This window comes from Rathayibacter sp. CAU 1779, from assembly GCF_054551755.1.
Window position 1 is genome coordinate 1,512,993 of the sequence record NZ_JBTOLK010000001.1, and the last position, 54,934, is coordinate 1,567,926.

Consider the following 54,934-nt stretch of genomic DNA (forward strand, 5'->3'; position numbering starts at 1 on the left):
GCCAACGTCCTGCTCGTGGCCCACGTGGTGACGGACTTCACCGACAGCCTCGATCCGATCAAGCTGTACGAATACCTAGCGGTGGGACGGCCGATCGTGAGCACACCGGTTGCGGGATTCCGTGACCTCGCCGGCGTCACCGTCGCGTCTGCGGATGTCTTTCCCGAGACGGTCGCCCACGATCTGGTCGAGTGGCGTCAATCGGGAGATCACGTCGTCGTACCCGACTGGGGTGACCGGGTCGCAGCCTTCTCGGATGTCGTCGCGTCCGTCGCACGGGAACGCGTGTCGCCGGTGGTGGGCGCATGAGCGGCGTGATCGTGCACGAATGGCTCGAGTCGGTCGGTGGCGGTGAGCGTGTCGCCGACGCATTGGCGAGCGAGTTCCCCGACGCTCCCATCGTGTGTCCCTGGGATGACGTCGTCGGTCGGTACGGGCCGGGACGGGTAACGCAGAGCTGGCTGGCTGGTACGCCCCTGCGCAGGCACAAGGCTGCAGCGATGCCGCTCCTGATTCCGTGGTGGCGGTCGCTGCCCGCGTTCGATGCCGATTGGATGCTCGTCGCGACCCACCTCTTCGCACACCACGCGAAGCTCCGCGGTGCAGCTCGAGATGTGCCGAAGTACGTCTACACGTACAGCCCAGGCCGATCAATCTGGCAACCGGACATCGACGAGCGCGGGCAAGGCTTGATGGCAAGAACCGTCGCTGGTCCGCTCCGCGTTCTCGATCGGAAACGAGCGGCCGAGCCGGTGAAGGTCGCCGCAGTCAGTCACTTCATCGCCGAGCGGATCGAACGGTGCTGGGATCGCGAAAGCGCCGTGATCAACCCGCCCGTCGACGTCGCCGCGTTCCCCGGCAGCGACGATGAGCTCACTGACGAGGAACTGCGCCAAGTCGAGTCGCTGCCGAAGGGATTTGTGTTCGGTGCATCGCGATTCGTTCCATACAAGCGCGTCGACGTGGCGATTACCGCCGGGGCAGCGGCGGACCTGCCGGTCGTGATCGCCGGGGACGGACCAGAGCGCGCACGTCTGTCCGCTCTGGCGAACGAGCACCCGGGACGCGTCACCTTCTTGCACAAACCGTCGGATGCCGTGATGCGGGCCCTCTATCGGCGAGCGTCTGTGTACGTCTTCGCCGCCGTCGAAGACTTCGGCATCATGCCTGTCGAGGCGATGGCCGCCGGGACCCCGGTCGTCGGAAATGCTGTTGGCGGTGCATCCGAGACCGTGGTCGACGGGGAGACCGGTGCGTTGTTCCGGTCCACCGATGCCGAGGAGCTGCGGCGTGCAGTCGAACTCGCCCTGACGATGGATCCGGCAGCGTGCCGCGCGCGCGCCGCTCAGTTCGACGGCACGCGGTTTGGTGAAAGGATCAGAGACTGGATGACGACGTAAGGCGCCGCGCCATCCGGTCGATGTCCCTGGTCAGCTCTCCTACCAGGGCGCGCCACGCCTCGGGCGGCTCGTCCACCGGATCCGCGATGTCATCGTCCGCGCTCGCGCCGATCATCTCCGAACGGTGGCGGTCGGCACCCACCAAGTCGATCCACTCCCCGAGAAGAACGTGTCTGCTGGGACGGTGATCGTCCAGCCAGCGCACGAACTGGCGGAGGGTGAACACGCGCGGCCACAGTTCGGCGTCGGCGGCGACGAGTTCGCGAACGTGCTCTCTGGTCATCGTGATGATCACGTCCCATCCGCGGAGGCCGCGCACGTCAGCACGCTTACTGACGTGCGACGCGAGGTCGAAGCCCCACTCACGCGCCACCTGGACACCGGCGGGCGGCATCGGCCGGCCACCCTCGATGAGACCGGCCGAATCGAAGACGAACGGCAGGCCTGCGAACCGCCGCCAGGCCACCGCCTCCGCCATCACCGAACGGCATTGATTCGCGGTGCAGATGAACAGGACGCCCGTCGCCCTCTTCGCACCATTGCCGTCGACCTCGTGGGTGTACGGCTTGCCCTGCACGATCAGACCTTCTCGTCCTCTGCTGAATCGGACAAGGGGACGGTCTTGGCCGGACGAGCGGACATCTCGCGCCCCTGACCATCGTCGCGAGTGCTCCGTGCATCGTCGGACGGCGTCGTTCCGGGTTCGCGCGACGCATGATCGTCGAAGCCGTTCGCGTCGGAATCCGCCGCAGGGCGGGCGTCTTCGCGACGTCTGAGCTGCGCCGAACGACGGCGTGCGGACGAGTTGGTCCCGTAGTACGCCGAATACGACTTCGGAATGCGTCGTCGCGATCGGTTCGCAACGACGCCGAGAACGGTGATCCCGTTTCCAGCCAGGGCGTGCACGGTCTCGACGAGGCGCTTGCGTCTTGTGCGGCGGATGGATGCCACGAGCACCGCTCCGTCGGTGTGCGCTGCGAGGAGGCTGGCATCGACGAGGGCGAACGATGGGGGTGAGTCGATCACGACGATGTCGCACAGCTGCCGTAGCGACGCGATGATGTCGCCGAGCGCCTGCACTGCCAGCAAGTCAGCCGGATCCCATGGCTCGGATCCGGCCGGCAGCACGCTGAGCCCCCGGAACTTGGTCGGACGCAGGCTTCGAGCGATCGCATCAGTCGTGGGAGACGAACCCTGCGTGGCGGCCGACTGCAACAGTTCAGTGAGTCCGGGGCCTGTCGCCACGTCTCCGAAGTAGAGGTCGAGACTCGGTTTGCGAAGGTCGCCTCCGACGAGCACCACTTGCTTGCCGGTGCGGGACCAGGCCAGGGCGAGATTCGAGGAGATGAATGTCTTGCCATCGCCGGGCTCGACACTCGTGAACACGATGACGTTGTTTCCGGGCGGCAGGAGCACCTGGAGGGTGGTGCGGAGTGCACGCAGCCCTTCGTTGAGCGCCGTGCGCTTGCGGCCGGCCGCCGGAAGCCAATCGCCCTTCCGCTGCATCCGGCGGTCCAGGCTGAGCTCACCGAGCGGGGGTACGTCGATGAGGTCCTCCAGCTCCTCCTCGCCCCGCAGTCGATCGTCGAACGCGTCCCAGATGAGGGCGATGCCGATGCCCGCAACGAGACCAGCGGCTAGCGCGGTCCCGAACGCCACAAGCGGGCTCGTTCCCTTGAACTGACCGGCCGATGCAGCACTGGTGACGGTCAGAGGCGGTGCAGCGTTGTTGATCTTGTCCAGGGTGTTGTTCGCGCTCGACAGCGAGTCGATCGCGTTGCTGAGGTTGGCCTGCGCGATCGAATTGCCTGGGCTGGCGTTCACCTGCGTCTGATAGAGCTCGGCGGCCGTGGTCCACTTGGCAACCTGTGCCTCTGCCGCGGTCTTGGCCTTGGCTGTCTGCTCCTGGAGGTAGGAGTTGTATGCGGTGGCGACAGCGGCTGAGTGCTTCCGCGCTTCCTCTGACGTGCTGCCGTTCGCCGTGATGGTGACAGTCTTCGCCTGGCCGAGGTTCGAGCCCTGGTTGAGCGTGTATCCAACGGCCCAGGACTCCGCGGATCCAGCAGGCTCACCGGCGGCCTTGGCCGCAGCGTCGAGCACCTCGGGAGATGTGATGCTCTCCGGGTCGAAGTCGACCGTCGCCGTACCGATCTGTCCACTTGCGGACGCGCTGGCGGCAAGGGAGCTCATGCGCACCGTGATCGACGAGGTGTAGATCGGTGTCTGGCGCGCGAGGAACACCGCCGCCACCGCGACAGCGAGAACGATCACCGTGATGATCAGAATCCGCCGTTGCCAGATGGCGCTCAGAGCTTGACGAAATGTCACTTTTGTCTCCCGCTGGCGTTCCGACCGTTCAATAGGATACCGGGCGCTCAGGTGCGGCCCTGCAAAGGGCAAGGACGTCCTGTGCGCGCGAGGCTGGTGGGCGATGGTCCCGCGTGTCCTCAAAGCGCTAACAGACCGGTGCCTCAACGAACCGACCGCTGCCGTGGCGGTCGCAAGGTCGATTGCGGCGTCGAGTATCCATGCCTCGTTCTTCAACGGTCGTGCAGACGACGGTGACGCTCTCAATCCTGATACGCACGGGTCGGGCTGCTGCTTCGGATGCCGCCACGACCGCGACACGCCCGAGTTGCAACTACCCCCGAAATCTGGCAAACTTCTGGGGTTCAACATTTCGGTGCTGCGCGCCTTGCGCGCGGTTCACCGGATCACTGCCAGGTAGTGCATAGCCGCTTCGAGTGGACAGATCCGAAGGCTCGGATCGTGTCGGTGGAGTTCAGGCTAGGCCGCGGGCAGAAGGACACAGCTTAATCGACACCCGAAGCCCATGGTCTATCCATGTGCCCGCGACGGCGACACGCCCGAGCGCGGGGGTCGGTGAGGGGCGACGGAAGTCGGCGCGAGCCGCGCATGCCAGTCGCCTTTGACAGAAGAACAGCGGTGCGGCACCACGCCGGCGCCCGAAGAGCGTTGACACGCGACGCGTCCAATGCGGCTCTGACTGCCGTACGACGCCTGAACAGTAGAGAGAGAGTCAGATATGGCGGGACAGAAGATCCGCATCCGGCTTAAGTCGTATGACCACGAGGTCATCGACACCTCGGCGCGCAAGATCGTCGACACGGTGACCCGTGCCGGCGCTCAGGTCGTCGGGCCGGTGCCGCTCCCCACCGAGAAGAACGTGGTGTGCGTCATCCGTTCGCCCCACAAATACAAGGACAGCCGCGAGCACTTCGAGATGCGCACGCACAAGCGGCTGATCGACATCATCGACCCGACGCCGAAGGCCGTCGACTCGCTCATGCGTCTCGACCTGCCGGCCGATGTCAACATCGAGATCAAGCTGTAGGGGTCGAACGATGTCCAATACTGAGACCAGGACCGTCAAGGGTCTGCTCGGCAAGAAGCTCGGCATGACCCAGGTGTGGGACGAGAACAACAAGCTCATCCCCGTGACCGTTGTCGAGATCACCCCGAACGTGGTCACCCAGGTGCGCACTCCCGAGGTCGACGGCTACAACGCCGTGCAGATCGCCACGGGTGCCATCGACCCGCGCAAGGTGAACAAGCCGGCGAGCGGCCACTTCGAGAAGGCCGGCGTCACGCCGCGTCGTCACCTCACCGAGATCCGCACCGCGGACGCCGGCTCGTACGAGGCCGGCCAGGAGCTCACCGTCGAGGCCACGTTCGAGGCCGGCCAGAAGGTCGACGTCGTCGGAACCTCGAAGGGTAAGGGCACCGCCGGTGTCATGAAGCGCCACAACTTCAAGGGCGTCTCCGCTTCGCACGGTTCGCACCGCAACCACCGCAAGCCCGGTTCGATCGGCGCGTCTTCGACGCCCAGCCGTGTCTTCAAGGGCATGCGCATGGCCGGTCGCATGGGCGCAGAGCGCGTCACCGTGCTGAACCTCACGGTGCACTCCGTTGACGCCGCCAAGGGCCTGCTGCTCGTCAAGGGCGCGGTTCCCGGCGCACGCGGTCGCATCGTCTTCGTCCGCAACGCAGTGAAGGGAGCGTAGTCACATGGCTACCTCGATCGACGTTTTCGACGCAGCCGGCAAGAAGTCCGGTTCCGTCGAGCTGCCCGCGGAGATCTTCGACGTTCAGGTGAACGTCCCGCTGATCCACCAGGTCGTCGTGGCGCAGCTCGCCGCCGCGCGCCAGGGCACGCACAAGACCAAGAACCGCGGTGAGGTCTCCGGCGCCGGCCGCAAGCCGTTCAAGCAGAAGGGCACCGGTCGCGCCCGCCAGGGTTCCATCCGCGCCCCGCAGATGACCGGTGGTGGCATCGTCCACGGTCCGACCCCGCGCAGCTACGCCCAGCGCACCCCCAAGAAGATGATCGCCGCCGCACTGCTCGGTTCGCTCAGCGACCGCGCCCGTGGTGAGCGCATCCACGTGGTGGAGTCCCTCATCGCCGGCGACGCGCCGTCGACGAAGGATGCCGTCGCGCTGCTGAGCTCCGTCGCCACCTCGAAGCACGTGCTGGTCGTCACCGATCGCGCAGACGAGAACGGCCTCAAGAGCGTCCGCAACCTGCCGACGGTGCACACGCTGTCCTATGACCAGCTCAACGCCTACGACGTGCTCGTCTCCGACGACATCGTCTTCACCAAGGCTGCTTTCGACTCCTTCGTCGCAAGCAAGACGAAGAAGGAAGAGGTGAACGCGTAATGGCCACGAACAAGGACCCGCGCGACATCATCATCGCTCCGGTCGTGTCCGAGAAGAGCTACTCGCTCATCGACGAGGGCAAGTACACCTTCCTCGTCGACCCCCGCTCGAACAAGACGGAGATCAAGCTCGCGATCGAGAAGATCTTCAAGGTCGAGGTCGCATCCGTCAACACTCTGAACCGTCAGGGCAAGACGCGCCGCACCAAGTTCGGCACCGGCAAGCGCAAGGACACCAAGCGCGCCATCGTCACCCTCAAGTCCGGTTCCATCGACATCTTCACGGCTGTCGGCTAAGGAGCAAGGGAACAACTATGGCTATTCGCAAGTACAAGCCGACGACCCCCGGTCGCCGTGGCTCCTCCGTGGCCGACTTCGCCGAGATCACCCGATCGACGCCGGAGAAGTCGCTGCTCAAGCCGCTGTCGAAGACCGGTGGGCGCAACAACCAGGGCCGTATCACGACCCGTCACATCGGTGGTGGCCACAAGCGCCAGTACCGCGTCATCGACTTCCGTCGCAATGACAAGGACGGTGTCAACGCCAAGGTCGCGCACATCGAGTACGACCCGAACCGCACGGCGCGCATCGCGCTGCTGCACTTCGTGGACGGCACCAAGCGCTACATCATCGCTCCCGACAAGCTCAAGCAGGGCGACATCGTGGAGTCGGGTCCGAACGCTGACATCAAGCCGGGCAACAACCTGCCGCTGCGCAACATCCCGACCGGTACCGTGGTCCACGCGATCGAGCTGAAGCCGGGCGGGGGCGCGAAGATCGCGCGCTCGGCTGGCGCATCCGTTCGTCTCGTCGCCAAGGACGGCCCTTACGCCCAGCTGCGTATGCCCTCCGGCGAGATCCGCAACGTCGACATCCGCTGCCGCGCAACGGTCGGCGAGGTCGGCAATGCCGAGCAGTCCAACATCAACTGGGGCAAGGCGGGCCGCATGCGGTGGAAGGGCGTTCGCCCGACCGTCCGTGGTGTCGCGATGAACCCGATCGACCACCCGCACGGTGGTGGTGAGGGCAAGACCTCCGGTGGTCGCCACCCGGTCAGCCCGTGGGGCCAGAAGGAAGGCCGCACGCGTCACCCGAACAAGGAAAGCGACAAGCTGATCGTCCGCCGCCGCAACGCTGGCAAGAAGCGCAAGTAGGAGTTAGTAGAAGATGCCTCGCAGTCTCAAGAAGGGCCCCTTCGTCGACGAGCACCTGCTTACCAAGGTGGTTCGCGCGAACGAGTCCGGCAGCAAGAACGTCATCAAGACGTGGTCGCGTCGCTCGATGATCGTGCCGGCAATGCTCGGTCACACGATCGCCGTGCACGACGGTCGCAAGCACATCCCGGTCTTCGTCACTGAGACGATGGTCGGCCACAAGCTCGGGGAGTTCGCCCCGACCCGCACCTTCCGGGGACACGTGAAGGACGACAAGAAGGGTCGTCGCCGCTGACGCGGTGACATGAGGAGGAGAAAGAAATGGTGGAGTCGATCGCCCGAGTGCGACACATCCGCGTTACGCCTCAGAAGGCTCGCCGCGTCGTCAACCTGATCCGCGGCAAGCAGGCGCAGGAGGCCCTGGCCATCCTGAAGTTCGCACCTCAGGGCGCGAGCGAGCCGGTCTACAAGCTCGTGGCATCCGCTATTGCGAATGCCCGGGTGAAGGCCGACGCCTCGAACCAGTACCTGGACGAGCGGGACCTCTACGTGAGCCGCGCCTTCGTCGACGAGGGCACGACGCTGAAGCGTTTCCAGCCCCGCGCACAGGGTCGCGCGTTCCGCATCAACAAGCGCACCAGCCACATCACCGTTGTGCTGGCCACACCTGACGAGGGGACGAAGTAATGGGTCAGAAGGTCAACCCGTACGGCTTCCGTCTGGGCATCACGACGGACCACGTGTCGCGTTGGTTCTCGGACTCGACGAAGCCCGGTCAGCGTTACGCCGACTACATCGCCGAGGACGTCAAGATCCGTCGCCTGCTGCAGACGCAGCTGGACCGTGCCGGCGTCTCGCGCATCGAGATCGAGCGCACCCGTGACCGCGTGCGTGTGGACATCCACACCGCCCGCCCGGGTATCGTCATCGGTCGCCGTGGGGCAGAGGCCGAGCGCATCCGCGCCGACCTCGAGAAGCTCACCGGCAAGCAGATCCAGCTGAACATCCTCGAGGTGAAGAACCCCGAGGCGGATGCTCAGCTCGTCGCCCAGGGCATCGCCGAGCAGCTGAGCGCTCGCGTGGCGTTCCGTCGCGCGATGCGCAAGGGTCTGCAGGGCGCCCAGCGCGCCGGCGCCAAGGGTGTCCGGATCCAGGTCTCCGGCCGTCTCGGCGGTGCCGAGATGAGCCGGTCGGAGTTCTACCGCGAGGGTCGTGTGCCGCTGCACACGCTGCGCGCGAACATCGACTACGGCTTCTACGAGGCCAAGACCACCTTCGGCCGCATCGGTGTGAAGGTCTGGATCTACAAGGGCGACATCACCAACAAGGAACTCGCTCGCGAGCAGGCCGCCGCCAAGTCGGGCCGCTCGGACCGCAGCGACCGTCCGCGCCGTGCGCCTCGCGCTCAGGCCGAGGCCCCCGCGGCAGAAGGAGCCAGTGCATAACCATGTTGATTCCCCGCAGAGTCAAGCACCGCAAGCAGCACCATCCCGGCCGTAGCGGCCAGGCGACCGGTGGCACGAAGGTCAGCTTCGGCGAGTTCGGCATCCAGGCCCTGACCCCCGCTTACGTGACGAACCGTCAGATCGAGTCCGCTCGTATCGCCATGACGCGTCACATCAAGCGTGGCGGCAAGGTGTGGATCAACATCTACCCCGACCGTCCGCTCACGAAGAAGCCGGCCGAAACCCGCATGGGTTCCGGTAAGGGTTCGCCCGAGTGGTGGGTCGCCAATGTCAAGCCGGGCCGTGTGCTCTTCGAGGTCGCCGGCGTCGACGAGACGCTGGCCCGCGAGGCACTCACCCGTGCCATCCACAAGCTGCCCCTCAAGGCACGCATCATCAAGCGCGAGGAGGGCGACGCGTAATGGCGATCGGATCCAAGGAGCTCGCTCCCGCTGAGCTCGACACCTTCGACGACGAGAAGCTCGTCGATGAACTGAAGAAGGCCAAGGAAGAGCTGTTCAACCTGCGCTTCCAGTCGGCAACCGGCCAGCTCGAGAGCCACGGCCGTCTGCGCGCCGTCAAGCGCGACATCGCCCGCATCTACACGGTGATCCGCGAGCGCGAGCTCGGCATCCGTGCGACGCCGGCCCCGGTCGAGGCTCCCGCCAAGGCCGCGAAGAAGACCAGCAAGAAGGCCGAGGCCGCCGAGGCCGAGACCGAGACGAAGGAGGAGGCGGAGTAATGGCTGCCACCAAGGCACAGGCTGAGACCGCCGCTCCGGCCGGTCACGAGCACGCCGCGCACGACGTCAAGGACGTCAACGCCCGCGGATACCGCAAGACTCGCCGCGGCTACGTCGTCAGCGACAAGATGGACAAGACCATCGTCGTCGAGGTCGAGGACCGCGTGAAGCACCCGCTGTACGGCAAGGTCATCCGCCGCACCACCAAGGTGAAGGTGCACGACGAGGCCAACACCGCAGGCATCGGCGACCTCGTGATCATCAGCGAGACCCGCCCGTACAGCGCCACGAAGCGCTGGCGCCTGGTCGAGATCCTCGAGAAGGCCAAGTAAGCCGCCGGCTTGCTTGTGACAAGGAGTTAGAGAAGTGATTCAGCAGGAATCCCGACTCAAGGTGGCCGACAACACCGGCGCCAAGGAGTTGCTCACGATCCGCGTTCTCGGTGGTTCGAAGCGCAAGTACGCCGGTCTCGGCGACACCATCGTGGCGACCGTCAAGGACGCCATCCCCGGTGGAAACGTGAAGAAGGGCGATGTCGTCAAGGCGGTCATCGTCCGCACCGTGAAGGAGACGCGCCGTGCAGACGGCTCGTACATCAAGTTCGACGAGAACGCCGCGGTGATCTTGAAGAACGACGGCGACCCGCGCGGAACGCGCATCTTCGGGCCCGTCGGTCGCGAGCTGCGCGACAAGAAGTTCATGAAGATCATCTCGCTGGCGCCGGAGGTGATCTAGTCCATGGCGAACATCAAGAAGGGCGACCTGGTCCAGGTCATCTCGGGGGCAACCCAGGCCCGCGGCGGAGACCGCGGCAAGCAGGGTCGCGTCATCGAGGTGCTGGTCGAGACGAACCGAGTCGTCGTCGAGGGCGTGAACTACGTCACGAAGCACGTGAAGGTCGGCCAGACCCAGCGCGGTTCCAAGACCGGTGGTCTTGAGACGCACGAGGCGCCGATCCACGTGTCCAACGTGGCGCTGGTGGACCCGGAGACCAAGAAGCCGACCCGCGTGGGTTTCCGCGAGGAGAAGGTGACGAAGGACGGCGTGACCAAGACCGTGCGCGTCCGTTACGCCAAGAAGTCAGGTAAGGACCTGTAATGACCGACACCGCAACTGCTGCGCCGGCTGGCAAGATCCAGCCGCGCCTCAAGCAGAAGTACAAGAACGAGATCGCTGCGGCGCTGAAGGAGCAGTTCGGCTACTCCAACGTGCACCAGGTTCCCGGCCTCGTGAAGGTCGTCGTGAACACCGGTGTCGGTGACGCCGCTCGCGACGGCAAGATCATCGACGGTGCGATCGCCGATCTCACCAAGATCACGGGTCAGAAGCCGCAGGTCACCAAGGCTCGCAAGTCCATCGCACAGTTCAAGCTGCGCGAGGGTCAGCCGATCGGTGCCCACGTCACGCTCCGCGGCGACCGCGCCTGGGAGTTCCTGGACCGCCTGCTGTCGCTCGCGCTGCCGCGCATCCGCGACTTCCGCGGCCTCTCGGACCGCCAGTTCGACGGTCACGGCAACTACACGTTCGGCGTGCAGGAGCAGTCCATCTTCCACGAGATCGACCAGGACAAGATCGACCGTGTCCGCGGTTTCGACATCACAGTCGTCACCACCGCGGAGACGGATGACGAGGGTCGTGCGCTGCTCAAGGCGCTCGGCTTCCCGTTCAAGTCGAACGACTGAGTGAAGACGGCCGGGCGGATTCCGGTCCGCCCGGCCACCCACTGACGGCCGTCCGGTCGCCAGACCATCGATGGTCGCCGCTCTTGTAAAGGTCGGCGAAACCAGGTGAACGAAGGAAACAACCCATGACCATGACAGATCCGGTCGCAGACATGCTGACCAGACTGCGCAATGCGAACTCGGCATACCACGACACCGTGTCGATGCCGAACTCGAAGCTGAAGGCGAACATCGCCGAAATCCTCAAGAACGAGGGATACATCTCGGGCTGGAAGGTCAGCGACGCACGGGTCGGTCAGACCCTGACGCTGGACCTCAAGTTCGGCCCGAACCGCGAGCGTTCCATCGCGGGCATCAAGCGCGTCTCCAAGCCGGGACTGCGCGTCTACGCGAAGTCCACCGAGCTGCCTCGCGTGCTCGGCGGCCTCGGCGTCGCCATCCTGTCCACCTCCTCCGGTCTCCTCACGGACCGCGAGGCCGAGAAGAAGGGCGTCGGCGGGGAAGTCCTCGCCTACGTGTGGTAGCAAGATGTCCCGAATCGGAAGACTCCCCATCGACATTCCTGCCGGCGTCGACGTCAAGGTCGACGGCCAGGCAGTGACCGTCAAGGGCCCGAAGGGCGAGCTGTCGCTCACCGTGGCCCAGCCCATCCAGGTCAAGCTGGAAGAGGGCCAGGTGCTGGTCACCCGTCCGGACGACGAGCGCACCTCGCGTTCGCTGCACGGCCTGACCCGCACGCTGATCAACAACCAGATCATCGGCGTCACCCAGGGCTACTCCAAGGGCCTCGAGATCGTCGGTACGGGTTACCGTGTCGCGCAGAAGGGCTCGTCCATCGAGTTCGCGCTCGGTTTCTCGCACCCGGTGACGGTCGAGCCGCCCGCGGGCATCACGCTCACGGTCGAGGGCAACAACAAGGTCACGGTCGCAGGCATCGACAAGCAAGCCGTCGGCGAGACCGCTGCGAACATCCGCAAGATCAAGAAGCCGGAACCGTACAAGGGCAAGGGCATCCGCTACGCAGGCGAGGTCGTCCGTCGCAAGGCCGGAAAGGCTGGTAAGTAAGCATGAGCGTCAAGAGCAAGTCAGCGGCACGCGACCGCCGACACGCACGCCTTCGCAAGAAGGTCGTCGGCACGGCTGCGCGTCCGCGTCTGGTCGTGACCCGCTCCGCGCGTCACGTCTTCGTCCAGGTCGTCGACGACGCCCAGGGCCACACGCTGGCCTCGGCGTCGACTCTCGAAGCAGACCTGCGCGCGTTCGACGGTGACAAGACCGCCAAGGCCCGCAAGGTCGGCGAGCTGGTCGCAGAGCGCGCCAAGCAGGCAGGCATCGACGAGGTCGTGTTCGACCGCGGCGGCAACAAGTACGCAGGTCGGGTCGCGGCTATCGCCGAGGGAGCCCGGGAAGGTGGGCTGAACCTGTGAGCGACAACGAGAACAAGAAGGAGCAGGACGTGGCCGCCGAGCAGACGACTGCTGAGAAGCCCGTGGAGACCGCGGCCGGCACCGACACCACGAGCCGCGACGCCCGTGACGGTCGCGATGGCCGCCGTGGCGGTCGTGACCGCAATCAGGGCCGTGACCGTGGTGGCCGCGACGCCGACAAGAGCCAGTTCCTCGAGCGCGTCGTGACCATCAACCGCGTCTCGAAGGTGGTCAAGGGCGGTCGTCGCTTCAGCTTCACCGCGCTGGTCGTGGTGGGCGACGGCAACGGCCTGGTGGGTGTCGGATACGGCAAGGCCCGCGAGGTCCCGCTGGCGATCTCGAAGGGTGTCGAAGAGGCGAAGAAGAACTTCTTCCGCGTGCCTCGCGTCGGCAGCACGATCCCGCACCCGGTGCAGGGCGAGGCCGCTGCCGGTGTCGTGCTCCTGCGTCCGGCCGGTGCCGGTACCGGTGTCATCGCCGGTGGCCCGGTGCGTGCCGTGCTGGAGTGCGCAGGCATCCACGACGTGCTGAGCAAGTCGCTCGGTTCGTCGAACACCATCAACATCGTGCACGCGACCGTCGAGGCGCTGAAGCAGCTCGAGGAGCCTCGTGCCGTGGCAGCCCGCCGTGGTCTCGACTTCGACGAGGTCGCACCCGCTCGCCTGGTGCGCGCGGAGGCACAGGCGGCAGAGGCCGCCAGGACCGCGAAGGCTGGTGCATAATGGCGCACCTCAAGGTGACCCAGATCAAGTCCAAAGTGAGTGAGAAGCAGAACCAGCGCGACACGCTTCGCAGCCTGGGTCTGAAGCGCATCGGTGACGTCGTCGTCCGCGAGGACACCCCGCAGAACCGCGGATACGTCAAAACCGTCGCCCACCTGGTGAAGGTTGAGGAGATCGACTAATGGCTGACGAGAAGAAGGACGAGGCCGTGAAGGCCGCGGCCGCACCCGCCGCCGAGAAGAAGGCTGCCGCGAAGCCGGCCGCCGAGAAGAAGGCGCCGGCCGCGAAGGCGACCACCGCCAAGGCGACCGCATCGAAGGCAGCTGCGGCCAAGGACGACAAGAAGTCGTCCGAAGCCAAGGCGCCTGCGAAGTCGACCCGGCAGTCTGTTGCGGCCGACAAGGCCGCAACGTCGAGCGCGGCGGCCTCCAAGGCCGGCGCTGCGAAGAAGAAGGACACTGCCGACGTGGTTTCGCGTCCGCAGGTTCTCAAGGTGCACCACCTCCGTCCGGCTGCCGGTTCCAAGAAGGACCGCACCCGCGTCGGTCGCGGTGAGGGTTCGAAGGGTAAGACCGCCGGCCGCGGTACCAAGGGAACGAAGGCGCGCTACCAGGTGCGTCCGGGCTTCCAGGGTGGCCAGCTGCCGTTCCACATGCGGTCCCCGAAGCTGCGCGGGTTCAAGAACCCGTTCCGCGTCGAGTACCAGGTGGTCAACCTCGAGAAGCTCGCCGAGCTGTACCCCTCGGGCGGCGACGTGACCGTGAGCGACCTCGTCGCCAAGGGCGCGGTGCGCAAGAACGAGAAGGTCAAGGTTCTGGGCGGCGGCGACATCGCCGTCAAGCTGAACGTGGCCGTCGACAAGGTCTCCGGCTCCGCCGAGCAGAAGATCGTGGCAGCCGGGGGCTCTGTCAAGTAGCCCTCGGGGCCAGCGGATGCGAGGCATCCGGAAACACCCCGTAAAGTAGTCGGGTCGGGTGGCCACTCAGGCCCCCGGCCCGACTCCTTACCGGAAAGCAGGACGTCACTTGTTCAACGCCGTCGTGCGGATCCTCCGCACCCCGGATCTTCGCAAGAAGATCGGCTTCACGCTTGCGGTCATCGCGCTGTTCCGACTGGGCTCGTTCATTCCCGCCCCGTTCGTCGACTTCAGCAACGTGCAGGCGTGCCTCGCGGCCAACCAGGGCACGACCGGCCTCTACGAGCTGGTCAACCTGTTCAGCGGCGGCGCGCTGCTGAAGCTCTCCATCTTCGCGCTGGGCATCATGCCGTACATCACGGCATCGATCATCGTCCAGCTGCTGCGGGTCGTCATTCCGCACTTCGAGGCTCTCTACAAGGAGGGCCAGGCGGGTCAGTCGAAGCTGACTCAGTACACCCGTTACCTCACGATCGCCCTTGGCGTTCTGCAGTCCACGACTCTCATCACGGTGGCTCGCAGCGGCGCTCTCTTCGGCTCGAACAGCACGTCGCAGTGCTCGCAGCTCATCACGGACGACTCGTGGTACGCCGTTCTCCTCATGGTCGTCACCATGACCGCCGGTACCGGCCTCATCATGTGGCTCGGCGAGCTTGTGACCGAGAAGGGCATCGGCAACGGAATGTCGCTGCTGATCTTCACCTCGATCGCCGCGCAGTTCCCCACGTCGCTCTGGGCGGTCGAGCAGACCTCCGGCTTCGAGATCTTCCTGGTCGTGATCGTGATCGGCCTCTTCATCGTGGCGGCGGTCGTGTTCGTCGAGCAGTCGCAGCGTCGCATCCCCGTGCAATATGCGAAGCGGATGGTGGGACGTCGCACCTACGGAGGCAACAACACCTACATCCCGATCAAGGTGAACATGGCCGGTGTCATCCCGGTGATCTTCGCCTCGAGCCTGTTGTACCTGCCTGCACTCATCGCGCAGTTCAACCAGCCGGCCGCCGGCAAGGAGCCAGCCCCCTGGGTCACCTGGATCACGACCTACCTGACCAAGGGCGACCATCCGCTGTACATGCTGATCTACGCGCTGCTGATCATCGGGTTCACCTACTTCTACGTCGCGATCACCTTCAACCCCGAAGAGGTCGCCGACAACATGAAGAAGTACGGCGGCTTCATCCCGGGCATCCGGGCCGGCCGTCCGACCGCCGAGTACCTCGACTACGTGTTGACGCGCATCACGCTTCCCGGATCGATCTACTTGGCGATCGTCGCCCTCATCCCGCTGGTGGCGTTCGCGCTGCTCGGCACCAGCCAGAACTTCATGTTCGGTGGCACCTCGATCCTGATCATCGTTGGTGTCGGGCTCGAGACGGTCAAGCAGATCGACTCGCAACTGCAGCAAAGGCATTACGAAGGGTTGCTCCGTTGACGGATTCGCACGTGGAGAAGAACCGGGACCGTGGAGCGCGCCTCCTGATCGTGGGCCCTCCCGGGTCCGGCAAGGGGACGCAGGCGACGTACATCGCCGACGCGTTCGGCATCCCGGCCATCTCAACGGGCGACATCTTCCGCTACCACATCACGCACAAGACCGAGCTGGGCGTGCGCGTGAAGGCGATCGTGGATGCCGGTGACTACGTTCCCGACGACCTCACCAACGAACTGGTCGCGCATCGTCTCTCCGAGCCGGATGCCGCCAAGGGCTTCCTGCTCGACGGATACCCCCGCACGCTGGAACAGGTGCGCTTCCTCGACGAACTGCTGGCCTCCGACGGCAAGCTCGAGGCTGTCGTGCGCCTTACCGCGGACCAGGACGAGCTCGTTCGCCGCCTGACCCATCGTGCGCACGAGCAGGGGCGTGCCGACGACACCGAAGAGGCGATCCGGCACCGTCAGAACGTGTACATCGCGCAGACGGCACCCATCATCGACGTGTACCGCGAGCGCGGTCTCCTCGTCGAGGTGGACGGCATCGGTACCGTTGACGAGGTCGCGGGTCGCATCCGCGACGCGCTCTCGTCGCGTGGCATCGGTGAGGCCGGCGACACCGCAGCGGCCTGACCCGCAAGACCTTCCGCGACCGACCGCGCCGAGCGTGCTCTCGCGTGCCTTCAGTGAGGAGAGACGATCGTGCCAGGAATTCGGCGTTCGATCTACAAGTCGCCAGCGCAGCTGAGGCTCATGCTGGAGCCGGGGCTCGCCACGGCGGACAGTCTCGACGCCGTGCGCGCAGCTGTGGGTCCTGGAGTGACGACCCTGGAGCTCGATGCGCTCGCTGAACGGGCGATCGAGGCTCGCGGTGGCAAGTCCAACTTCAAGCTGGAGCCCGCGTACCGGCACACCGTCTGCGCGTCGGTGAACGACGAGGTCGTGCACGGCATCCCAGGTGCGCGGATGCTGGGCGCAGGCGACATCCTGTCCATCGACTCGGGGGCGATCCTGAACGGCTGGAACGGGGACGCCGCGTTCACCGTGGTGCTGGACGATCCGGCTCGTCCGGACCTGGTCGCGGAGCGGAGGGCACTCAACGAGGTGACCGAGCAGTCGCTGTGGCACGGTATCGCGGCACTGTCGCGGGCCTCCCATCTGAACGAGGTGGGGGACGCGATCGAGGCGTACATCCTCTCGCAGGGCGAGTACGGCATCCTCACGGACTACATCGGCCACGGGATCGGACGCCGCATGCACGAGGCCCCGCCCGTGTTCAACTACAGCGTGCGCCAGAAGGGGCCAGAGGTTCGTCCCGGCCTCGTGGTCGCCATCGAGCCCATGGTCGTGACCGGATCGCCCGACACGTACGTGCGCGACGACGGCTGGACCGTCGCGACAGAGGACGGCTCGTCGGCCGCGCACTGGGAGCACTCCGTCGCCGTGCACAAGGACGGCATCTGGGTGCTCACCGCGCACGACGGCGGTGCCGCGGGTCTGAAGCAGTTCGGCATCACGCCGGTGCGACCGGCGTAGCCGGAACCTCACCGGCGACTGAATCGGCGCGCCCGAGCTTCGACATGCCGCCACGGAGCAGGACAAAGCGAGGCCTGCGGACATGTCCGGTGCTGCACCGACGCGTCCCGAACGGCGGCGGCTGCAACGGTCGCCGGTGAAGCGAAGAGCGGGTGCGTCGTAGGCTCATCAGGTGCCCGTCTTCATGCTGGACGTTCTGCCGTCCGACTCGTCTGCCGTTGTTGCCGACACCGTTCACCGCGTCGACGCCGGGACCCTCACCCTCGACGTGCGCGACCTCGGTCCGTCGCGCGGAGATGGGGTCTTCGAGACGATCGGGGTCATCGACGGTCATCCACAGGCGCTGGACGCGCACCTGAAGCGTCTGGCGAATTCCGCACAGCTGCTCGACCTGCCGGTTCCGCATGAGGCGCAGTGGCGGCATGCCATCACGGTCGCGGCGGCGTCCCTCTCCACCCAGCGGCAGGGCGGACTCAAGATCGTCCTGACCCGCGGCATCGAGGGCACGGGAACACCGACCGGCTGGATCGTCGCGGCCGAAGCGGACGGTGACTTCGCGGAGCGTGAGACGGGCATCCGGGTGGTCACGCTCGACCGCGGGTATGCGAGCGACGTCGCCCAGCGTGCTCCGTGGCTGCTCGCAGGTGCGAAGACGCTCTCGTACGCCGTGAACATGGCGGCGAAGCGCGAGGCGCATCGTCGGGGAGCGGATGACGCGGTCTTCGTCACCTCGGACGGTTACGTCATGGAGGCGCCGACGTCGACCGTCATCCTCCGCTTCGGAGACCGCATCGTGACGCCGCGCACGGACATCGGCATCCTTCCTGGCACCAGCCAGCTGAGCGTCTTCGCGTTCGCCGAGGCGCGCGGGCTCAGCACCGAAGAAGCCCTGGTTCCGGCATCCGATCTCGCTCGAGCGGATGCCGCGTGGCTGGTCTCCAGCGTGCGGCTCGCGGCTCCGATCACCCACGTCGACGGCACGGAGGTACCGGTCGACCTGGAGCTGACGCGCGCCATGAACGCGGCGCTGCTCGCTCGCGACAACTGAGCGCATCGGCGGTCGGCAGCAGACGGCCCGGAATCATAGGGTCTCGGCGGGCGTCGCACAGGATGCCACGCGGACCCCGAGTGGCGAAGTGCGTCCTGATGGCCTAGGATTGATCTTTGGTGTCTTGCACCCGTTTCGCGGTGCGCTCCCGAGGGTGATCCCGAGGGTCGATCAGGCGCCATCCATCCACCGCACGACCGGCACCGATGTGCCTGAAGCGATAGTGAGGCTATGGCCAAAAAAGACGGCGTTATCGAGATCGAGGGATCTGTGGTCGAGGCGTTGCCCAACGCGATGTTCCGCGTCGAGCTCACCAACGGACACAAGGTTCTGGCCCACATCTCGGGCAAGATGCGTCAGCACTACATCCGCATCCTCCCCGAGGATCGCGTGATCGTGGAGCTGAGCCCCTACGACCTCACCCGTGGCCGCATCGTCTACCGCTACAAGTAAATCGGCGTCGAAAAGTAACGGCCCACGACGGCATGCGTTTCAGCATCCGCCCGTCGTGGTGCACGACGACAGCGATAAGGAATTCACTCTCATGAAGGTCAACCCCTCCGTCAAGCCCATCTGCGAGCACTGCCGCGTCATCCGCCGCAACGGCCGCGTGATGGTCATCTGCTCGTCGAACCCGCGCCACAAGCAGCGCCAGGGTTGAGCCCTGCCGCTGCCTGTGGCGCTTTCGCGGCAGTGCTTTTGATTGAGACCGCAGAGCGATCTCAATGAGCAGCGCCTCGTAGAACACAGCAGAGGTAGAGCGAACGACTTCCGGATGCGCAGCATCCGGTCCATAACTCAACATCGCGAAGAAACAGCAGCACCAGAACCCACGAATGTGGGGGACACCTCGGGTAGGAGGCCCGGGCACCGGCGCTGTTCCACACCTCCACTCATTACAGGAGAAGCCACTCATGGCACGTCTGGCAGGCGTTGACATCCCGCGCGAAAAGCGCGTGGAGGTCTCCCTCACCTACATCTACGGCATCGGCCGCACCCGCGCCCTTGAGACGCTGAAGGCCACCGACATCTCGGGCGACATCCGCGTGAAGGATCTCACCGACGACCAGCTCGTCGCACTTCGCGACTACATCGAGGGCAATTACAAGGTGGAGGGTGACCTGCGCCGCGAGGTTGCAGCCGACATCCGCCGCAAGGTCGAGATCGGTTCGTACCAGGGCCTGCGCCACCGCCGCGGCCTTCCCGTGCGCGGACAGCGCACCAAGACCAACGCGCGCACCCGCAAGGGACCGAAGCGCACCGTCGCCGGCAAGAAGAAGGCCCGCTAGGCCTCCGCCAGCGCTTCGAGATCTCAGGAGTAGGAAAACATGGCAGCACCCAAGACGGCCGCTCGCAAGCCGCGCAAGAAGGAAAAGAAGAACATCGCCGTGGGCCAGGCCCACATCAAGTCGACGTTCAACAACACGATCGTCTCGATCACCGACACCAACGGCGCCGTGATCAGTTGGGCGTCCTCCGGTGGGGTCGGCTTCAAGGGCTCCCGCAAGTCCACGCCGTTCGCCGCGCAGCTGGCAGCCGAGTCGGCCGCCCGCCAGGCGCAGGAGCACGGCATGAAGAAGGTCGACGTCTTCGTGAAGGGTCCGGGATCGGGCCGCGAGACCGCGATCCGTTCGCTTCAGGCAGCCGGCCTCGAGGTGGGGTCGATCAACGACGTGACGCCGCAGGCGCACAACGGTTGCCGCCCGCCGAAGCGCCGTCGCGTCTAATCGAGCGTGAAGCGTCCTAGCGAACCGAGGCCCGAGACGGGCCTCGGCGCTGGGGTCGCGGCGAAGGCCGGAAATGGCCTTCGCTTCGAGCTCCACCGCGCATAACTCAATACCTGTACAGAGCAAGCGTCATATAGCGGACGCTTAGCCGAAAGGAATCAATAGTGCTCATCGCACAGCGCCCCACGCTCACCGAAGAGAACATCTCGGAGTTCCGCTCGCGGTTCGTGATCGAGCCGCTCGAGCCGGGCTTCGGATACACGCTCGGGAACTCCCTCCGCCGCACGCTGCTGTCGTCCATCCCGGGCGCGGCTGTCACGAGCATCCGCATCGACGGCGTGCTGCACGAGTTCACGACCATCCCGGGCGTGAAGGAGGATGTCACCGAGATCATCCTCAACATCAAGGGCCTCGTGGTCTCCAGCGAGCACGACGAGCCGATCACCGCGTACCTGCGCAAGACCGGATCCGGCGAGGTCACGGCGGCCGACATCTCGGCTCCGGCGGGTGTGGAGATCCATAACCCCGAGCTCGTGATCGCCACGCTCAACGAGAACGCCCGATTCGAGGTCGAGCTCACGATCGAGCGCGGTCGCGGCTACGTGTCTGCCCAGCAGAACCGCAACGAGTACAGCGAGGCCGGTCAGATCCCGATCGACTCGATCTACTCGCCGGTGCTCAAGGTCACCTACCGCGTGGAAGCCACGCGTGCCGGTGAGCGCACCGACTTCGACCGTCTCGTGGTCGACGTGGAGACCAAGCCGGCCATCAGCCCGCGCGACGCCATCGCCTCGGCGGGCCGCACCCTCACCGAGCTGTTCGGTCTCGCCCGCGAGCTGAACAACCAGGCGGAGGGCATCGAGATCGGCCCGGCACCGGTCGACGCCGTGCTGAGCTCCGAGCTCTCCATGCCCATCGAGGACCTCGAGCTCTCGGTGCGGTCGTACAACTGCCTCAAGCGCGAGGGCATCAACAACGTCAGCGAACTCGTCTCGCTTTCCGAGACGCAGCTCATGAACATCCGCAACTTCGGTCAGAAGTCAGTGGATGAGGTGAAGGACAAGCTGACGGAGATGGGCTTGTCGCTCAAGGATTCGGTTCCCGGGTTCGACGGCTCCCACTTCTACAGCGCCAACGACGACGAGTACCGCTGATTCGTCGCCGACGGCCCATCACATCAGATCTGACAACGGAGAAACACGATAATGCCTAAGCCGACAAAGGGCCCCCGTCTCGGAGGCGGCCCTGCCCACGAGCGTCTGCTGCTCGCGAACCTGGCTGCTGCCCTCTTCACGCACAAGCGCATCACGACGACCGAGACCAAGGCCAAGCGTCTTCGTCCGCTCGCCGAGCGCCTGATCACGTTCGCCAAGCGCGGTGACCTGCACGCACGCCGTCGCGTGCTCGCGGTGATCCAGGACAAGGGTGTGGTCTACGAGCTGTTCGACGTGATCGCGCCGCAGGTGGCCGACCGTCAGGGCGGTTACACGCGCATCACCAAGATCGGCAACCGCAAGGGCGACAACGCGCCCATGGCCGTCATCGAGCTCGTTCTCGAGCCCGTGACCCCGAAGCGCAAGGCATCGGCCGGTCCGGTATCGCCTGCTGCCAAGGTCGCGGCCGAGGAGGCAGCCAAGGCGGAGGCGGTCGAGGAGACCACCGCAGACGCCGAGGCCACCGAGGTCGAGGAGACGCCGGAAAGCGAAGCCGTCGAGTCCGAGGCTGCTGACGAGGCCGAGGAGGCCGTCGAGGCGACCGACACCGACGACGAGAGCGTCGACGCCGGCGAGGACGCCAAGTAGTTCACGAGACGCTGCGTCGTCGGAACGGCGCATAGTCGTCAGCGACACCGCACGAAGCCCTCTGATCCTTCGGGATCGGAGGGCTTCGTCGTGGTCGAGGCGCGTCCGTCGCACAGTCTCCAGCGACACTAGGTATCAGCGGCGAGACTTGTGCCGACGCACCTGGCCTCGGCGTGCAGGTCTAGTACGAGGGTGGGATGAGCCTCGACGGACGAAAGAGGATGGGCAGCTGTACGACGATGGCCGGACATGTTCGAGTCTGTGCGGATGCTTGACCCTGCATCTTCGTCATCGCTAGCGTCGGGCTGATGTTTGCGTAAACATTCCGCGAGTCACGCGAGGAACCGCCGACGGATCGGCGCCCGAGGCTCGCATCCGAGCACGACCACGTGGCAGAGAGGCCCGTCCATGACGAAGACGTCCAGGAGACCCGATCCGGCAGGAATGGCAGACGAGCGAACGATGCATCCGACACCCGGATCCGTCATCGACCTCGGCGCCCGGCGACGTCGACCGCTGGGAAGTCGATTGCCGAGAAGTCGGCGAGCGATCCTCGGCGCCGTCGTCACGGCATCCGCCGTGCTGGCGGGAACGCTGGTTCCGGTCGCGGCGAGCGCGGCCGACCAGACACCCACCTCGCTCGTCACGCCCGTGACGGTGGCGACGACCACGGGGAAGGCGCCGAGTCTGCCCGCGCATGTCGCTGTCAACACGGCATCCGGGCAGCAGACCGAGGCCGTCGAGTGGAACCTGGCCGGGTACACGTTCTCGCGCGCGTACCAGACCTACTCGGTCGTCGGCACTGTGAACGGCCTCGCGGTCACTGCGCAGGTGGAGGTCGTTCCGCCGAGCTCTGTGTACTTCGTCGACAGCGGGATGCAGACCTCGACGCCCGCCTACGACAGCGTCGCGAGCGTGCTGCACGGCACCCTGCAGAACACAGTCGCGGACCAGCAGTTCACCGGATCCGCGACCTGGGGCTATGTCAACGACCAGAACGCGTACGTCGCGCAGCGCGGCTCGACCAGCACGGACAAGTACGCGAGCGGCCTCTATGCGCTCGGCGCAGGGAGCACGTCGAAGCCGATCATCTACGACCTTCCCCTGACTGCGGGCACGTACACCGTGACGGCGGGTTTTCAGGAGTGGTGGAACAACCGGGATCTGAACGTGGCGATGGTGGCGGCCGATGGCACGACGACGCCGATCGCGACCGGTGTGCTGATCAGCACGGCGAATGGAAGCCTCGGTCCGTCGACGACCATGGTGACCGGGCAGTTCACGGTGACCGCGGCCCAGGCGGCGGCCGGACCCGAGAAGCTCCAGGTCACCATCGGCGGGCAAAGCGGGGCACCGGTGATCAGCTGGTTCGGTATCGCAGCCGGCGCTGTGAGCATCGACACCGCCCCCTTCGTCGTGGCGGCCCCGACCGTGAGCGTCGCAGGCGGCGTCTACAAAGACGCGCAGAAGGTGACGCTGCAGACGACGACTCCGAGCTCGGTCATCTACTACACGACCGACGGATCGAGCGCATCCGCGACGAACGGAACGCTCTACTCGGGGCCGATCACGGTGTCGAAGTCCGAGACGCTCGACGCGATCGCCTTCAGCGACGGAACGGCGAGCAAGGACACGCAGGTCGCATACGACATCGAACCGGATCCGGCGAGCTACTCCGCGATCCCGAACGAGCACACCTGGTACGACACGTCGGGCGATCCGATCCAGGCGCACGGCGGCGGAGTCATCAAAGTGGGCAGTTGGTACTACTGGATCGGCGAGAACAAGTCGGACAACACGACGAAGTTCTCGGCGCTCAGCATGTACAAGTCGAAGGATCTCACCAACTGGACGTTCGATCACGACGTGCTGACGGCATCCAGTGCGGCCGCCCTCGCGGACTGCAACATCGAGCGGCCGAAGATCGTCTATGACACGCAGACGAAGACCTTCGTGCTCTGGGCGCACTGGGAGCAGACCGGCAACTACTCGGCCTCGCACCTCATGGTGGCGACGAGTTCGACCGTGGACGGCGACTACCGCTTCCAGCGCGACTTCCGGCCAGGGGCGGGATACGTGACGAGCGCTGATGCCGACCCGACGTACACGGGCGGTGACGACCTGTGGGGCTACGGATCGCGCGACTTCACCGTGTACCAAGACCCGACAAGCGGGGAGGCGTACATCGTCTCGACCCAGAACGGCACCGACATGCGCGTCTACAAGCTCATCGACGGTGACACGGACGTGGACTGGCAGGACTCGTATGTTCTCTTCGCCGGTCAGCGACGCGAGGCGCCTGCGCTCGTGAAGGTGGGCGATTACTACTTCGTGTTCACCTCGAGCCAGTCGGGCTGGTACCCGAACCAGGCCATGTACTCGTACACGAAGGACATCTCGGATCCGAACGGATGGTCGGCACTGAAGCCCGTCGGCAACAACACGACGTTCTACAGTCAGCCGACCAGCATCGTCACGGTGCAGGCCAAGGGCGGCACGCAGTACCTCTACGCCGGCGACCACTGGAATCCGGAGACGCTCGGCGCATCCACCTACGTCTGGCTTCCGCTCGACTTCACGGGAATCGACGGGGCGGCGCCTGCGGTGAGCATGGACTACCGGCCGACGCTGGGCTTCGACACGAAGACGGGGCTGGCCACGTCGCCCTCTGTTCAGCTGGTGTCGCAGGGCAAGCCGGCGGTCGCGAGCAGCACAGCAGCCGGGCATCCGGCAGCAGACGCCGTCGACGGAGACGTCGTCAACCTGAACACGAGCGGCGACGACACGAACTTCTTCGAACCTTCGATCGTGCCATACACCTGGCAGGTCGATCTCGGACGATCGTTCGACCTCAGCCGCGTCGATCTGAGCTGGCGCAGCTACAACGGATCCGAAACCTACAGCGGCTACACCATCGAGGGCAGCGCTGACGGCAACACCTGGGTCCGGATCGTGAGCAGGCTCGCCAACCGCAGCACGGGCTTCACGAGCGACGACCTCGCCGGCTCGTACCGGTATGTGCGAGTGAGCGTCAGCAAGGTCGTGAACGACCACAATGGCAACGAGGCGGACTGGGCCGCGGGAATCGTGGAAGCGCAGGTGTATGCGAAGCCGGTCGCCCAGACCATCGCGTTCGCACCCCTGCGCACACGCGTCTCCGGCACGGCCGACTTCGCGGTGGATGCCACGGCGAGCTCCGGTGAGGCGGTCTCGTTCTCCGCTGCAGGAGCGTGCACGGTCACCGGCACGACGGTGCATCTGACCCATGTCGGCATCTGCAGCATCACGGCGACGCAGCCTGGCGGAGCAGGATTCCTCGCCGCCCGGCCCGTCACGAGGAGCTTCATCGTGCTGCCACGCCTCTGGCATCTGCGCTGACCACGAGTCGGGTCGCCCGGGCGCCGTCCGCCGGTCGGGCGACCCGGGAAGCTCCGTGCGCCTGCCGGGCGACCCGTACAATGACCGCGTGAGCGACGGCAGTGCAGACATCGACGCGACGACGATGACGCGCATCCGGTTGCAGATCGCGTACGACGGCACCGCCTTCAACGGTTGGACACGTCAGCCTGGACTGCGCACAGTCCAGGGGTTGCTCGAGGAGGCCCTCCGCACGCTCTTCCGCAGGCACGATCCGGCACCGACCCTCACGGTCGCCGGACGGACCGATGCCGGGGTGCACGCACTCGGTCAGGTCGCGCACGTCGACCTCACGTCGGATCAGGTCGCGTCGCTTCTGCGTCCGCGCAAGCCGCGGAACCAGGCCGACGACGCGGATGCCGCCGCCGCACTCCGCAGACGGGTCACCGGCATCCTCGGGGCAGCCGACTCCGACGTGGTCGTCACCGGGGCCGAGCTGGCCTCGGCGGGATTCGACGCCCGCTTCTCCGCCGTGTGGCGGCGGTACGAGTACCGCATCGCCGATGCCGCCGCTCCGAGGAACCCGCTGACCAGGGCGAGCACGGTCTGGTACCCGACGACGCTCGACGTCGAGTCGATGGATGCCGCGGCCGGCACCCTGCTCGGCCTCCACGACTTCGCCGCATACTGCAAGCCGCGAGAGGGCGCGACCACGATCCGCACGCTGCAGGCATTCGGATGGGCGCGGAACGCGGACGGCGTGCTGGTCGCGACGGTGCGCGCCGATGCGTTCTGCCACAGCATGGTGCGGGCGCTCGTCGGCGCGTGCGTCGCCGTCGGCGAGGGCAAGCTCGATCCGGCCGACCTGGTGCTCCTGCGCGACGTCGGCGCACGTACCAGCGCCTTCAAGGTGATGCCGGCGAAGGGCCTCACTCTCATGGAGGTCGGCTATCCGCACGGGTCGGAGCTCGCTGCACGCGCCGAGCAGACGCGCGCGAAACGCGTGCTGTGAGCCGCCCGGTGCGCTGACGTCACGCGGCGACGTGCGTGCCGGGTCCGACGAGCATCTCGGGGGCCGTCGACTGCTCGCCGTACGCGGTCTCGTCGGACTCCGGCAGCACGAGCGTGTCGACCGGCTCCGCGCGGCTCACCCGGGGGAGCGCAGCGTAGGCGGCGTTGCGCGCGATGCGCAGCGGGGTGCCGACGGCGAGGGCGACGTATCCGATCGCGCTGTGGTCGTGCTGTCCGAACGCGCGCTTGCGTTCCCAGGCGCGACGCAGTGGCCCGCCACGGCTGATCCGCACCGCGTTGCGCACCGGAAGACGATGCGCCTCGCGCAGGGCCACGAGCATCTGCAGCTGCTGCGCCCAGTCGTCGTCGTCGGCCGGATGGAAGTAGTTGTCCTCGCGCCATCCGTCGATCACACGCTTGAATCGTCCCGCCACGAGATCACGAGACGTGCCGAGCAGCCCGCTGCCCATGAACACCTCGTTGATGAGCTTGCCGCTGACGCCGAAATCCGCCAGCACGAGCGCTGGCACGTCGTGCGCGATCGCCTCCAGCGTGGCGGTCGAACTGACGGTGACGAATCCGACGGCGCGGGCGAGGTGATCGCCCATCGACCCGGTCTCGACGACCAGGTTGGCCGGGGTATCATCCGGCATGAGATCCGGGAACGGATGCCGCTCCTTGTGCGTCTGTCCTTCGCCGCTGGTGGCGCGGATCTTGACGACGACGCGCAGGTGCGGATGCTCGCGGGCGGTCTCGGCGAGCCAGCCCATGAGCATCCGCCTGGCCTCGATGCCCGCTGGAACGGTGGGCTGGGCGGCGAACACGATGCTGTCGCGATGGTCGGCGCCGTGTATGCCCCGTGCAGCATGCAAGAACGGCAGCGTCGACAGCCCGAAGCGGTGCGTCATGTCGTGTGCGGCGGCCAGCGTGCGGTATTCGCGAATCTCGCGGTGGCTGTGCAGCACGAACAGATCGGCCTGGGCGCGCAGGAAGAGACCCTTCCACTTCGCCGGGGTGGAGATGCCGGGCAGCCCCGTGACGATCACGGGACGCCGCGGGACGCGTCTGATCAGCTCGTCGATGAGCACCTCGGCGATAGGCCCGCGTGTCGCGACGAGCACGGCGTCGGGCTGCTGCCGGCGCACGCGATCGACGATCTCCGCACGGGGCAGACGCTCGACCTCCGTGCCGTCGATGGAGCGGAGGGCGGGGGCTCCCGGTGCCGTCGAACCGCGCAGCGCGTTGGCGAGCTGGGCATCGCTCGCGGTCGCGGCCGTGTTCACCGCGACGAGCGAGGTCTCCCAGTCGGCCGGGAGCGTCGACAGCAGGCTTGCGCCCCACTTGACGAACGAGTCGGAGTCGACGATGCCGAGAATCCTGCGGGGCACGGTCTACGCCTCCACCCGGCGCAGCTTGGCGAGCGGCGCGAGCTCACCGGGGAAGACTCGCTTCACGCCGTCGCCCATGGCCTGCTCGATGACGCGGATGTCTCGCACCAGGTGCTGCAGCCCCTGCGGTTCCAGAGACGCAGCGTGGTCGCTGCCCCACATCGTGCGATCCAGCGTGATGTGCCGCTCGACCGCGACAGCGCCGAGTGCGACGGCAGCCAGCGAGATCTGGAGCCCCGGCTCGTGTCCGGAGTATCCGATCGGCACACCGGGGAAGCGATCGCGCAGCGTGGGGATCATCCGCAGGTTGGCCTCTTCGGCCGGAAGCGGATACGTGGACGTGGCGTGCAACACCACGAGCGGGGATCCGTGCAGCGCTGCCACCGCCCGGTCGATCTGCTCCATCGTCGACATCCCCGTCGAGAGGATCACCGGCTTGCCGGTCGCGCGGATCGCGGCGAGCAGTTCGAAGTCCGTCACCGACGCCGACGCCACCTTGAAGGCGCACACGTTGAGGTCCTCGAGGAACTCGACCGATGGCACGTCCCACGGGGAGGCGAACCAGTCCAGTCCGCGCATGGTGGCGTGGTCGCCGAGTTCCACGTACTGATCGCGGTCGAATTCGACGCGGTACCGGTATTCGAGGTAGGTCATCTCTCCCCACGGCGTCTGCCGCGGCGTGTTCTTCATGTGCTCGGGTGTGGAGATCGCCGGAGTGCGCTTCTGGAACTTGACGGCCTGGGCTCCGGCATCCGCTGCCACGTCGATGAGGCGCTTGGCGATGGCCACGTCGCCGTTGTGGTTGAGTCCGATCTCGCCGATCACGTAGGCGGGCTCGCCAGCGCCGATCCGGTTCGATCCGATGCGCACTGTGGTGTCGGTCATGGTCAGGCCTTCCGTTCGAGGATGAGTTCGGCGAGCTCGCGCACCGCGCCGGCACCGCCGGGGGATGCGAGCACTCGCCTCGATGCCGCGATCGCGCGCGGGTGGGCGTCGCTGACGGCGAACGGCCAGCCGACCGCGCGCAGCGCCCCCAGGTCGTTCACGTCGTTGCCGAGGTAGGCGACGCGGTCGAGCCGGATGCCGGAATCCGCAGCCCAGTCGTCCAGTGCGGCCGCCTTGTCGTCGATGCCCTGCAGAACGGGCACGCCGAGCTTCGCCGCCCGGGCGGCGACGACCGGGTTCGTCTCGGTCGAGAGGATGAGCACCGGGATCCCCGCCTGAAGCAGCATCCGCACGCCCAGTCCGTCCCGGCGGTTGACGGTCACGGATTCGACGCCGTTCTGGTCCAGCTGCACACGGTCGTCGGTGTGCACGCCGTCGAAGTCGGTGACGACGGCCTCGATGAGCGCGAGGTCGTCATGCGGCTCGTGACGGGAGTCGAGGCCCTGGCCGAATCTCTCGCCGAACCCGTCGCCGAGCTCTGCTTCGAGCTCCGCGGCCATGCTCGACGGATCCCACAGCGGACGCGTCACCCGGTCGCGGCCTCGGCCTCCGGATGCGGGCATCGACTCCGGCACGAGCGGGTCCGTGCCGTTCGAGGAAGCGGCGTCCCGTGCAACGGCGGCGCGTGCGCCGACGGTCGCGGTCTGGGCCGAAACGGATCGCGCACCCGGAAGAAGCGACGGATCGCCGTCGGCGAGGCGAGCGACGGCATCCGCCAGTCGGAGGTCGTACTCCGTGTCGATGTCGATCGCGTCGGGAGTCACGGCGACGCCGACGCGGCCGAAGAACCGATAGCCGCTGCGCCGGAAGCCTGCGGCATCGAGCACGTAGAACGCGCCCGTCTCCTGGTACTGGGGTTCCCGGTCCTGACGCATCGGACGGTACGAGGGGTCGTGGTTGACGCCCCGTGCCTGCCCTTCACCGTCGATGCGCCACACGAACGCGTGAGTCTCGACAGCCGCGAAGACGACGTCGCGCTCGCCGGAGCGCACCAGCTCGACGGCGGCGTCGAGATCGCTCGCACGCGTGAACGGGCTGGTCGCCTGCAGGAAGACGACGGTCGTGGGCTCGATGCCGCGCTCGGCGAGCACGTCGAGTGCGTGCGTGATGGCACTCTCGCTCGACGCCGTGCCGGTGGAGAGCGCGGCCGGCCGCATGATGACATCCGCACCGGCCTCCGCCGCGACCGAGGCGATCTCGAGACCGTCGGTCGACACGACGACGCGGTCGACGGATGCCGCGGCCAGCGCCGTCGCGACAGCCCGCGTCACGAGCGGAACGCCGCCCACGTCACGCAGGTTCTTGCCTGGCACGCCGACCGATCCCGCCCTGGCGGGGATGACGGCGACGGTGCGCTCGGGACTGGACATGCCGTCAAGCTAGGTACGCGATCGGACCCGACGGTGGCGGATGAGTGAACGGACAGGAAAGGTCGCGTGGCCGATCGTGGCGACAGGCTTCGCCGCCGATTGGACGATGGTGAAGGCGTCCGGTAAGCTTGGCCCTTGGTGTCCGCCTACTGCGGCGGCATCCGTAGTTGAGCCCTCCACCCGAGCGTTACCGGATCATCGATGCGGCAACACCCACCGGAGCGGGATTCACGACCAACCCAACCACGACCAAGAAAGCAGCCACTACTGTGACGCGCACTTTCAGCCCCAAGGCATCCGAGATCCAGCGCGACTGGGTCATCATCGACGCCACCGACGTCGTGCTCGGCCGTCTGGCCAGCCACACCGCCGCCATCCTGCGCGGCAAGAACAAGCCGACGTTCGCTCCGCACGTCGACACCGGTGACTTCGTCATCATCATCAACGCCGACAAGGTCGCACTGACCGGTCAGAAGGCGCTGCAGAAGAAGGCCTACCGCCACTCCGGTTACCCGGGCGGTCTCACGGCCACCAGCTACTCCGAGCTTCTCGAGAAGAACCCTGTTCGCGCCGTCGAGAAGGCCGTTCGCGGCATGCTGCCGAAGAACACGATCGGTCGCGCGCAGCTGCGCAAGCTCAAGGTCTACACGGGCAGCGAGCACCCGCACGCCGCCCAGCAGCCGAAGACCTACACCTTCGACCAGGTCGCCCAGTAAGCGCCGGTCTCCAGAACTCTTCTCGACTTCAGACAAGGACAGATTCCATCGTGGCGAAGATCTCCGACCAGCTCGAGGCTCAGGACGTGCCGCAGAGCTTCACGACCGAAACCCCGGCCACCGAGGCGCCAGCAGCGCCCCGTGCCGTTCTCAATGTTCCCGGTGCGGCCGTCGGCCGTCGCAAGCAGGCCATCGCCCGCGTGCGTCTCGTTCCGGGCTCCGGCACCATCACGGTCAACCGCCGTGAGTTCGCCGAGTACTTCCCGAACAAGCTGCACCAGCAGCTCATCACCGACCCGTTCAAGGTGCTCGACCTCCTCGGCAGCTACGACGTGATCGCTCGCATCACCGGTGGCGGCCCCTCCGGCCAGGCCGGCGCCCTGCGCCTCGCGATCGCACGCGCCCTGAACGAGATCGACCGCGAGAACAACCGTCCCGCGCTCAAGAAGGCAGGCTTCCTCAGCCGCGACGCGCGCGTGATCGAGCGCAAGAAGGCGGGTCTCAAGAAGGCCCGCAAGGCCCCGCAGTACTCGAAGCGTTGATCCTGCCGTCGTAGGCTGCGTCTCCTATGGCACGCCTTTTCGGTACGGATGGTGTTCGCGGACTCGCGAATGGAGAGCTGACGGCGGATCTGGCCCTGGGCGTCGCCCAGGCCGCCGCCGTCGTGCTCGGCCAAGGACGCAGCGCTGAGGCGCGTCGCGCCCAGGGCAAGCGTCCCGTCGCGGTCGTCGCGCGCGATCCTCGGGTCTCCGGCGAATTCCTCCTGGCGGCGGTCGCCGCGGGTCTGGCGAGCTCCGGTGTCGACGTGCTCGACGCCGGGGTGATCCCGACCCCGGCGGCCGCCTTCCTCATCGCCGACATCGGCGCCGATTTCGGCGTCATGATCTCGGCGTCGCACAACCCGGCCCCCGACAACGGGATCAAGATCTTCGCCCGCGGCGGCACGAAGCTGCCCGATGTGGTCGAAGACCGCATCGAGGCGGCGCTGGGCAAGCCCAAGCTGACGCCGACCGGAGCGGAAGTGGGGCGCATCCGCCGATTCGCGGATGCCGAAGACCGCTACGTGCTGCATCTCCTCGGCAGCCTGCCGCACAGGCTCGACGGCATCCACGTGCTGATCGACTGCGCGAACGGCGCTGCGGCGGGCATCTCGCCCGAGGTCTTCACGGATGCCGGAGCACGCGTCACCGTGATCGGCGACGATCCCGACGGCATCAACATCAACGACGGTGTCGGGTCGACTCACCTCGACAAGCTCGCAGCAGCGGTCGTCGAGACCGGAGCCGACGTCGGCATCGCTCACGACGGCGACGCGGACCGCTGCCTCGCCGTCGATGCGGACGGCAACATCGTCGACGGCGACCAGATCATGGCGATCCTCGCGCTCAGCATGTCCGAGCGCGGCAAGCTGCACGCGAACACCCTCGTCACGACGGTGATGAGCAATCTCGGGCTGCGGCTGGCCATGGAGCAGCACGGCATCGACGTCGTGCAGACCAGTGTCGGCGACCGCTACGTGCTCGAGAAGATGAACGAGAGCGGATTCTCCCTCGGCGGGGAGCAGTCCGGCCACGTCATCATGAGCGAGTTCGCGACGACGGGCGACGGCATCCTGACCGGTCTCCAGCTCGTCAGCGAGATGGCGCGCAAGGGCAAGTCGCTCGGTGAGCTCGCATCGTGCATGACGGTGTACCCGCAGATCCTCGTCAACGTGCGCGGCGTCGACCACCACAGGCTCGCAGACGACGAGATCATCGCCGAGGCCGTGCGCGAGGCCGAAGAGCTGCTCGGATCGACGGGCCGCGTGCTGCTGCGTCCTTCGGGCACGGAGCCGATGGTGCGCGTGATGGTAGAGGCCGCTGACCAGGCGACAGCCGATCTGCACGCCCACGCGCTCGCCGAGGTTGTGCGGGTACGGCTCTCGCTGTAGGTCGAGCGGCCATGTCGCGCCGGTCTGGACCTGCATCGTTTCGAATCGATTCGATATGATCGGTGCTGCGCGTCCGCCGTCCCTGGGGTCGTGACCTTCGCCTTCCGCTGTCTTCACTTCACCCGAGAACTCCATGGCCAGAACTCTCACTACGGGTGCGCCCTGGCGCGTCATCCTCGTCTTCGCTGTACCGCTGCTCATCGGCAACGTCGTGCAGCAGCTGTACCAGATCGGCGACGCGATCGTCGTCGGGCGCAGCCTCGGCGTCGATTCGCTCGCCGCGGTCGGCGCGACGGGAAGCCTGCTGTTCCTCCTGCTCGGGTTCGCCTGGGGAGTCACCTCGGGCTTCGCGATCCCGACCGCGCAGGCGTTCGGCGCACGCGACTACGCGGCGGTGCGCCGGTCCGTGGCGATCGGCACGACCCTCACGGGCGGGATGAGCATCGTGCTCACGGTTGCGGCGCCTCTTCTGGCCGGTCCGGCGCTCCGCCTGCTGCAGACGCCTGAGGTGCTTCTGCCCGAGGCGACCGAGTTCACGCAGGTCAGCTTCCTCGGCGCCTCCGCCGTCATGTTCTTCAACTATCTGTCGGCGATCATCCGCGCGATCGGCGACTCCCGCACCCCGCTCGTGTTTCTCACCATCTCGTGCGGGTTGAACGTGGTCCTCGTGGTGCTCATGGTGGGTGTGCTCGACTGGGGCGTCGGTGGTGCGGCGTTCGCGACCGTCGTCGCACAGGCGGTCTCGGTTCTGCTCTGCCTCGAGTACGTTCGTCGTCGGCTCCCCGTGCTGCACCTGCACCGCGAGGACTGGCGGTTCGTTCGTGCCGAGGTGTCCGAGCACCTGCGCGTCGGCGTGCCGATGGGTTTCCAGGCCTCGATCATCGCGATCGGCACGCTCACCGTGCAGGTCGCACTCAATGAGCTGGGCGCCGGCGCCGTCGCCGCCTACACGACGGGCTCCCGCGTCGACTCCCTCGCCGTCGCACTGCTCCAGTCGATCGGGCTCGCGGTCTCGATGTTCGCGGCGCAGAATCTCGGCGGACGCCGTCCAGACCGCATCCGCCGCGGCGTCGTCCAGGCGATCTGGATCTCGATCGGCGCTGCCGTGGTGCTCGGGGCGGTCCTCATCGCCTTCGGCTCGCACATCGTCAGACTGTTCGTCGGACAGGGATCCGATGCGGTCGTCGCCGACGCCGCGACCATGCTCACGGTGAACGGCTGCCTGTATTCGTCGCTCGGCGTGCTCTTCGTGCTGCGCGGCGCCCTGCAGGGGCTCGGACATACGCTCGTGCCCACGATCACGGGCGTCATCGAACTCGCCATGCGGGTGGTGGCGGCACTCGCGCTCGGAGCCGTCTTCGGCTTCGTCGGCGTCGTCTGGAGCAATCCGCTTGCCTGGCTCGGCGCGACGGTTCTTCTCATCCCGGCCTATGTGCGGGAACACCGCCGGCTCGGCAGGATGCGGGTCGAACCGCGCACGGCCACACCGACGACGCCCATCGCGGTGATCGGGCCGGTGGACGGCTCGATGGCGGTGGACGCGGTCGTCACGGGTGCGATCCCGGTACAGGCACCCGTGGACATCGTGCGTTCGGCACAGCGGCGTCGCGCAGGGCGGGCAGCGAAAAGGTCTTCGCTTCGCTGACGCCGATCGAGACGTCTTCGGCGTGCTCGGGCTCGTCGAGGCAGTGGGGGACAGCGTGCTCAGCGCACGCTCTGCCGTCTGGCCTCGGGTACGAGCCCAAGACGTATTCCCGCGTGCACGGCCGCCAGACGATCGTGCACGCCCAGCTTGACGTACATGTTCTCCAGGTGCTTGTGCACCGTGCGCACGCTGATGCCGAGCGCGACGGCGATCTGACCGGCCGTGAGACCCGCCGCGAGGAGCCGGAGCACCTCGACCTCACGGGTGCCGAGGCCGTGCGAGTCGGCGTCGGCGGCCGGCTCGTCGGGAAGGGCTCCGGCCAGACGATCGAGCATCCGGAGCAGGGGCTGCAGCCGAAGAGCCAGCTCCACCTCGGCGTCGCTGAAGTCGGGACCGGAACGGTTGAATGCCCAGGCGGTCAGGCCGCCGGCATCCGACCGAAGGGGAACACCGAGCTGGAAGCGGTCGCCCATCGGAACGAACACGTGCTGGTAGACGACAGTGCGGCGCAGTGCCCGCTGCGAAAGGACGTCCGACATACGACGCGGAGCGAGGCCGGCCGGATGCGAGCGGAAACTGACGGCGAGCGGATGCTGCACCAGCGTCGCTCGCAATGCCTCCTCGATCGCAGGTCGCGTCGAGACACCGGACCCACGGATCTCCGGAGCAGACGCGCTCGAACCCTGCTCCATCCACCCGACCGAGTCGGCGGGAATGATGTCAGCCAGGGCTTCCGCGGCGGCAAGCAGGTACGAGGCGCGATCCGCAAGCACGGGCGCGCGGCCGATCAGATCCCCGGCGAACGCAGTGAACTCATCCAGACGGCCCCACCTCCTCCGCGTGCCTCCGGAGTCCCTCCCCCCAAGGGAGCCGGACTACGCACCTTTGCGTATTGTCCCTCCTTCGGACACCGAAGGAGAGTGGAAGTCGAGGGAGTCTCAGGGGGTGACATGTTCGCTACGGCTTCGGTGAAGACGTCGTCGATCGCACGACCGGATGCCGTCGCAGGCATGACCGCGGTCGTCACCGGCGCAAGCGACGGCATCGGCTTCGCGCTCGCACGACTGCTCGCGCTCCGAGGAGCGGATCTCGTGCTCCCGGTGCGCGATCGCAACAAGGGCGTTGTCGCGGCAGATCGCATCAGGGACGCGGTACCCCGAAGCCGGATCACGCTCGTCGACCTGGACCTCGCGTCTCTCGACTCGGTCGGCCGATGCGCGGATCGGCTGCTGACGGCCGCGACCGCACACCGGATCGACATCCTCGTCTGCAACGCCGGGATCATGCTGCTGCGGGATCCGACGCGGCACACGAGCGTCGATGGATACGAGCTGCACTTCGCGACGAATCACCTTGGCCATTTCGCGCTCACTGCAGCCCTGCTTCCGGCGCTGAGCCGCGGCGCAGGAGTGGTCGTGATGCAAAGCAGTCTCGCGGCGGCGGGTTACGGCATCCGCTGGAACGATGTGCAGTTCGAGCGCGGATACCGTCCGATGCGGGCGTACGGCGCGTCGAAACGTGCAGTGTCTTTGTTCTGCTTCGAGCTGCAGCGCCGGAGCGCGGCCGCGGGGTGGGGCCTCACCTGCAACCTCGCCCATCCGGGCACAGCCCAGACGAACATCGTGCCGCGCTCGGAGCATGCGGTCTCGGTGCAGATGCGGATCGGTGGCTGGCTGACCGATCACGAGCTGCTTGCCCAGTCCGCAGAGGCGGCCGCGCGGCCGGCGGAACTCGCGATCGACGCAGCGCTTGCCGACCGCGAGTCGTCGACGCGGCAACGCGAGTCGAGGTTCTTCGGCCCGTCCGGACCGTTGCAGGTGCGCGGGCGGGCGCGGGAGCACCGCCCGTTTCGGCCGGTGCGGAGCAGGAGCGATGCTGTGCGCGCGTGGGAGCTCTCCACGCTGCTGTCTGGCGCGACGTTTCCGCGCGTGGGCGTCGACATCTCAGATCGCGTCTGACCGGCGGCAGGGAACGAATGCGGAAGGTGGGCAGCAGCATGAATCCCGATCAACGAGCTACATCCGAGCCGAACCTGGAGGGGGAGAGGCACGCCGAGGGCTCATACGACAACGACACCCGCGGGTGGCTGCTCGTGCACGAGCAGATCCGCGCCGTCGTGTCCGACGCATCCCGCCAGGTGCGCGCCGCGAGGGCGGACGACCTGGCGGCCGTCGGCGCCCTGGTGGCGTGGTGGGCATCCTTCTCACGGTCGTTCGTGCACCACATGCACACGGAGGACACGCGGATCTGGCCCGAGCTCGCCACGTCGGATCCGCGCTCCTCGGATGCGCTCGCGCGCCTGACCGATCAGCACCGCGACCTGGAACTGCGCCTTGCAGCACTCGACGGCGACCTGCGTGAATTCCAGGTCGCTTTGCGCCACGGCCCTGGTGGTGACGAACGGGCGACACTGCTCGCCGAACTCGCCGAACTCGACACCTCGGTCGCCTCCCATCTCGCGGAGGAGGAACGGACGGCGTTCGCCATCGGTCGCACCGCCGTCCGCCGCGACGAGTGGGCGAGCATCGAGAAGGACATGGTCAAGGGCCTGCCTGTTCGCGACCTCGCGATGCTCGCTCCGCGCATCCTTCAGCAGGCAGACGACGAGGGACGGGCGATGATGCTGCGGCGGCTTCCCGGTCCGCTGCGCGTCGTCGTGGTGCGCGTCTTCGAGCCGCGTTACCGCAGGATCCGCGCCCGGCTTCCCGAGGGGCGCATCGTGCCGAGGGCCTGAGCGGGCGGGCGGCGGTATCCGCTACGGGCGATGGCTGTGAGCGGACCGGATGACTCCCTGCCGGTCGGCGAGTCGCTCGCCGTCCTAGAGCTTGCGGAGCAGCACCGACGACACCGTGTGATCGCCGCCCTTGCGCAGCACGAGCTTCGCGCGCGATCGGGTCGGGCGGATGTTCTGCAGCAGGTTCGGCTCGTTGATGGCGTGCCAGATCGACAGCGCCTGGGCGCGGGCCTCCTCCTCGGTGAGCCGCGCATACCGGTGGAAGTACGACTTCGGATCGGCGAACGCGCCCCGCTGCAGCTTCAGGAACCGCTCGACGTACCAGCGCTCGATGTCGCCGGCACGGGCATCCACGTAGACGCTGAAGTCGAAGAGGTCGCTCACCGCGAGCCGGTTGCCTCCGCCCGCCGGCTGCAGCACGTTGAGACCCTCGACGATGAGCACGTCCGGACGGCGGACAACGACCTGCGCGTTCGGCACGATGTCGTAGCTGAGGTGGGAGTAGAACGGCGCCCGCACCTCTTCGACACCGCTCTTGACGGCCGTGACGAAGCGCAGCAGCGCGCGGCGGTCGTACGACTCGGGGAATCCCTTGCGGCTCATCAGACCGCGACGCTCGAGCTCGGCGTTGGGCAGCAGGAATCCGTCCGTCGTGACGAGTTGCACGTTGGGTGTGGCCGGCCAGCGGCTCAGCAGTTCGCGCAGCAGGCGCGCGGTCGTCGACTTGCCGACGGCGACGGATCCCGCAACGCCGATCACGAAGGGCGTCTTCGCCGCACGCTCACCGAGGAAGTCGCTCGTCGCACGGTGCAGACGCTGCGTTCCGGTTGCGTACATGCTGACCAGGCGGCTGATCGGAAGGTAGACCTCTGCGACCTCGCGGATGTCGAGCGGATCGCCCAGTCCGCGCAACTGCACGATCTCCGTTTCGGAGAGCGGCTGGGGCGTGCTGGGGGCGAGTTCCGCCCAGTCGGAGCGATCGAGTTCGACGAACGGGGAGATCTGGGCAGACTGCGCCGTGCCGTTCGTTGCCATGGGCGACAAGCTTACCGACGACTGAGGCGAGAGAAGAGCGAGCTCGCTCGCTCTGCCGAGCCGACGGAGTCGGCCGAGCCCGGAGCGCGAGCACCGGCGCGCAGTCGCGTGAGCTCCCCGGGCAAGCGGAGCGAGTCGAAGGGGCGCGGCCGAGACGCCGCTGCGGGGCCTCACGCGACGCGGGCCGCACAGGCCAGTCGGTAGACTTGGCCGCCATGTGCGGAATCGTCGGGTACGTGGGCAATGACCGGTCCCTTGAGGTGCTCCTCGGGGGTCTGAGCCGGCTCGAGTACCGGGGTTACGACTCCGCGGGAGTCGCCGTCATCGACGCTGCGACGGGTGAGCTGAACGTCGCCAAACGGGCGGGAAAGCTGGGTGTTCTCGAGGACGAGCTGCGCCGGCATCCGATCGGGAACGGCTCGACCGGCATCGGACACACGCGCTGGGCGACGCACGGCGGGCCGACAGACCGCAACGCGCATCCGCACCTGGGCGACGACGGCAGGCTGGCCGTCATCCACAACGGCATCATCGAGAACTTCGCCGCGCTGCGCGACGAGCTCGCCGCCGACGGCTTCGAGTTCACGAGCGAGACGGACACCGAGGTGGCCGCCGTGCTGCTCGGCCGCGAGTACCGGGCGACGGGCGACCTCGTCGAGGCGTTCCGCCGTGTCGTCGCCTGTCTCGACGGCGCCTTCACGCTGCTGGCCGTTCACAAGGATCAGCCGGGCGTGGTCGTCGGCGCTCGCCGCAATTCTCCGCTCGTGATCGGCCTGGGCGACGGCGAGAACTTCCTCGGATCGGATGTCGCGGCCTTCGTCGAGCACACCCGTCGCGCGGTCGCGATCGGTCAGGACCAGATCGTCGTCATCACACCCGACGAGGTCGTCGTCACCGACTTCGCGGGCGATGCCGTCGAGGCGGAGCCGTTCGACGTGGCGTGGGACGCCGCAGCCGCCGACAAGGGCGGCTGGCCGAGCTTCATGGCGAAGGAGATCGCCGAGGAACCGGATGCCGTGGCCAACACCCTGCGCGGCCGCGTGCACGACGGTGCCGCCGTCATCCCCGAGCTCGAGGACCTGGACGATCTGCTGACCGGAATCGACCGGATCACGATCATCGCGTGCGGCACCGCGTCGTACGCGGGCCAGGTCGGCGCGTATGCGATCGAGAAGTGGGCGCGGATCCCCGTCGACGTCGAGCTCAGCCACGAGTTCCGGTACCGGGATCCGGTGATCGGGCCGTCGACGCTCGTCGTCTCGATCAGCCAGTCCGGCGAGACCATGGACACGCTGATGGCCGTGAAGTTCGCGCGCGCCGCCGGTGCGAAGACGCTGTCCATCTGCAACACGCAGGGTGCGACGATCCCACGCGAGTCCGACGGAGCCGTGTACACGCACGCCGGGCCCGAGGTGGCCGTCGCCTCAACGAAGGCGTTCGTCGCGCAGATCACTGCCCTCTACCTTTTCGGGCTGCATCTGGCGCGGCTGCGCGGCACGCTCACGCCCGCCGAGCAGGCCGCGAACCTCGAGGAGCTGTCCGCCATCCCCGCCAAGCTCGAACGCGTGCTCGAGTCGAGCGATTCGGTGGCGCAGTTGGCGCACTGGATGAGCGACACCCGCGCCGTGCTCTTCCTCGGCCGCCACGTCGGATTCCCGATAGCGCTGGAGGGTGCGCTCAAGCTCAAGGAGCTCGCGTACATCCACGCCGAAGGGTTCGCAGCGGGCGAGCTCAAGCACGGTCCGATCGCGCTGATCGAGCCGGGGCAGCCCGTGTTCGTCGTCGTGCCCAGTCCCCGCGGGTCGGACGAGATGCACAAGAAGGTGGTCTCGAACATCCAGGAGATCCGCGCGCGCGGCGCACGCGTGCTGGCGATCGCGGAGGAGGGCGACGCGTCGGTGCTGCCGTTCGCGGACGAGGTGGTGCGCATCCCGCTGGCCGCCCCGCTGTTCGAGCCGTTGCTGGCCGTCATCCCGCTGCAGATCTTCGCCATGGAACTCGCGTCGGCGAAGGGCCTCGACGTGGACCAGCCGCGCAACCTCGCCAAGTCGGTCACGGTGGAATAGGTGCGTCGGAGCGGAAGCGGATGCCAGTGAGCGGCTTGCGAGGAACGCCATGATCGCGGGCATCGGAGTCGACATCGTCGACCTGGCGCGGTTCGACCGCGCCGTCACACGCACGCCGAAGCTCCTCCTGCGGTTGTTCGCTGAGAGCGAACGGGACCTCCCACTGCACTCGCTGGCCGCACGATTCGCGGCGAAGGAAGCAGTCATCAAGGCGCTCGGGCGCGGCGACGTCGCCCGTGCGATCGACATCGAGGTGGTCTCCGACGTGCACGGAAACCCGGACCTGGCGTTGCACGGATCCGTCGCCGAGCTCGCGGAAGCCCGCGGAATCGTGCGCTGGCACCTCACCATGACGCACGACGCAGGCGTCGCGTGCGCGTTCGTGGTGGCCGAGTCCGCGGATCCGCTCGTGCAGCCCGGTGGTGCTGTCGCCGCGGACCAGCCGGAGTCGACAACGGCGGTGGCCGATGAGTGAGCAGGCTCCGCTGCGTGAGGCGGTCGTCGACCTCGGCGCGATCCGCAACAACGTCGAGACGCTGCGTGCGGCGATCGGCACCGAGCACACGTTTGCTGTCGTCAAGGCCAACGGCTACGGCCACGGTGCGGTCCAGGCGGCACGGGCCGCGCTCGCCGGGGGAGCGGATCGCCTGTGCGTCGCCGACCTCGCAGAGGCGCTCGAGCTGCGCGACGAAGGCGTCACGGCGCCGATCCTCGCCTGGCTGCACGACCCGGACACGGACTTCGACGCGGCCATCGCCGACGACATCGAGATCGGCGTCTCCTCGCTCGACCAGCTGACGTCCGTCGTCGAGGCTGCTCAGCGCGCCGGTCGTGCGGCCGTGATCCACCTCAAGCTCGACACCGGTCTCAGCCGCAACGGCGTGACCCCGGATGCCTGGCCCGCGGCAGTGCGTGCGGCCCGCGCCGCGGAGACGGAGGGCACCGTGCGGGTCGCCGGCGTCTTCAGCCACCTCTCCGGCACCTCGCCCGAAGCGGATACCGCCCAGGCCGACGCGTTCGACAGCGGACTCGCGGAGGCCGGTCGCGCCGGCCTGGATCCGGAGTTCGTCCACCTGGCCGCGAGCGGCGCGGCGCTCACCCTTCCGCGCACGCGCTACAACACGGTGCGCCTCGGCATCTCCGTCTACGGCATCTCGCCGTTCCCGGACCGCGAGCCGAGCGAGTTCGGGCTGCGGCCCGCGATGACGCTGAGATCGCGTGTGGTCGCCGTACGCCGGATCCCGGAGGGCCAGGGCGTCTCGTACGGCCACACGTATCGTGCGCCGGAGGACACCAACCTGGCACTGGTGCCCGTCGGATACGCGGACGGCGTGCCGCGGCAGGCATCCGGCCGTGCAGAGGTGTCGATCGGCGGGGTGAGGCATCCGATCGCGGGGCGAGTGGCGATGGACCAGATCGTCATCGCCGTTGGCGACAGCCGAGTGTCGGTGGGCGACGAGGTGGTGCTGTTCGGGGATCCCGAGCAGGGCGTGCCGTCCGCCGAGGACTGGGCGCGCGCCGCGGACACGATCGGCTACGAGATAGTGACGCGGCTCGGACGCCGGGTGACGAGGAGCTATGTCGGCGAGTGACCGGTCGGGCAGCGATCGACGCAGCGGCGATCGGCCGGGCCAGGCGGGCGCGCCGGACGGGGCCCGGATGCCACTGGCCGGCATCCGCACGATCCCGACGTCCGAGAAGATGGAGGAGTTCGGCCGCGACCTCGGCCGCCTGCTGAGCGCGGGCGACCTCGTGGTGCTGACCGGCCCCCTGGGCGCAGGCAAGACGACGCTGACCCGTGGGCTCGGCGACGGGCTCGGCGTGCGGGGACCGGTGACCAGCCCGACGTTCGTGCTGGCGCGCACGCATCCGTCTCTGGTGGACGGACCGGCGCTCGTGCACGTGGACGCCTACCGTCTCGGGTCTGCTCTGGAACTCGACGATCTCGACATCGACTTCGCCGGATCGGTCGTGGTGGTCGAGTGGGGCAGCGGCATGCTGGACGGCGTCGCCGACTCGTGGCTCGATGTGACGATCGAGCGCCCCACCGGCGCAGCTGACGAGTCGGCCGACGACACGACTGACGGCGCGACCGACGACGACGCCGAGGACGCTGAGGAGCCGCGCACCGTCACGGTGACACCGCACGGCCCGCGCTGGGTGAGCGCTCGGTAGGTCGCTCCCGGTCGGTTGAGTTGAGACCATCCCGTCGACGCCGGTTCCGACAGGCTCAACCAGCGGTGCGCTCAGCCCACCAGGCGACCGATCGTCTGCACCGCTCGCTCGAGGATCGCGGGCGAGTGGTGCCCGTACGCGATGACGATTCCCGGCCGTCCCGTGCGACTTCGCATGGGCGACAGCGGCGCGATGCGGATGCCGTGCCCCAGCGCATCCTCGGCGAGTCTCACGTCGTCGACGTGGTCGGGAAGCAGCACCAGCACATGGAGCCCGGCGGCGACCCCCTGCACTTCCGCCTGCGGAAGGTACCGGGATACCGCGGCAACCGCGGCGTCCCTGCGCTGTCTGTGTCTGGTGCGCAACGTGCGGAGCTGCCGCTCGAGCACGCCTGACCGCAGCAACCGCGCCAGCACGAGCTGCGGGACGACGGGCGATCCGAGGTCGCTCGCCCAGCGTCGCTCGGCGAGCTCGGCACGCAGGTGCTTCGGCGGCACCAGCCAGCCCAGGCGGAGCGCGGGCGCCAGGGTCTTCGAGAGGCTGGAGACGTAGGCGACGCGGTGCGGCGCGAGTGATTGAAGGGCGCGAACGGGCATCCGGTCGTAGCGGTGCTCGGCGTCGTAGTCGTCCTCGATCACGATGCCGTCGCCCTTGTCGGCCCAGTCGACGAGTGCCCGACGACGCTCGGGCGCGAGCACCACCCCGGTCGGATACTCGTGCGCCGGTGTGACGATGACGGCGCGTGTTCCCGTGCTGCGCAGGGCGTCGATGTCGATCCCGTCGTCGTCGACGTTCACCGGAACCGTCTTCTCGACCCAGTAGTCCAGCAAGCGGCGCGTGCCCGTCGACCCGGGATCCTCCATCGCCCAGGTCGTAAGGCCGTGCGTGCGCAGCGTCTGCGCCAGGAGAGCGATCGCGCCGGCCACCCCGGCCGTGACGATGACGTCGTCGGGCGAGGAGACGACGCCCCGGCTGCGTGCCAGCCACTCGGAGAGCGCCTCGCGCAGCACGAGGGGCCCCTCCGGTCTGCTGTAACCGAGCTCCCTGGCGCCTGCCGTGTCGAGCACCTCGCGCTCAGCGCGCAGCCACGCAGCACGGGGAAATGCCGACAGGTCAGGCAAGCCGGTCGAGAGGTCGAGGAGGGGAGCGGGCGCCACGGGCCCCGCTGCAGGGCCGCGTGCAGGCACCGGGGCAGGACCATCCGGCGCGGATCCGCTCGCCGCCGCGTTCGGAGTTGCGGCCGACTCCGCGACACTCGTGCGATGGCCGCCGGTGACGATCGTGCCACCGCCGCGGTTGGTGGCCAGCAGACCCTCCTCCAGCAGGCGGCGATAGGCCTCGGCGACAGTGCCCCTGGCAAGCCCGAGCTCGGCGGCGAGCACGCGGGTCGCAGGAAGACGCGCGCCCTCCGAGAGCCGTCCGTCCGCGACGGCGGCGCGCAGCCGACTCGCCAGCCATGCGGTCCGCTCCCCGGCAGGAGCCTGCCGCGAGTCGAGCTGCAGGAAATCGGATGCCCCCATTTGGCACACCACATTACGTCACTCTTGGCACTGTGCACCAGTCCAAATATCGAAGAGCATCACTGTCATGACCACTTCCCGGGCAGTTTCGCCCATCACGTCCAGGGCCACGTCCCAGCCCATGGCCCAGCCCATGTCTCAGGCCGGTCCTCGGACCGCTGCCCAGGCCGACGTCGGCACCTCGAGCGGTGCCGGCGTCGACGCACCCGCCGTCGGACGCGGATCGAGCCTGGCGGCGGCAGTGCGCGGGTCCGTCTCGATGATGTTCGTCGGCAGCGTCGTCGCTCTCACCGGCGGCGTGCTGCGCTTCGCACCGGTGTTCGCCGTGCAGAGCCTCAGATATGCGTGTGCGGCGATCGCCCTCGTCGTCTTCGTGCGCGTGTTCCGGGCCAGGTTGGTGCTGCCGCGCGGCAGGGAGTGGATCTGGATCGCAGCAGGCTCGACCACGGGCCTCGTGGCGTTCAACGTCGCCCTCGTCATCGGTGCAGCGCACGCGGACCCTGCCGTGCTCGGCGCGGCCGTGGCGTGCGTGCCCGTCGTGCTCGCCGTGCTGTCGCCGCTCCTGCGCCGCCGCGCACCGAGCCTGCGGATCGTCGCGGCGGCCGTGGTCGTCGCACTCGGCGCCGTCGCCGTGGAGGGCGGCGGACACGCGGACGGCGTCGGCATCGCCATGGCCGTCCTGCTCATGCTGTGCGAGGCAGCCTTCACGCTCCTCGGCGCACGAGTGATCGATCGAGTCGGCTCCTGGACCTACTCGCTGGCCACGACGTCGATAGCCGCCCTCGCATGCGGCGCGATCTCCGTCGGCTTCGAGCGCACGCAGTGGTCCCAGCTCATCTCCGCGCCCGTTCTGATCGGGATCCTGTACGCAGGGGCGATCGCCACGGCTGCCTCGTACGTCCTGTGGTTCACAAGCGTGGGACGGGTGGGCGCCGCTGTCACCGGTCTGACGGGCGGATTCGCCCCTCCGGCGGCGGCGCTCCTCGGCGTGCTGTTCGGAGCGGATCTCCCGTCGCCCATCGGCTGGATCGGCATGGTGGCCATCGCGGCCGGGCTCGCATGGGGGTTCGCGGCCCCGCGGCGCGGTCGTCCCGGCAGGGGCGGTCGCACCGCCCGGGCTCTCGCGCGGATCCGTTGACCGGTCGGCGTGACTACGCTTGACGGGTGCTCCTCGCCATCGACACCTCCGCCGGTACGTCCGTGGCCGTCGTCGACCGGGAGGCCGGGGTGCTCAGCGAGCTGACCACGGTGGACACGATGCGGCACGCCGAGGTGATCGGCGGGATGATCCGGGATGCGCTGGTGCAGGCATCCGTCACGCCCGCCGCACTGTCCGGTGTCGTCGCCGGCATGGGCCCCGGCCCGTTCACCGGACTGCGGGTCGGCATCGCAGCAGCCAAGGCCTTCGCGCTGGGAGCAGGCACGCCCCTCGTTCCCGTCGTGAGTCACGACGCGGTCGCCGTCGAGCGATACGGCGCCGGCCATACCGGCCGACTTCTCGTGGTCACCGATGCCCGTCGCCGCGAGCTCTACTGGAGCGAGTATGGCGGCATCGACGAGGTCGGCATCCCGCTGCGCATCGGAGGCCCCGGTCTTGGCAAACCGGATGCGCTGCCGCACGCGGATGCAGGGTCGCGGTACGACGCGGCATCCGTCTCGGCAGGAGCGCTCGGGTTGCTGGCCGAGTGGCTCTACTTCCATCGCCGCCCGTTCGCGGAGGACCGTCCGCTGTATCTGCGGTCGCCGGATGTCACGCCATCCAGCGGCCCGAAGCGGGTGACGGCATGACGGGCGGATCGACGGGCGGGCAGACCGGCGGGCCAACGAGCGAGCCGACACTGCGGCGCGCGACACCGGCGGATCTCGACGCCATCATGGTGCTCGAGTCGTCGATCTTCGTGACGGATGCCTGGTCGGCGGAGGGTGTGGCATCCGAGCTGGCCGGCGAGCACTCGCACTACCTCGTGGTCGAAGCGGATGGCGACATCGTCGCGTACGGCGGACTCCGCGCGGTGCACGGCTCGACGGATGCGGACATCCAGACCATCGCCGTCGCCCCCGGATCCCGTCGCCACGGCCTCGGCCGCAGGCTGATGGTCGCGATGATCGACGAGGCGGCCTCGCGAGGCGTCCGCGACGTGTTCCTCGAGGTGCGGGCCGACAACCCGAACGCGCAGCAGCTCTACCTCTCGCTCGGATTCGAGGCGCTGGCCGTGCGACCGCACTACTACCAGCCGGACGACGTGGACGCCGTCGTGATGCGGCTGACCCTGCCCTCACCCAGCTCGCTGAGCGCGCGCAGCGAATCGAAGGGCACAGCATGACGGCCGCCGAACCCTTGGTCATCGGCATCGAGACCTCGTGCGACGAGACCGGCGTCGGCATCGTGCGCGGCACGCGCCTTCTCGCCAATGTGATCGCCTCGAGCATGGACGAGCACGCGCGCTACGGCGGAGTCGTGCCGGAGGTCGCAGCGCGCGCGCACCTCGAGGCGCTGGAGCCGACCATCACCGAGGCGGTCGAGAGGGCCGGCATCCGCTTGGCCGACGTGGACGCGGTCGCTGTCACCAGCGGTCCGGGGCTCGCGGGCGCGCTCATGGTGGGTGTCGGCGCGGCGAAGGCGCTCGCGGTCGCGCTCGACAAGCCGCTCTACGGCGTCAACCATCTGGTCGGCCACGTGGGCGCCGACCTGCTGGATGCAGACGGCGGACCGGGACGCCAGATCGAGCTGCCGACGATCGCACTGCTCGTCTCGGGCGGCCACACCTCGCTGCTCCACGTCCGCAGCCTCACCGACGACGTCGAGCTGCTCGGCGAGACCATCGACGATGCGGCGGGCGAGGCGTTCGACAAGGTCGCGCGGGTGCTCGGCCTGCCGTATCCGGGCGGACCGCAGATCGACCGGGTCGCGCTCGAGGGCGACCCGACGGCGATCCGCTTTCCCCGAGGGCTCACGCTTCCCAAGGACCTGGCCAAGCATCGGTACGACTTCTCGTTCTCCGGGCTGAAGACCGCCGTCGCACGCTGGGTCGAGAAGCGTGAGGATGCCGGCGAGCCCGTTCCTGTCGCTGATGTCGCTGCGAGCTTTCGCGAAGCCGTCGCCGACGTGCTGCTCCGCAAGGCGATCGCGGCGTGCATCGACCGCGAGGTGCCGCGCCTGCTGCTGGGCGGCGGCGTGGTCGCCAACGCCCGCGTCAGGCAGCTCGCGCAGGAGAGAGCGGATGCCGCAGGCATCACCCTGCGCATCCCCGCCTTGTCCTTGTGCACCGACAACGGCGCCATGATCGCCGCGCTCGCAGCGCAACGCATCGCGGCCGGACACGGTCCCAGCGGTCTCGACTTCGGCGCGGATTCCACCCTGCCGGTCACCGACATCCAGGTCTGATCGGGGCAGCGGATCCGTCACCGGCCGGGCGCAGCGCGGTGGACGCGACGACGGTCTCATGGCTGGCCGAGCTCATAGCAGAGTGACACGCCATGGCAAGGCTTCGTTGACACCCTCAGAGTGCGATGCCAGCATGGGAATACTCAGCTTTCGCTCAGGTTTCGTAGCGGGCGAACGGTCGGAGCCTCAAACTCCGGCGACCGTCACCGAAAGGACCACGCCCATGTCAGACCCCAACGCTCCTCAGGATCCGTCCACGGGCCAGCAGCCGCCCGCAGGGTCTCCGGTGCCGCCCGCGCCCGAGCAACCGGCTGCCCCGGCGGTCCCGCCGCCGCCGGCAGCCGAACCAGCGGCTCCGCAGCCGCCCGCTCCGGCCGCGCCGGCGGCTCCGCAGCCACCGACTTACGGAGCTCCGCAGCCGCCGACCGCTCCGCAGCCGCCGAGCGCTCCGGTGCCGCCCGCACCGCCGCAGTACGGTGCGCCGGCGGCGTCGCCGTACGGCGGTGCGGCGGCTCCGGCAGGTCGGAAGGCGCCGGTGCTCAGCATCATCGCGCTCATCGCCGGAATCCTGAGCGTGGTCGGCGCCTTCATCTTCGACTGGATCCCGTTCGTCGGCGCGATCATCGGTCTCGTCATCTCGGCGGCCGCGATCGTGCTGGGATTCCTCGGTCGAACTCGCGAACCGCAGGCGAAGGGCATGTGGTTGACCGGACTCATCCTCGGCTTCGTCGGGGTGGTCATCAACCTGATCTTCCTCATCTTCTGGATCGCGGTCTTCGCTACGTCCGGCTCGTACTCCACGTACTGAGGCGCGCAGTCCACGCACTGATACGCTTCGGCGTCTCAACCCACCACGAAAGGCACACCGCATGTCCGATCCGAACGCTCCGCAGAACAACCCGGAGCAGGTTCCGACGCCTCCGCCGTCGGGAGCCCCGCAGCAGCCCCCGGCCCCGCAGCCGCCGGCACCTGCACAGCCCCCGGCGTACGGTGCGCCTCAGCCTCCGGCACCGCCGCAGCCGGGTTACGGCGCTCCGCAACAGCCATACAGCGCTCCGCAGCAGGCTCCGGGCCAGCAGCCCGGGTACGGCGCTCCGCAGCCGCCAGCGCCGCAGTACGGCGCCCCGCAGCAGCCTCCGGCACCGCCATACGGTGCTCCGCAGTATGGTCAGCCCTACGCGCCGGCCGCCTCAGGCAAATCGCCGGTCCTGAGCATCCTCGCCCTCATCGGCGGCATCATCGGCGTGATCTCGCTCGGTTGGGGCGCGCTGTTCGGTATCGCCGCCATCGTGCTGGGATTCCTCGCCAAGTCGCGCGAGCCCCGGGCGAAGGGCATGTGGCTCACGGGCATCATCCTCGGATTCGTGTCCGTGCTCTTCATCGTGCTCTGGATCATCTTCATCGTCATCGCCGCAATCGCGAGCGCGTCGTACAACTACAACTACTGAGCGCGCGCCGCCACGGCACGTTGGGAACGCGCGAGGGCCGTCCGTCGGGCGGCCCTCGCTGCTTGATGGTCGTGACCGGCCGATTCGCCGGCGGTCACGACCATCAGCGCTGTGTGGGCGAGACGATCCGCGATCACCGTCCGACCGGTCCGCGATCACCCTCGGGCCGGTCCGCGATCACCGTCCGACCGGTCCGCGATCACCCTCGGGCCGGTCCGCGATCACCCTCGGGCGGATGCGCCCATCCGCTCGACCAGAAGCGCGACGTGTCGTGCGCCGATCCGCGTCAGCACCAGGGTGCCAGAGCCCTCGCCCTTGAGCTTCAACCGCTTGCGCAGGGCGGCGGGATCGACATCCGCTCCGCGCTTCTTGATCTCCAGCGTGCCGATGCGACGCGCTGCGAGCGCCGACCGCAGCTCGGACTCCTTGTAGGGGAGCTCCTCGATCACGCGGAAGGCGACGGCGAAGTCGTTCTCGACGAACGTGTCGGAGGTGAGGTACGCGATGTCGTGCCGCAGCATCCGCGCGCCGAGGCCTCTCGCCAGGTCGCCGATGAGCCTGGCGCGGATGACGGCCCCGTCCGGCTCGTACAGGTAGTCGCCCAACTCGCCGACGGGCTCGTCGTCGGCGTCGTCGGCAGCCGTGAGCTCCGCGACGCGGTCGCCGTGCAGCACGAGTGCGGCGCGACGGATGCCGTCCCGCGCGAGTGCGCCCGTCCAGACGCCCGCCTCCACGACCTGGCCGTCGACGGAGACCCACTGGGCCTCGGCGTCGTGCGGGAGCAGCGCGTGGTCGACACCGGGTCCGAGCTTGACGCCGACCGGCATCCGGTCGGCCAGGCCGAACGCGAAGTCGAGGCCGGGCGACCAGTCGGACGGATCGGAGAGTCGCCTCGTGTTCGCGTGACCCGACGTGCGACGGGCCGGATCGAGGTAGACGGCATCCTGACCGGTGAGCTCCACGTCTTCTGCGCGGGCGTTCAACACCCGTGACTGCGGGAAAGGAGCCAGGTTGTAGCTGGCGATGACGGCCGTCACCTCGTCGGCGTCCACGGCCGTGACCTCGAGGTCGAGAGCGGAGAAGGCCATCGCATCCCCGCCGATGCCGCAGCCGAGATCCGCGACTCTGGTGAGGCGGGCGCGCGAGAACCGTGCCGCGTGACGTGCGGCGACCGACAGCCGGGTCGCCTGCTCGAGGCCGGCTTCGGTGAACAGCATCCGGTCGGCGAAGGGCCCGAACTTGGCTGCAGCCTTCGTTCGCAGCTTCGACTGGGTGAGAGCGGCGGCCACCAGCCCGGGCGGATGCCCCTCCTTGCGCAACGCGGACACCGTTCGCACCACGTCTGCCGCGCTCTCGTACCGCGGCAGTGAGTCCAGCAGACGCAGGCCCTCTGGGCTGAGCAGCTCGACCAGTTCCGCGCGTTCCACTGCGCCAACCTATCGCGACCCGCTCCGCGGGGTGTTCGCGAGAATCGGAGGGTGCGACGGATACCGGAGGGCGCGACGGATACCGGAGCATTCGTCCGGTATCCGAGCGGAGAGCGCGACCTCTCCGGAATCCGCGCGGCGATGGCTGCGGTTCAGGTCGCTGGAACGTCCGATGGCACGGCCCGGCCATCATCCGCCTGGCTCGGACTTGACCTCAACATTGGTTGAGGTTCTAGGGTCGTACACTGGTGGGTGGCGCGCGGCATCACCACGAGCGCACTCTGAGCAACCGCCGGAGCGATGTTCGAGCACCTCCCACCCCTGATCCGAACCTTTCCGCGCCCGACAGAAGTCCGATAGAAGTCGAATGACCACCACAGAACCCTCAACCGAGGCCCTTGCCGCCACGCCTGCCGCCACCCCGTTCGCCGGTGAGACGGATGCTCCTTCCGCGCCGCCGCGAGAGGCGACCTCCGCCGCGTTCAAGGAGGCGTTCCGACTGCATCCGGCCGGCATCGCGCTGATCACGGCCGCGACCGACGAGGGACCGGTCGGCCTGACGGCGTCGAGCGTGGCCTCGGTGGGGATCGACCCGCCAGCCCTGGCGTTCTCGGTGACGCGCGCGACCGGCAGCGCCGGCGGCATCCTCTCGGCTCCGACGCACCTCGTGCACCTGCTCGATGCGCAGCACATCGACCTCGCGCGGGTGTTCGCGGTGTCCGGAACGGAGCGATTCACGGCGGAGCAGGGATGGTCATACCTGCCGACGGGCGAGCCGCACCTGGCCGACGCGCGGGTCGCGCTGCGGTGCCGCATCCTGCAGCAGACCGCTGTCGGATCCTCGGTGCTGGTGCTCGCCGAGGTGCTGGACATCCACCTGGGTGAGCGCGGCGAGCCGGTCGCCTACGTCGACCGCGAGTTCCGTCGCCTCGGAGACTGACGGCATCCGGATCGCGTCATCCGCGCGTGTTGCCCGCCGGCGTTGCTCGATCGTGCGGCCGGACTGCGTCCGCCGATCGCGCGACCGGATCGCGGCCGTCGATCGAACGGCCGGATCGCCTGAGCCGATCGCGTGACCGGGCCGCGTCTCTCTCGGACCTCGGATGACCTCAGTTTGCACTCACGTTGCACGAGTGCCAACCGTGCGCCTACACTGCTCATTAGCACTCTCAGTGTCAGTGTGCTAACAACGTCTTCAGTACAAAGTACAGAAAGAGGTCAACCGTGTCGGTCTCCATCAAGCCGCTCGAGGATCGCATCGTTATCAAGCAGGTTGAGGCTGAGCAGACCACTGCATCCGGCCTGGTCATCCCCGACACCGCCAAGGAGAAGCCGCAGGAGGGCGAGGTCGTCGCCGTCGGCCCCGGTCGCATCGACGACAACGGCAACCGCGTGCCGCTCGACGTGAACGTCGGCGACAAGGTTCTCTACTCGAAGTACGGCGGAACCGAGGTCAAGTTCGGCGGCGACGAGTTCCTCGTGCTGTCGGCTCGCGACGTGCTGGCGGTCATCGAGCGCTGACGCTCGCGGCGTTCGCCGCAAACGCTCCACAGGGGTCCGGATGCCACGCATCCGGACCCCTTTCGCGTCCCTTTCGCGTCCCTTTCGCGTCCCTTTCGCGTCCCGCCCGCGCACCGCTTTCCCGCACCGCTGAACCGTTCCAGCCTGCGTCGTTGCACGTTCCAGTCCGTCCGCCCGCGTTCCAACACCGTCCGCCCACGTTCCAACACCGTCCGCCCGCGTCCGAGCACCCTCCGACCTCGTCCCAACACCGTCCGCCCACGTTCGAACTGCAGATATGGCGCTTCCCCGACGCGTATGGCGCCATATCTGCAGTCGAGGAGGGGGTAGGGGTCGGAAGGACGGGGACTGGGGTGGATGGGGCTCTGCGGGTCGGAGGGGTGCGGGCGGTGTCGGGGGCGACACATACGATTGGTCGGTGTCCGAATCCGATGCGAGTTCCCCGCACCCAGGAACGCCGCAGGAAGCGTCCGACACGGGAGCCGACGCATCCGCTCCGTCCCACACCGGTCGCGGCATCGTCTACGCGCTCGCCGCGTATCTCATCTGGGGCTTCCTGCCCATCTACTTCATCGCGCTCGCGCCGACCGGACCGTTCGAGATCGTCGCGTGGCGCGTGTTGTTCTCGCTGGTCTTCTGCGCGATCGCCATCCTGATCACGAGGGCGTGGCGCCCGTTCGTCGCGATCCTGAAGCGGCCGCGCATCGTGTTCATCATGGGGGCGGCCGGCGCGCTCATCTACGTGAACTGGCAGACGTATGTGTACGCGACGACGTCGGACCAGGTGGTGGAGGCATCCCTCGGCTACTTCATCAACCCGATCGTCACGGTGCTGCTCGGCGTCATCGTGCTGCGGGAGCGCCTTCGCGTGACGCAGTGGATCGCGATCGGCATCTCACTCGTCGCCGTGGTCGTGCTCACGGTCGGCTACGGCAAGCTGCCGTGGATCGCGCTGGCGCTCGCGTTCTCCTTCGGGCTCTACGGCCTGGTGAAGAAGCAGGTCGGACGCGACGTGGACGCGCTGAGCGGACTCACGCTCGAGACCGCGTGGCTGGCGCCGGTCGCGGCAGTGCAGCTGATCGTCGTCGGCGCGACCACGGGGATCACGCTCGGCCACGAGGGTGCGTGGCACACCGTCGCCCTGATCGGCGCCGGCGTCATCACCGCCGTGCCGCTGCTGTTCTTCGCCGCGGCGTCGAGGCGGCTGCCGCTCATCGTGATGGGCTTCATCCAGTACTTCACGCCCGTCCTGCAGCTCATCGTCGGGGTCGCGCTGCTGCACGAGCCGATGCCGCTCGAGCGCTGGATCGGCTTCGGCCTGGTGTGGGTCGCTCTCGCCCTGCTCACGGTGGATCTGGTGCTCGCCGTGCGTCGCGACCGCCGCACAGGAGCGACGAGCCAGGAGGCGACGGATGCCGTGGCATCCGACCCCCTGCCGGAATGAGCATGCCGGGCGACCGCTCGTGCGTGCGCTGTCGACGTGTTGCGAGACAGTGGGTGATCTCGCGGCGGATCCGCGGGGTCGTTCGCCGGGTGCCTGGCGCATAGTGGAGGCATGTCGATCGGCACGCTGCTGCTGCTCAGCGCGGTGCTCGGTGCGAACTTCGCGGAGACGTACGCGCTGGCCACGTATCGTCGCGCCGTGCGCGGATCGCACCAGCGCTACGTGTGGCGCAGCCGATACGTGCTGCTGGCATGCGTCGTCGCCGTGCTGTCAACGGTGATCGCGATCATCGACGTGGCCGGCGGGGACACCGTGTTCGCCACGTTGTGGCTTGCCATCGCCGCCATGCGCGTCGTGGCTCTGGTGCTCAACCGTGACAAGGACGACGACGACTGGTTCAAGCGCACCGGCCGGGCGATCCGGAAGGGCGTGAAGAAGGTCGTCGCCGCGCTCACCCCCGCCCCCGGCTCGGCAGCGCCGGTGCCCGCGTGAGGCGGCCGATGCGCGGGGCCGTGCGGGGCATCCGGAATTCTTGTCGGTAACACGGCGTTATCCTGGAACATCCGAACGCGCTGGTGCAGGGGGATTGCACCACGATCCGCCCTTGCCGCGTGGCGGGTGACGGCGAGCAAGAGCGTGCGAGCGCACACGCGCCGCGTTCGACAGCGGGCGTTCTCGGGATGATCTCCTCGTGGATGACCCAGACGAAGACAGGGGAGAGATGAACCAGGCAGACCCGTTCGGCTTCATGGGATTGACCTACGACGACGTGCTGCTTCTTCCGGGATACTCGGACCTCGCCCCATCGGACATCGACACCACCTCGCGGCTGACCCGCGAGATCTCGCTGCGGGTGCCGCTGGTCTCCGCAGCGATGGACACGGTGACGGAAGCGCGCATGGCGATCGCCATGGCCCGCCAGGGCGGTATCGGCGTGCTGCACCGCAACCTGTCGATCGAGGACCAGGCGCGCCAGGTCGATCTCGTCAAGCGCACCCAGACCGGCATCATCGACAACCCTGTGACGATCGGCCAGTCGGCAACGCTCGAGGAGCTCGACACGCTCGCGGGCGAGTACCGCATCTCGGGCTTCCCCGTCGTCGACGGCGACCAGCGGCTCATCGGCATCGTCACGAACCGCGACCTGCGCTTCACGCCGGTCGCCGAGTGGAAGACGACGACGGTCGCCGATGTCATGACCCACGCGCCGCTCATCACAGGCCCGTCGACGATCACGCGCGAAGAGGCCACGATGCTGCTGCGCAAGCACAAGCTCGAGCGTCTCCCGCTGGTCGACGAGTCCGACCGTCTCACGGGACTCATCACCGTCAAGGACTTCGTCAAGTCGGAGCAGTTCCCGAACGCCTCGCAGGACGGCAGCGGACGCCTGCTGGTCGGTGCGGCGATCGGCTACTTCGGCGACGCCTGGCAGCGAGCGACGACGCTCATCGACGCGGGCGTCGACGTGCTGGTCGCCGACACGGCGCACGGCAACGTCCGCATGCTCATCGAGATGGTCTCCCGACTGAAGAAGGATCCGGCCACTCGCGACGTGCAGGTGATCGGCGGCAACGTCGCCACCCGTGAGGGCGCGCAGTCGTTCGTGGACGCCGGCGCGGACGGCATCAAGGTCGGTGTCGGCCCCGGATCCATCTGCACGACACGCATCATCACGGGTGTCGGAGTGCCACAGATCACCGCGGTGTACGAGGCGTCCCTGGCGGCTCGCGCCGCAGGCGTCCCGGTCATCGCCGACGGCGGCATGCGTCACTCGGGAGAGATCGGCAAGGCCATCGTGGCCGGCGCCGAGTCGGTCATGCTCGGCTCGATGCTCGCGGGCACCGAGGAGACGCCTGGAGACACCATCCTGGTGAACGGCAAGCAGTTCAAGGCGTATCGCGGCATGGGCTCCCTCGGCGCGATGTCGTCGCGCGGCAAGAAGTCCTATTCGAAGGACCGCTACTTCCAGGCAGAGGTTGCCGACGACTCGCTCATCGTGCCGGAGGGGATCGAGGGCCAGGTGCCGTTCAAGGGCTCGCTCAGCACCGTGGCCCACCAGCTCGTCGGCGGACTGCACCAGACGATGTTCTACGTCGGCGCGCGCAC

64 protein-coding genes (2 of these 64 only partly in view) are annotated in these 54,934 nt (G+C 67.8%); 55 read left to right on the plus strand and 9 right to left on the minus strand.

Going from position 1 to position 54,934, the window contains the following annotated elements; genetic code table 11:
- Both ACX9R5_RS06850 and ACX9R5_RS06855 read left to right on the plus strand, forming a co-directional pair.
- Positions 1-309 carry the end of a glycosyltransferase gene (locus ACX9R5_RS06850; protein WP_459408249.1) on the plus strand. The gene continues 828 nt to the left of window position 1, outside the view, so only the last 309 of its 1,137 coding nucleotides appear in the window; its start codon lies off the left edge, out of view; it ends in the stop codon at positions 307-309.
- Complete coding sequence (locus ACX9R5_RS06855; protein WP_459408250.1) at positions 306-1,400, plus strand: glycosyltransferase; 1,095 nt, start codon at positions 306-308, stop codon at positions 1,398-1,400. Before ACX9R5_RS06850 ends, ACX9R5_RS06855 begins: the two co-directional genes overlap by 4 nt.
- Here the strand turns inward: ACX9R5_RS06855 and ACX9R5_RS06860 are convergent.
- Both ACX9R5_RS06860 and ACX9R5_RS06865 read right to left on the minus strand, forming a co-directional pair.
- A complete protein-coding gene (locus ACX9R5_RS06860) occupies positions 1,378-1,977 on the minus strand; it encodes an arsenate-mycothiol transferase ArsC (RefSeq protein ID WP_459408251.1) in 600 nt (199 codons plus the stop codon). The two genes, ACX9R5_RS06855 and ACX9R5_RS06860, sit on opposite strands and share 23 nt — an antisense overlap.
- Before the next feature lie 2 nt (positions 1,978-1,979).
- Entirely contained in the window at positions 1,980-3,728 is a 1,749-nt protein-coding gene (locus ACX9R5_RS06865) for a polysaccharide biosynthesis tyrosine autokinase (protein ID WP_459408252.1), read from the minus strand.
- A gap of 718 nt (positions 3,729-4,446) precedes the next feature.
- On the opposite strand from ACX9R5_RS06865, the gene rpsJ reads away from it, so the two are divergent.
- The 32 genes from rpsJ (at position 4,447) to truA (ending at position 26,080) form a co-directional block, all read left to right on the plus strand.
- The gene (rpsJ, locus tag ACX9R5_RS06870) at positions 4,447-4,755 is read left to right on the plus strand and encodes a 30S ribosomal protein S10 (RefSeq protein ID WP_022900935.1); all 309 of its coding nucleotides are present in this window, start codon (positions 4,447-4,449) and stop codon (positions 4,753-4,755) included.
- A gap of 10 nt (positions 4,756-4,765) precedes the next feature.
- On the plus strand, positions 4,766-5,425 hold the full coding sequence (gene rplC, locus ACX9R5_RS06875) for a 50S ribosomal protein L3 (protein ID WP_459408253.1): 660 nt from the start codon (positions 4,766-4,768) through the stop codon (positions 5,423-5,425).
- A 4-nt stretch (positions 5,426-5,429) separates the two neighbouring features.
- Positions 5,430-6,080, plus strand: a complete 651-nt coding sequence (rplD, locus tag ACX9R5_RS06880) for a 50S ribosomal protein L4 (protein ID WP_459408254.1) — start codon at positions 5,430-5,432, stop codon at positions 6,078-6,080.
- Positions 6,080-6,376 carry a 50S ribosomal protein L23 gene (gene rplW / locus ACX9R5_RS06885; RefSeq protein ID WP_170024942.1) on the plus strand — a complete coding sequence of 99 codons (297 nt, stop codon included), beginning with the start codon at positions 6,080-6,082 and terminating at the stop codon, positions 6,374-6,376. Before rplD ends, rplW begins: the two co-directional genes overlap by 1 nt.
- Before the next feature lie 17 nt (positions 6,377-6,393).
- Positions 6,394-7,233 (plus strand): 50S ribosomal protein L2, encoded by an 840-nt coding sequence (rplB, locus tag ACX9R5_RS06890; RefSeq protein WP_459408255.1) that lies wholly within the window; start codon positions 6,394-6,396, stop codon positions 7,231-7,233.
- Positions 7,234-7,246: 13 nt separating this feature from the next.
- Positions 7,247-7,528 carry a 30S ribosomal protein S19 gene (gene rpsS, locus ACX9R5_RS06895; RefSeq protein ID WP_022900930.1) on the plus strand — a complete coding sequence of 94 codons (282 nt, stop codon included), beginning with the start codon at positions 7,247-7,249 and terminating at the stop codon, positions 7,526-7,528.
- A gap of 26 nt (positions 7,529-7,554) precedes the next feature.
- Positions 7,555-7,920, plus strand: coding sequence for a 50S ribosomal protein L22 (gene rplV / locus ACX9R5_RS06900; protein WP_325454887.1), 366 nt, complete (start codon positions 7,555-7,557; stop codon positions 7,918-7,920).
- Positions 7,920-8,678 (plus strand): 30S ribosomal protein S3, encoded by a 759-nt coding sequence (gene rpsC, locus ACX9R5_RS06905; RefSeq protein ID WP_459408256.1) that lies wholly within the window; start codon positions 7,920-7,922, stop codon positions 8,676-8,678. Before rplV ends, rpsC begins: the two co-directional genes overlap by 1 nt.
- Positions 8,679-8,680: 2 nt before the next feature.
- Positions 8,681-9,100 (plus strand): 50S ribosomal protein L16, encoded by a 420-nt coding sequence (gene rplP / locus ACX9R5_RS06910; protein WP_378145191.1) that lies wholly within the window; start codon positions 8,681-8,683, stop codon positions 9,098-9,100.
- Positions 9,100-9,420: a 50S ribosomal protein L29 gene (gene rpmC, locus ACX9R5_RS06915; RefSeq protein ID WP_459408257.1), complete on the plus strand. Its 321-nt coding sequence runs from the start codon at positions 9,100-9,102 to the stop codon at positions 9,418-9,420. The genes rplP and rpmC overlap by 1 nt, the downstream gene beginning before the upstream one ends.
- Positions 9,420-9,752 (plus strand): 30S ribosomal protein S17, encoded by a 333-nt coding sequence (rpsQ, locus tag ACX9R5_RS06920; RefSeq protein WP_459408258.1) that lies wholly within the window; start codon positions 9,420-9,422, stop codon positions 9,750-9,752. The genes rpmC and rpsQ overlap by 1 nt, the downstream gene beginning before the upstream one ends.
- Positions 9,753-9,786: 34 nt before the next feature.
- The gene (gene rplN / locus ACX9R5_RS06925; protein ID WP_170024936.1) at positions 9,787-10,155 is read left to right on the plus strand and encodes a 50S ribosomal protein L14; all 369 of its coding nucleotides are present in this window, start codon (positions 9,787-9,789) and stop codon (positions 10,153-10,155) included.
- Positions 10,156-10,158: 3 nt separating this feature from the next.
- Positions 10,159-10,518, plus strand: coding sequence for a 50S ribosomal protein L24 (gene rplX / locus ACX9R5_RS06930; RefSeq protein ID WP_459408259.1), 360 nt, complete (start codon positions 10,159-10,161; stop codon positions 10,516-10,518).
- Positions 10,518-11,102, plus strand: coding sequence for a 50S ribosomal protein L5 (gene rplE / locus ACX9R5_RS06935; protein WP_459408260.1), 585 nt, complete (start codon positions 10,518-10,520; stop codon positions 11,100-11,102). Before rplX ends, rplE begins: the two co-directional genes overlap by 1 nt.
- Positions 11,103-11,227: 125 nt before the next feature.
- Positions 11,228-11,626, plus strand: coding sequence for a 30S ribosomal protein S8 (gene rpsH / locus ACX9R5_RS06940; protein ID WP_170024933.1), 399 nt, complete (start codon positions 11,228-11,230; stop codon positions 11,624-11,626).
- Positions 11,627-11,630: 4 nt separating this feature from the next.
- On the plus strand, positions 11,631-12,167 hold the full coding sequence (rplF, locus tag ACX9R5_RS06945) for a 50S ribosomal protein L6 (protein WP_459408261.1): 537 nt from the start codon (positions 11,631-11,633) through the stop codon (positions 12,165-12,167).
- 2 nt (positions 12,168-12,169) lie between these two features.
- Positions 12,170-12,529 carry a 50S ribosomal protein L18 gene (rplR, locus tag ACX9R5_RS06950; RefSeq protein WP_170024931.1) on the plus strand — a complete coding sequence of 120 codons (360 nt, stop codon included), beginning with the start codon at positions 12,170-12,172 and terminating at the stop codon, positions 12,527-12,529.
- Positions 12,526-13,251 (plus strand): 30S ribosomal protein S5, encoded by a 726-nt coding sequence (gene rpsE / locus ACX9R5_RS06955; RefSeq protein WP_170024930.1) that lies wholly within the window; start codon positions 12,526-12,528, stop codon positions 13,249-13,251. The genes rplR and rpsE overlap by 4 nt, the downstream gene beginning before the upstream one ends.
- Entirely contained in the window at positions 13,251-13,433 is a 183-nt protein-coding gene (rpmD, locus tag ACX9R5_RS06960) for a 50S ribosomal protein L30 (RefSeq protein ID WP_459408262.1), read from the plus strand. The genes rpsE and rpmD overlap by 1 nt, the downstream gene beginning before the upstream one ends.
- A complete protein-coding gene (rplO, locus tag ACX9R5_RS06965; RefSeq protein WP_459408263.1) occupies positions 13,433-14,167 on the plus strand; it encodes a 50S ribosomal protein L15 in 735 nt (244 codons plus the stop codon). Before rpmD ends, rplO begins: the two co-directional genes overlap by 1 nt.
- Before the next feature lie 109 nt (positions 14,168-14,276).
- The gene (secY, locus tag ACX9R5_RS06970; RefSeq protein ID WP_459408264.1) at positions 14,277-15,599 is read left to right on the plus strand and encodes a preprotein translocase subunit SecY; all 1,323 of its coding nucleotides are present in this window, start codon (positions 14,277-14,279) and stop codon (positions 15,597-15,599) included.
- Between the two features lie 11 nt (positions 15,600-15,610).
- The gene (locus ACX9R5_RS06975; RefSeq protein ID WP_459408265.1) at positions 15,611-16,231 is read left to right on the plus strand and encodes an adenylate kinase; all 621 of its coding nucleotides are present in this window, start codon (positions 15,611-15,613) and stop codon (positions 16,229-16,231) included.
- Positions 16,232-16,300: 69 nt separating this feature from the next.
- Positions 16,301-17,134, plus strand: coding sequence for a type I methionyl aminopeptidase (map, locus tag ACX9R5_RS06980; RefSeq protein WP_459408266.1), 834 nt, complete (start codon positions 16,301-16,303; stop codon positions 17,132-17,134).
- Between the two features lie 172 nt (positions 17,135-17,306).
- On the plus strand, positions 17,307-18,182 hold the full coding sequence (locus tag ACX9R5_RS06985; RefSeq protein ID WP_459408267.1) for an aminodeoxychorismate lyase: 876 nt from the start codon (positions 17,307-17,309) through the stop codon (positions 18,180-18,182).
- A 231-nt stretch (positions 18,183-18,413) separates the two neighbouring features.
- Positions 18,414-18,635, plus strand: coding sequence for a translation initiation factor IF-1 (gene infA, locus ACX9R5_RS06990; protein WP_021759551.1), 222 nt, complete (start codon positions 18,414-18,416; stop codon positions 18,633-18,635).
- A gap of 91 nt (positions 18,636-18,726) precedes the next feature.
- Complete coding sequence (rpmJ, locus tag ACX9R5_RS06995) at positions 18,727-18,843, plus strand: 50S ribosomal protein L36 (protein ID WP_022900911.1); 117 nt, start codon at positions 18,727-18,729, stop codon at positions 18,841-18,843.
- Between the two features lie 253 nt (positions 18,844-19,096).
- Complete coding sequence (gene rpsM, locus ACX9R5_RS07000; RefSeq protein ID WP_459408268.1) at positions 19,097-19,471, plus strand: 30S ribosomal protein S13; 375 nt, start codon at positions 19,097-19,099, stop codon at positions 19,469-19,471.
- A 39-nt stretch (positions 19,472-19,510) separates the two neighbouring features.
- Positions 19,511-19,909, plus strand: a complete 399-nt coding sequence (gene rpsK / locus ACX9R5_RS07005) for a 30S ribosomal protein S11 (protein WP_170024924.1) — start codon at positions 19,511-19,513, stop codon at positions 19,907-19,909.
- Between the two features lie 164 nt (positions 19,910-20,073).
- On the plus strand, positions 20,074-21,063 hold the full coding sequence (locus tag ACX9R5_RS07010) for a DNA-directed RNA polymerase subunit alpha (RefSeq protein ID WP_459408269.1): 990 nt from the start codon (positions 20,074-20,076) through the stop codon (positions 21,061-21,063).
- Between the two features lie 51 nt (positions 21,064-21,114).
- The gene (rplQ, locus tag ACX9R5_RS07015) at positions 21,115-21,711 is read left to right on the plus strand and encodes a 50S ribosomal protein L17 (protein WP_459408270.1); all 597 of its coding nucleotides are present in this window, start codon (positions 21,115-21,117) and stop codon (positions 21,709-21,711) included.
- A 462-nt stretch (positions 21,712-22,173) separates the two neighbouring features.
- Positions 22,174-25,089 (plus strand): chitobiase/beta-hexosaminidase C-terminal domain-containing protein, encoded by a 2,916-nt coding sequence (locus tag ACX9R5_RS07020; protein ID WP_459408271.1) that lies wholly within the window; start codon positions 22,174-22,176, stop codon positions 25,087-25,089.
- Between the two features lie 124 nt (positions 25,090-25,213).
- Complete coding sequence (truA, locus tag ACX9R5_RS07025; protein WP_459409045.1) at positions 25,214-26,080, plus strand: tRNA pseudouridine(38-40) synthase TruA; 867 nt, start codon at positions 25,214-25,216, stop codon at positions 26,078-26,080.
- Between the two features lie 19 nt (positions 26,081-26,099).
- Here truA and ACX9R5_RS07030 read toward each other — a convergent pair whose 3' ends face one another.
- The 3 genes from ACX9R5_RS07030 to ACX9R5_RS07040 are packed head-to-tail and all read right to left on the minus strand — an operon-like array spanning position 26,100 to position 29,782.
- Positions 26,100-27,467: a DUF6716 putative glycosyltransferase gene (locus ACX9R5_RS07030; protein WP_459408272.1), complete on the minus strand. Its 1,368-nt coding sequence runs from the start codon at positions 27,465-27,467 to the stop codon at positions 26,100-26,102.
- A gap of 3 nt (positions 27,468-27,470) precedes the next feature.
- Entirely contained in the window at positions 27,471-28,352 is an 882-nt protein-coding gene (locus tag ACX9R5_RS07035) for an N-acetylneuraminate synthase family protein (protein ID WP_459408273.1), read from the minus strand.
- A 2-nt stretch (positions 28,353-28,354) separates the two neighbouring features.
- Entirely contained in the window at positions 28,355-29,782 is a 1,428-nt protein-coding gene (locus ACX9R5_RS07040) for a cytidylyltransferase domain-containing protein (RefSeq protein ID WP_459408274.1), read from the minus strand.
- A gap of 269 nt (positions 29,783-30,051) precedes the next feature.
- On the opposite strand from ACX9R5_RS07040, the gene rplM reads away from it, so the two are divergent.
- From rplM to ACX9R5_RS07060, 4 genes are all read left to right on the plus strand, one after another.
- Positions 30,052-30,498: a 50S ribosomal protein L13 gene (gene rplM / locus ACX9R5_RS07045; RefSeq protein ID WP_459408275.1), complete on the plus strand. Its 447-nt coding sequence runs from the start codon at positions 30,052-30,054 to the stop codon at positions 30,496-30,498.
- A 50-nt stretch (positions 30,499-30,548) separates the two neighbouring features.
- Positions 30,549-31,040, plus strand: coding sequence for a 30S ribosomal protein S9 (rpsI, locus tag ACX9R5_RS07050; RefSeq protein ID WP_459408276.1), 492 nt, complete (start codon positions 30,549-30,551; stop codon positions 31,038-31,040).
- 26 nt (positions 31,041-31,066) lie between these two features.
- Complete coding sequence (gene glmM / locus ACX9R5_RS07055) at positions 31,067-32,428, plus strand: phosphoglucosamine mutase (protein WP_459408277.1); 1,362 nt, start codon at positions 31,067-31,069, stop codon at positions 32,426-32,428.
- Between the two features lie 133 nt (positions 32,429-32,561).
- Positions 32,562-34,073 (plus strand): MATE family efflux transporter, encoded by a 1,512-nt coding sequence (locus tag ACX9R5_RS07060; RefSeq protein WP_459408278.1) that lies wholly within the window; start codon positions 32,562-32,564, stop codon positions 34,071-34,073.
- 59 nt (positions 34,074-34,132) lie between these two features.
- Here ACX9R5_RS07060 and ACX9R5_RS07065 read toward each other — a convergent pair whose 3' ends face one another.
- On the minus strand, positions 34,133-34,846 hold the full coding sequence (locus ACX9R5_RS07065) for a response regulator transcription factor (protein ID WP_459408279.1): 714 nt from the start codon (positions 34,844-34,846) through the stop codon (positions 34,133-34,135).
- Between the two features lie 177 nt (positions 34,847-35,023).
- On the opposite strand from ACX9R5_RS07065, the gene ACX9R5_RS07070 reads away from it, so the two are divergent.
- The gene (locus ACX9R5_RS07070; protein ID WP_459408280.1) at positions 35,024-36,031 is read left to right on the plus strand and encodes an SDR family oxidoreductase; all 1,008 of its coding nucleotides are present in this window, start codon (positions 35,024-35,026) and stop codon (positions 36,029-36,031) included.
- Positions 36,032-36,069: 38 nt separating this feature from the next.
- The gene (locus ACX9R5_RS07075) at positions 36,070-36,807 is read left to right on the plus strand and encodes a hemerythrin domain-containing protein (protein ID WP_459408281.1); all 738 of its coding nucleotides are present in this window, start codon (positions 36,070-36,072) and stop codon (positions 36,805-36,807) included.
- A gap of 84 nt (positions 36,808-36,891) precedes the next feature.
- On the opposite strand, the gene coaA is transcribed toward ACX9R5_RS07075, so the two are convergent.
- On the minus strand, positions 36,892-37,842 hold the full coding sequence (coaA, locus tag ACX9R5_RS07080; RefSeq protein WP_459408282.1) for a type I pantothenate kinase: 951 nt from the start codon (positions 37,840-37,842) through the stop codon (positions 36,892-36,894).
- A gap of 215 nt (positions 37,843-38,057) precedes the next feature.
- Here coaA and glmS point away from each other — a divergent pair, with 215 nt between their 5' ends.
- The 4 genes from glmS (at position 38,058) to tsaE (ending at position 42,083) form a co-directional block, all read left to right on the plus strand.
- Positions 38,058-39,908: a glutamine--fructose-6-phosphate transaminase (isomerizing) gene (gene glmS, locus ACX9R5_RS07085; RefSeq protein WP_459408283.1), complete on the plus strand. Its 1,851-nt coding sequence runs from the start codon at positions 38,058-38,060 to the stop codon at positions 39,906-39,908.
- Between the two features lie 49 nt (positions 39,909-39,957).
- Positions 39,958-40,383, plus strand: coding sequence for a holo-ACP synthase (locus tag ACX9R5_RS07090; RefSeq protein ID WP_459408284.1), 426 nt, complete (start codon positions 39,958-39,960; stop codon positions 40,381-40,383).
- Positions 40,376-41,500, plus strand: a complete 1,125-nt coding sequence (gene alr / locus ACX9R5_RS07095; RefSeq protein ID WP_459408285.1) for an alanine racemase — start codon at positions 40,376-40,378, stop codon at positions 41,498-41,500. Before ACX9R5_RS07090 ends, alr begins: the two co-directional genes overlap by 8 nt.
- Before the next feature lie 67 nt (positions 41,501-41,567).
- Complete coding sequence (gene tsaE / locus ACX9R5_RS07100; RefSeq protein WP_459409046.1) at positions 41,568-42,083, plus strand: tRNA (adenosine(37)-N6)-threonylcarbamoyltransferase complex ATPase subunit type 1 TsaE; 516 nt, start codon at positions 41,568-41,570, stop codon at positions 42,081-42,083.
- 71 nt (positions 42,084-42,154) lie between these two features.
- Here tsaE and pdxR read toward each other — a convergent pair whose 3' ends face one another.
- Positions 42,155-43,603 (minus strand): MocR-like pyridoxine biosynthesis transcription factor PdxR, encoded by a 1,449-nt coding sequence (gene pdxR, locus ACX9R5_RS07105; protein ID WP_459408286.1) that lies wholly within the window; start codon positions 43,601-43,603, stop codon positions 42,155-42,157.
- Positions 43,604-43,670: 67 nt separating this feature from the next.
- Between pdxR and ACX9R5_RS07110 the strand changes: the two genes are divergently transcribed.
- The 6 genes from ACX9R5_RS07110 to ACX9R5_RS07135 all read left to right on the plus strand — a co-directional run bounded on the left by ACX9R5_RS07110 (position 43,671) and on the right by ACX9R5_RS07135 (position 48,436).
- Positions 43,671-44,741, plus strand: a complete 1,071-nt coding sequence (locus ACX9R5_RS07110; protein ID WP_459408287.1) for a DMT family transporter — start codon at positions 43,671-43,673, stop codon at positions 44,739-44,741.
- A gap of 26 nt (positions 44,742-44,767) precedes the next feature.
- Positions 44,768-45,391 (plus strand): tRNA (adenosine(37)-N6)-threonylcarbamoyltransferase complex dimerization subunit type 1 TsaB, encoded by a 624-nt coding sequence (gene tsaB / locus ACX9R5_RS07115; protein ID WP_459408288.1) that lies wholly within the window; start codon positions 44,768-44,770, stop codon positions 45,389-45,391.
- Positions 45,388-45,927, plus strand: coding sequence for a ribosomal protein S18-alanine N-acetyltransferase (rimI, locus tag ACX9R5_RS07120; RefSeq protein WP_459408289.1), 540 nt, complete (start codon positions 45,388-45,390; stop codon positions 45,925-45,927). The genes tsaB and rimI overlap by 4 nt, the downstream gene beginning before the upstream one ends.
- A complete protein-coding gene (gene tsaD / locus ACX9R5_RS07125; RefSeq protein ID WP_459408290.1) occupies positions 45,924-46,988 on the plus strand; it encodes a tRNA (adenosine(37)-N6)-threonylcarbamoyltransferase complex transferase subunit TsaD in 1,065 nt (354 codons plus the stop codon). Before rimI ends, tsaD begins: the two co-directional genes overlap by 4 nt.
- Before the next feature lie 451 nt (positions 46,989-47,439).
- Positions 47,440-47,796: a hypothetical protein gene (locus tag ACX9R5_RS07130; RefSeq protein ID WP_459408291.1), complete on the plus strand. Its 357-nt coding sequence runs from the start codon at positions 47,440-47,442 to the stop codon at positions 47,794-47,796.
- Positions 47,797-47,857: 61 nt separating this feature from the next.
- Positions 47,858-48,436: a DUF4190 domain-containing protein gene (locus ACX9R5_RS07135; protein WP_459408292.1), complete on the plus strand. Its 579-nt coding sequence runs from the start codon at positions 47,858-47,860 to the stop codon at positions 48,434-48,436.
- Between the two features lie 221 nt (positions 48,437-48,657).
- Here the strand turns inward: ACX9R5_RS07135 and ACX9R5_RS07140 are convergent, their stop codons facing one another.
- Complete coding sequence (locus ACX9R5_RS07140) at positions 48,658-49,863, minus strand: class I SAM-dependent methyltransferase (protein ID WP_459408293.1); 1,206 nt, start codon at positions 49,861-49,863, stop codon at positions 48,658-48,660.
- A gap of 367 nt (positions 49,864-50,230) precedes the next feature.
- Here ACX9R5_RS07140 and ACX9R5_RS07145 point away from each other — a divergent pair, with 367 nt between their 5' ends.
- From ACX9R5_RS07145 to guaB, 5 genes are all read left to right on the plus strand, one after another.
- Positions 50,231-50,803 (plus strand): flavin reductase family protein, encoded by a 573-nt coding sequence (locus ACX9R5_RS07145; protein WP_459408294.1) that lies wholly within the window; start codon positions 50,231-50,233, stop codon positions 50,801-50,803.
- Between the two features lie 284 nt (positions 50,804-51,087).
- Positions 51,088-51,384, plus strand: a complete 297-nt coding sequence (groES, locus tag ACX9R5_RS07150; RefSeq protein ID WP_459408295.1) for a co-chaperone GroES — start codon at positions 51,088-51,090, stop codon at positions 51,382-51,384.
- A gap of 418 nt (positions 51,385-51,802) precedes the next feature.
- Complete coding sequence (gene rarD / locus ACX9R5_RS07155; protein WP_459408296.1) at positions 51,803-52,828, plus strand: EamA family transporter RarD; 1,026 nt, start codon at positions 51,803-51,805, stop codon at positions 52,826-52,828.
- Positions 52,829-52,939: 111 nt separating this feature from the next.
- Positions 52,940-53,320 (plus strand): hypothetical protein, encoded by a 381-nt coding sequence (locus ACX9R5_RS07160; RefSeq protein ID WP_459408297.1) that lies wholly within the window; start codon positions 52,940-52,942, stop codon positions 53,318-53,320.
- Positions 53,321-53,549: 229 nt separating this feature from the next.
- A protein-coding gene (gene guaB, locus ACX9R5_RS07165; RefSeq protein WP_459409047.1) for an IMP dehydrogenase crosses the window boundary here: on the plus strand, positions 53,550-54,934 show its 5' portion. 115 nt of this gene lie beyond the right edge of the window; the window shows 1,385 of its 1,500 coding nt (coding positions 1-1,385); its start codon is at positions 53,550-53,552; the stop codon falls past the right edge of the window.

Bases quoted from the DNA above. Each gene is read 5' to 3' on its own strand.
- rplW (WP_170024942.1), top strand. From the start codon at position 6,080: ATGGCCACGAACAAGGACCCGCGCGACATCATCATCGCTCCGGTCGTG.
- glmM (WP_459408277.1), top strand. From the start codon at position 31,067: ATGGCACGCCTTTTCGGTACGGATGGTGTTCGCGGACTCGCGAATGGA.
- glmS (WP_459408283.1), top strand. From the start codon at position 38,058: ATGTGCGGAATCGTCGGGTACGTGGGCAATGACCGGTCCCTTGAGGTG.
- pdxR (WP_459408286.1), bottom strand. From the start codon at position 43,603: ATGGGGGCATCCGATTTCCTGCAGCTCGACTCGCGGCAGGCTCCTGCC.
- rpmC (WP_459408257.1), top strand. From the start codon at position 9,100: ATGGCGATCGGATCCAAGGAGCTCGCTCCCGCTGAGCTCGACACCTTC.
- rplP (WP_378145191.1), top strand. From the start codon at position 8,681: ATGTTGATTCCCCGCAGAGTCAAGCACCGCAAGCAGCACCATCCCGGC.
- rpsS (WP_022900930.1), top strand. From the start codon at position 7,247: ATGCCTCGCAGTCTCAAGAAGGGCCCCTTCGTCGACGAGCACCTGCTT.
- rpsH (WP_170024933.1), top strand. From the start codon at position 11,228: ATGACCATGACAGATCCGGTCGCAGACATGCTGACCAGACTGCGCAAT.
- rpmD (WP_459408262.1), top strand. From the start codon at position 13,251: ATGGCGCACCTCAAGGTGACCCAGATCAAGTCCAAAGTGAGTGAGAAG.
- truA (WP_459409045.1), top strand. From the start codon at position 25,214: ATGACGCGCATCCGGTTGCAGATCGCGTACGACGGCACCGCCTTCAAC.
- rplR (WP_170024931.1), top strand. From the start codon at position 12,170: ATGAGCGTCAAGAGCAAGTCAGCGGCACGCGACCGCCGACACGCACGC.
- rplV (WP_325454887.1), top strand. From the start codon at position 7,555: ATGGTGGAGTCGATCGCCCGAGTGCGACACATCCGCGTTACGCCTCAG.
- rplF (WP_459408261.1), top strand. From the start codon at position 11,631: ATGTCCCGAATCGGAAGACTCCCCATCGACATTCCTGCCGGCGTCGAC.
- rplC (WP_459408253.1), top strand. From the start codon at position 4,766: ATGTCCAATACTGAGACCAGGACCGTCAAGGGTCTGCTCGGCAAGAAG.
- rpmJ (WP_022900911.1), top strand. From the start codon at position 18,727: ATGAAGGTCAACCCCTCCGTCAAGCCCATCTGCGAGCACTGCCGCGTC.
- ACX9R5_RS07020 (WP_459408271.1), top strand. From the start codon at position 22,174: ATGCATCCGACACCCGGATCCGTCATCGACCTCGGCGCCCGGCGACGT.
- ACX9R5_RS07110 (WP_459408287.1), top strand. From the start codon at position 43,671: ATGACCACTTCCCGGGCAGTTTCGCCCATCACGTCCAGGGCCACGTCC.
- ACX9R5_RS07035 (WP_459408273.1), bottom strand. From the start codon at position 28,352: ATGACCGACACCACAGTGCGCATCGGATCGAACCGGATCGGCGCTGGC.
- alr (WP_459408285.1), top strand. From the start codon at position 40,376: ATGAGTGAGCAGGCTCCGCTGCGTGAGGCGGTCGTCGACCTCGGCGCG.
- ACX9R5_RS07060 (WP_459408278.1), top strand. From the start codon at position 32,562: ATGGCCAGAACTCTCACTACGGGTGCGCCCTGGCGCGTCATCCTCGTC.
- ACX9R5_RS07135 (WP_459408292.1), top strand. From the start codon at position 47,858: ATGTCCGATCCGAACGCTCCGCAGAACAACCCGGAGCAGGTTCCGACG.
- tsaE (WP_459409046.1), top strand. From the start codon at position 41,568: ATGCCACTGGCCGGCATCCGCACGATCCCGACGTCCGAGAAGATGGAG.
- ACX9R5_RS06855 (WP_459408250.1), top strand. From the start codon at position 306: ATGAGCGGCGTGATCGTGCACGAATGGCTCGAGTCGGTCGGTGGCGGT.
- rpsK (WP_170024924.1), top strand. From the start codon at position 19,511: ATGGCAGCACCCAAGACGGCCGCTCGCAAGCCGCGCAAGAAGGAAAAG.
- ACX9R5_RS07160 (WP_459408297.1), top strand. From the start codon at position 52,940: ATGTCGATCGGCACGCTGCTGCTGCTCAGCGCGGTGCTCGGTGCGAAC.
- rplD (WP_459408254.1), top strand. From the start codon at position 5,430: ATGGCTACCTCGATCGACGTTTTCGACGCAGCCGGCAAGAAGTCCGGT.
- tsaD (WP_459408290.1), top strand. From the start codon at position 45,924: ATGACGGCCGCCGAACCCTTGGTCATCGGCATCGAGACCTCGTGCGAC.
- rimI (WP_459408289.1), top strand. From the start codon at position 45,388: ATGACGGGCGGATCGACGGGCGGGCAGACCGGCGGGCCAACGAGCGAG.
- rpsM (WP_459408268.1), top strand. From the start codon at position 19,097: ATGGCACGTCTGGCAGGCGTTGACATCCCGCGCGAAAAGCGCGTGGAG.
- ACX9R5_RS07040 (WP_459408274.1), bottom strand. From the start codon at position 29,782: ATGTCCAGTCCCGAGCGCACCGTCGCCGTCATCCCCGCCAGGGCGGGA.
- ACX9R5_RS07075 (WP_459408281.1), top strand. From the start codon at position 36,070: ATGAATCCCGATCAACGAGCTACATCCGAGCCGAACCTGGAGGGGGAG.
- rplX (WP_459408259.1), top strand. From the start codon at position 10,159: ATGGCGAACATCAAGAAGGGCGACCTGGTCCAGGTCATCTCGGGGGCA.
- rplO (WP_459408263.1), top strand. From the start codon at position 13,433: ATGGCTGACGAGAAGAAGGACGAGGCCGTGAAGGCCGCGGCCGCACCC.
- rplQ (WP_459408270.1), top strand. From the start codon at position 21,115: ATGCCTAAGCCGACAAAGGGCCCCCGTCTCGGAGGCGGCCCTGCCCAC.
- rpsC (WP_459408256.1), top strand. From the start codon at position 7,920: ATGGGTCAGAAGGTCAACCCGTACGGCTTCCGTCTGGGCATCACGACG.
- coaA (WP_459408282.1), bottom strand. From the start codon at position 37,842: ATGGCAACGAACGGCACGGCGCAGTCTGCCCAGATCTCCCCGTTCGTC.
- rplB (WP_459408255.1), top strand. From the start codon at position 6,394: ATGGCTATTCGCAAGTACAAGCCGACGACCCCCGGTCGCCGTGGCTCC.
- ACX9R5_RS07090 (WP_459408284.1), top strand. From the start codon at position 39,958: ATGATCGCGGGCATCGGAGTCGACATCGTCGACCTGGCGCGGTTCGAC.
- ACX9R5_RS07145 (WP_459408294.1), top strand. From the start codon at position 50,231: ATGACCACCACAGAACCCTCAACCGAGGCCCTTGCCGCCACGCCTGCC.
- ACX9R5_RS07070 (WP_459408280.1), top strand. From the start codon at position 35,024: ATGTTCGCTACGGCTTCGGTGAAGACGTCGTCGATCGCACGACCGGAT.
- infA (WP_021759551.1), top strand. From the start codon at position 18,414: ATGGCCAAAAAAGACGGCGTTATCGAGATCGAGGGATCTGTGGTCGAG.
- rpsQ (WP_459408258.1), top strand. From the start codon at position 9,420: ATGGCTGCCACCAAGGCACAGGCTGAGACCGCCGCTCCGGCCGGTCAC.
- rpsJ (WP_022900935.1), top strand. From the start codon at position 4,447: ATGGCGGGACAGAAGATCCGCATCCGGCTTAAGTCGTATGACCACGAG.
- rplE (WP_459408260.1), top strand. From the start codon at position 10,518: ATGACCGACACCGCAACTGCTGCGCCGGCTGGCAAGATCCAGCCGCGC.